Annotated in this window: 54 protein-coding genes (2 of these 54 only partly in view); 15 read left to right on the top strand and 39 right to left on the bottom strand. The window is 35.5% G+C overall.

Going from position 1 to position 57,671, the window contains the following annotated elements:
- On the bottom strand, positions 1-649 hold the 5' end (the start) of the coding sequence (gene lldP / locus AC0L0O_RS23485) for an L-lactate permease (protein ID WP_001099323.1). The gene continues 1,010 nt to the left of window position 1, outside the view; 649 of the gene's 1,659 nt are visible here — the first part of the coding sequence; the start codon lies at positions 647-649; its stop codon lies off the left edge, out of view.
- 297 nt (positions 650-946) lie between these two features.
- Between lldP and AC0L0O_RS23490 the strand changes: the two genes are divergently transcribed.
- Complete coding sequence (locus AC0L0O_RS23490) at positions 947-1,264, top strand: magnetosome magnetite crystal formation protein family (RefSeq protein WP_131371522.1); 318 nt, start codon at positions 947-949, stop codon at positions 1,262-1,264.
- Positions 1,265-1,328: 64 nt separating this feature from the next.
- Here the strand turns inward: AC0L0O_RS23490 and AC0L0O_RS23495 are convergent, their stop codons facing one another.
- Both AC0L0O_RS23495 and AC0L0O_RS23500 read right to left on the bottom strand, forming a co-directional pair.
- On the bottom strand, positions 1,329-1,820 hold the full coding sequence (locus tag AC0L0O_RS23495) for a metal-binding protein (protein WP_001139070.1): 492 nt from the start codon (positions 1,818-1,820) through the stop codon (positions 1,329-1,331).
- Between the two features lie 50 nt (positions 1,821-1,870).
- Positions 1,871-2,236, bottom strand: a complete 366-nt coding sequence (locus AC0L0O_RS23500) for a YkvA family protein (RefSeq protein WP_000435503.1) — start codon at positions 2,234-2,236, stop codon at positions 1,871-1,873.
- Between the two features lie 546 nt (positions 2,237-2,782).
- Between AC0L0O_RS23500 and AC0L0O_RS23505 the strand changes: the two genes are divergently transcribed.
- The 6 genes from AC0L0O_RS23505 to AC0L0O_RS23530 all read left to right on the top strand — a co-directional run bounded on the left by AC0L0O_RS23505 (position 2,783) and on the right by AC0L0O_RS23530 (position 11,907).
- Positions 2,783-4,711, top strand: a complete 1,929-nt coding sequence (locus AC0L0O_RS23505; protein WP_000665359.1) for an LTA synthase family protein — start codon at positions 2,783-2,785, stop codon at positions 4,709-4,711.
- A 478-nt stretch (positions 4,712-5,189) separates the two neighbouring features.
- Positions 5,190-6,074 carry a D-amino-acid transaminase gene (locus tag AC0L0O_RS23510; protein ID WP_473786151.1) on the top strand — a complete coding sequence of 295 codons (885 nt, stop codon included), beginning with the start codon at positions 5,190-5,192 and terminating at the stop codon, positions 6,072-6,074.
- 210 nt (positions 6,075-6,284) lie between these two features.
- Positions 6,285-8,045: a C40 family peptidase gene (locus AC0L0O_RS23515; RefSeq protein WP_131371519.1), complete on the top strand. Its 1,761-nt coding sequence runs from the start codon at positions 6,285-6,287 to the stop codon at positions 8,043-8,045.
- Between the two features lie 345 nt (positions 8,046-8,390).
- On the top strand, positions 8,391-9,602 hold the full coding sequence (locus AC0L0O_RS23520; protein WP_001051021.1) for a NupC/NupG family nucleoside CNT transporter: 1,212 nt from the start codon (positions 8,391-8,393) through the stop codon (positions 9,600-9,602).
- A gap of 251 nt (positions 9,603-9,853) precedes the next feature.
- The gene (locus tag AC0L0O_RS23525; RefSeq protein WP_000654669.1) at positions 9,854-10,609 is read left to right on the top strand and encodes a GGDEF domain-containing protein; all 756 of its coding nucleotides are present in this window, start codon (positions 9,854-9,856) and stop codon (positions 10,607-10,609) included.
- Complete coding sequence (locus AC0L0O_RS23530) at positions 10,606-11,907, top strand: glycosyltransferase family 2 protein (protein ID WP_000988765.1); 1,302 nt, start codon at positions 10,606-10,608, stop codon at positions 11,905-11,907. The genes AC0L0O_RS23525 and AC0L0O_RS23530 overlap by 4 nt, the downstream gene beginning before the upstream one ends.
- Positions 11,908-12,053: 146 nt before the next feature.
- Here AC0L0O_RS23530 and AC0L0O_RS23535 read toward each other — a convergent pair whose 3' ends face one another.
- Both AC0L0O_RS23535 and opuD read right to left on the bottom strand, forming a co-directional pair.
- A complete protein-coding gene (locus AC0L0O_RS23535; protein ID WP_000833067.1) occupies positions 12,054-12,188 on the bottom strand; it encodes a hypothetical protein in 135 nt (44 codons plus the stop codon).
- A 282-nt stretch (positions 12,189-12,470) separates the two neighbouring features.
- Positions 12,471-13,988, bottom strand: coding sequence for a glycine betaine transporter OpuD (gene opuD, locus AC0L0O_RS23540; RefSeq protein ID WP_001230127.1), 1,518 nt, complete (start codon positions 13,986-13,988; stop codon positions 12,471-12,473).
- Positions 13,989-14,653: 665 nt separating this feature from the next.
- Between opuD and AC0L0O_RS23545 the strand changes: the two genes are divergently transcribed.
- Together AC0L0O_RS23545 and AC0L0O_RS23550 are read left to right on the top strand one after the other, a co-directional pair.
- On the top strand, positions 14,654-15,526 hold the full coding sequence (locus AC0L0O_RS23545; protein ID WP_000733312.1) for a cell wall-binding protein EntA: 873 nt from the start codon (positions 14,654-14,656) through the stop codon (positions 15,524-15,526).
- Between the two features lie 79 nt (positions 15,527-15,605).
- Complete coding sequence (locus AC0L0O_RS23550) at positions 15,606-15,908, top strand: DUF3910 family protein (protein ID WP_001102528.1); 303 nt, start codon at positions 15,606-15,608, stop codon at positions 15,906-15,908.
- 173 nt (positions 15,909-16,081) lie between these two features.
- On the opposite strand, the gene AC0L0O_RS23555 is transcribed toward AC0L0O_RS23550, so the two are convergent.
- From AC0L0O_RS23555 to AC0L0O_RS23565, 3 genes are read right to left on the bottom strand one after another with little or no spacing between them, the layout of a single operon-like run.
- The gene (locus AC0L0O_RS23555) at positions 16,082-17,461 is read right to left on the bottom strand and encodes a zinc ribbon domain-containing protein (RefSeq protein WP_131371516.1); all 1,380 of its coding nucleotides are present in this window, start codon (positions 17,459-17,461) and stop codon (positions 16,082-16,084) included.
- Between the two features lie 13 nt (positions 17,462-17,474).
- Positions 17,475-19,028: a hypothetical protein gene (locus AC0L0O_RS23560; protein WP_131371513.1), complete on the bottom strand. Its 1,554-nt coding sequence runs from the start codon at positions 19,026-19,028 to the stop codon at positions 17,475-17,477.
- Between the two features lie 5 nt (positions 19,029-19,033).
- The gene (locus tag AC0L0O_RS23565) at positions 19,034-19,522 is read right to left on the bottom strand and encodes a zinc ribbon domain-containing protein (protein ID WP_001281745.1); all 489 of its coding nucleotides are present in this window, start codon (positions 19,520-19,522) and stop codon (positions 19,034-19,036) included.
- Between the two features lie 157 nt (positions 19,523-19,679).
- Here AC0L0O_RS23565 and AC0L0O_RS23570 point away from each other — a divergent pair, with 157 nt between their 5' ends.
- Both AC0L0O_RS23570 and AC0L0O_RS23575 read left to right on the top strand, forming a co-directional pair.
- Positions 19,680-21,299, top strand: coding sequence for an SWIM zinc finger family protein (locus tag AC0L0O_RS23570; RefSeq protein ID WP_131371510.1), 1,620 nt, complete (start codon positions 19,680-19,682; stop codon positions 21,297-21,299).
- Complete coding sequence (locus AC0L0O_RS23575; protein ID WP_131371507.1) at positions 21,283-24,039, top strand: DEAD/DEAH box helicase; 2,757 nt, start codon at positions 21,283-21,285, stop codon at positions 24,037-24,039. The genes AC0L0O_RS23570 and AC0L0O_RS23575 overlap by 17 nt, the downstream gene beginning before the upstream one ends.
- 177 nt (positions 24,040-24,216) lie before the next feature.
- Here the strand turns inward: AC0L0O_RS23575 and AC0L0O_RS23580 are convergent, their stop codons facing one another.
- Entirely contained in the window at positions 24,217-24,702 is a 486-nt protein-coding gene (locus tag AC0L0O_RS23580; RefSeq protein WP_001080718.1) for a VanZ family protein, read from the bottom strand.
- 110 nt (positions 24,703-24,812) lie between these two features.
- Here AC0L0O_RS23580 and AC0L0O_RS23585 point away from each other — a divergent pair, with 110 nt between their 5' ends.
- Entirely contained in the window at positions 24,813-25,037 is a 225-nt protein-coding gene (locus AC0L0O_RS23585) for a DUF1659 domain-containing protein (protein WP_000257709.1), read from the top strand.
- Positions 25,038-25,092: 55 nt separating this feature from the next.
- Positions 25,093-25,308 carry a DUF2922 domain-containing protein gene (locus AC0L0O_RS23590; RefSeq protein WP_001197600.1) on the top strand — a complete coding sequence of 72 codons (216 nt, stop codon included), beginning with the start codon at positions 25,093-25,095 and terminating at the stop codon, positions 25,306-25,308.
- A 19-nt stretch (positions 25,309-25,327) separates the two neighbouring features.
- Here AC0L0O_RS23590 and AC0L0O_RS23595 read toward each other — a convergent pair whose 3' ends face one another.
- The gene (locus AC0L0O_RS23595; RefSeq protein WP_000747726.1) at positions 25,328-25,726 is read right to left on the bottom strand and encodes a DUF4359 domain-containing protein; all 399 of its coding nucleotides are present in this window, start codon (positions 25,724-25,726) and stop codon (positions 25,328-25,330) included.
- Positions 25,727-25,920: 194 nt separating this feature from the next.
- Here AC0L0O_RS23595 and AC0L0O_RS23600 point away from each other — a divergent pair, with 194 nt between their 5' ends.
- Complete coding sequence (locus tag AC0L0O_RS23600; protein WP_000997438.1) at positions 25,921-26,427, top strand: competence protein ComK; 507 nt, start codon at positions 25,921-25,923, stop codon at positions 26,425-26,427.
- Between the two features lie 55 nt (positions 26,428-26,482).
- On the opposite strand, the gene AC0L0O_RS23605 is transcribed toward AC0L0O_RS23600, so the two are convergent.
- The 15 genes from AC0L0O_RS23605 to fabZ form a co-directional block, all read right to left on the bottom strand.
- Positions 26,483-26,953: a sigma-70 family RNA polymerase sigma factor gene (locus AC0L0O_RS23605; protein ID WP_000801294.1), complete on the bottom strand. Its 471-nt coding sequence runs from the start codon at positions 26,951-26,953 to the stop codon at positions 26,483-26,485.
- Positions 26,954-27,168: 215 nt separating this feature from the next.
- Positions 27,169-27,849, bottom strand: coding sequence for a YknW family membrane protein (gene yknW, locus AC0L0O_RS23610; protein ID WP_000387907.1), 681 nt, complete (start codon positions 27,847-27,849; stop codon positions 27,169-27,171).
- A 16-nt stretch (positions 27,850-27,865) separates the two neighbouring features.
- Positions 27,866-28,564 carry a YknW family membrane protein gene (gene yknW, locus AC0L0O_RS23615; protein ID WP_131371504.1) on the bottom strand — a complete coding sequence of 233 codons (699 nt, stop codon included), beginning with the start codon at positions 28,562-28,564 and terminating at the stop codon, positions 27,866-27,868.
- 128 nt (positions 28,565-28,692) lie between these two features.
- Positions 28,693-29,892 (bottom strand): ABC transporter permease, encoded by a 1,200-nt coding sequence (locus tag AC0L0O_RS23620; RefSeq protein ID WP_000054376.1) that lies wholly within the window; start codon positions 29,890-29,892, stop codon positions 28,693-28,695.
- A complete protein-coding gene (locus AC0L0O_RS23625) occupies positions 29,889-30,569 on the bottom strand; it encodes an ABC transporter ATP-binding protein (protein ID WP_000631600.1) in 681 nt (226 codons plus the stop codon). The genes AC0L0O_RS23620 and AC0L0O_RS23625 overlap by 4 nt, the downstream gene beginning before the upstream one ends.
- Positions 30,566-31,759 (bottom strand): efflux RND transporter periplasmic adaptor subunit, encoded by a 1,194-nt coding sequence (locus AC0L0O_RS23630; RefSeq protein ID WP_078383982.1) that lies wholly within the window; start codon positions 31,757-31,759, stop codon positions 30,566-30,568. Before AC0L0O_RS23630 ends, AC0L0O_RS23625 begins: the two co-directional genes overlap by 4 nt.
- A 239-nt stretch (positions 31,760-31,998) precedes the next feature.
- Positions 31,999-33,333, bottom strand: coding sequence for an MFS transporter (gene pgtP, locus AC0L0O_RS23635; RefSeq protein ID WP_131371501.1), 1,335 nt, complete (start codon positions 33,331-33,333; stop codon positions 31,999-32,001).
- Between the two features lie 19 nt (positions 33,334-33,352).
- On the bottom strand, positions 33,353-34,387 hold the full coding sequence (locus AC0L0O_RS23640; RefSeq protein ID WP_001225616.1) for an ABC transporter substrate-binding protein: 1,035 nt from the start codon (positions 34,385-34,387) through the stop codon (positions 33,353-33,355).
- Positions 34,384-35,166, bottom strand: a complete 783-nt coding sequence (locus AC0L0O_RS23645) for a DUF3919 family protein (RefSeq protein WP_000826643.1) — start codon at positions 35,164-35,166, stop codon at positions 34,384-34,386. Before AC0L0O_RS23645 ends, AC0L0O_RS23640 begins: the two co-directional genes overlap by 4 nt.
- A 66-nt stretch (positions 35,167-35,232) precedes the next feature.
- The gene (locus tag AC0L0O_RS23650) at positions 35,233-36,663 is read right to left on the bottom strand and encodes a HAMP domain-containing sensor histidine kinase (RefSeq protein WP_131371498.1); all 1,431 of its coding nucleotides are present in this window, start codon (positions 36,661-36,663) and stop codon (positions 35,233-35,235) included.
- An 11-nt stretch (positions 36,664-36,674) separates the two neighbouring features.
- Positions 36,675-37,346 carry a response regulator transcription factor gene (locus AC0L0O_RS23655; RefSeq protein WP_000699575.1) on the bottom strand — a complete coding sequence of 224 codons (672 nt, stop codon included), beginning with the start codon at positions 37,344-37,346 and terminating at the stop codon, positions 36,675-36,677.
- 121 nt (positions 37,347-37,467) lie between these two features.
- Positions 37,468-38,460, bottom strand: coding sequence for a UDP-glucose 4-epimerase GalE (galE, locus tag AC0L0O_RS23660; protein ID WP_001084647.1), 993 nt, complete (start codon positions 38,458-38,460; stop codon positions 37,468-37,470).
- 170 nt (positions 38,461-38,630) lie between these two features.
- Positions 38,631-39,542 carry a polyisoprenyl-teichoic acid--peptidoglycan teichoic acid transferase TagU gene (tagU, locus tag AC0L0O_RS23665; RefSeq protein ID WP_131371495.1) on the bottom strand — a complete coding sequence of 304 codons (912 nt, stop codon included), beginning with the start codon at positions 39,540-39,542 and terminating at the stop codon, positions 38,631-38,633.
- A 385-nt stretch (positions 39,543-39,927) separates the two neighbouring features.
- Complete coding sequence (locus AC0L0O_RS23670; protein WP_002157768.1) at positions 39,928-40,125, bottom strand: hypothetical protein; 198 nt, start codon at positions 40,123-40,125, stop codon at positions 39,928-39,930.
- A 366-nt stretch (positions 40,126-40,491) separates the two neighbouring features.
- Positions 40,492-40,926, bottom strand: a complete 435-nt coding sequence (fabZ, locus tag AC0L0O_RS23675; RefSeq protein WP_000884318.1) for a 3-hydroxyacyl-ACP dehydratase FabZ — start codon at positions 40,924-40,926, stop codon at positions 40,492-40,494.
- A 636-nt stretch (positions 40,927-41,562) separates the two neighbouring features.
- Between fabZ and wecB the strand changes: the two genes are divergently transcribed.
- The gene (gene wecB / locus AC0L0O_RS23680; RefSeq protein ID WP_428889172.1) at positions 41,563-42,678 is read left to right on the top strand and encodes a non-hydrolyzing UDP-N-acetylglucosamine 2-epimerase; all 1,116 of its coding nucleotides are present in this window, start codon (positions 41,563-41,565) and stop codon (positions 42,676-42,678) included.
- A gap of 47 nt (positions 42,679-42,725) precedes the next feature.
- On the opposite strand, the gene tagH is transcribed toward wecB, so the two are convergent.
- From tagH to AC0L0O_RS23750, 14 genes are all read right to left on the bottom strand, one after another.
- The gene (tagH, locus tag AC0L0O_RS23685; protein ID WP_428889171.1) at positions 42,726-44,360 is read right to left on the bottom strand and encodes a teichoic acids export ABC transporter ATP-binding subunit TagH; all 1,635 of its coding nucleotides are present in this window, start codon (positions 44,358-44,360) and stop codon (positions 42,726-42,728) included.
- A 15-nt stretch (positions 44,361-44,375) separates the two neighbouring features.
- Positions 44,376-45,182, bottom strand: coding sequence for an ABC transporter permease (locus tag AC0L0O_RS23690; RefSeq protein WP_428889170.1), 807 nt, complete (start codon positions 45,180-45,182; stop codon positions 44,376-44,378).
- Positions 45,179-46,462 carry a nucleotide sugar dehydrogenase gene (locus AC0L0O_RS23695; RefSeq protein ID WP_428889169.1) on the bottom strand — a complete coding sequence of 428 codons (1,284 nt, stop codon included), beginning with the start codon at positions 46,460-46,462 and terminating at the stop codon, positions 45,179-45,181. Before AC0L0O_RS23695 ends, AC0L0O_RS23690 begins: the two co-directional genes overlap by 4 nt.
- 23 nt (positions 46,463-46,485) lie before the next feature.
- Positions 46,486-47,994 (bottom strand): DUF6270 domain-containing protein, encoded by a 1,509-nt coding sequence (locus tag AC0L0O_RS23700; protein WP_428889168.1) that lies wholly within the window; start codon positions 47,992-47,994, stop codon positions 46,486-46,488.
- A gap of 58 nt (positions 47,995-48,052) precedes the next feature.
- Positions 48,053-50,380 carry a glycosyltransferase gene (locus tag AC0L0O_RS23705; RefSeq protein WP_428889167.1) on the bottom strand — a complete coding sequence of 776 codons (2,328 nt, stop codon included), beginning with the start codon at positions 50,378-50,380 and terminating at the stop codon, positions 48,053-48,055.
- Positions 50,380-50,985 carry a hypothetical protein gene (locus tag AC0L0O_RS23710; RefSeq protein ID WP_428889166.1) on the bottom strand — a complete coding sequence of 202 codons (606 nt, stop codon included), beginning with the start codon at positions 50,983-50,985 and terminating at the stop codon, positions 50,380-50,382. The genes AC0L0O_RS23705 and AC0L0O_RS23710 overlap by 1 nt, the downstream gene beginning before the upstream one ends.
- Before the next feature lie 87 nt (positions 50,986-51,072).
- Positions 51,073-52,374 carry a glycosyltransferase gene (locus AC0L0O_RS23715; protein WP_428889165.1) on the bottom strand — a complete coding sequence of 434 codons (1,302 nt, stop codon included), beginning with the start codon at positions 52,372-52,374 and terminating at the stop codon, positions 51,073-51,075.
- Entirely contained in the window at positions 52,325-53,566 is a 1,242-nt protein-coding gene (locus AC0L0O_RS23720) for a glycosyltransferase family 4 protein (protein ID WP_428889164.1), read from the bottom strand. Before AC0L0O_RS23720 ends, AC0L0O_RS23715 begins: the two co-directional genes overlap by 50 nt.
- Positions 53,567-53,860: 294 nt before the next feature.
- Entirely contained in the window at positions 53,861-54,862 is a 1,002-nt protein-coding gene (mreB, locus tag AC0L0O_RS23725) for a rod shape-determining protein (protein ID WP_000457985.1), read from the bottom strand.
- 161 nt (positions 54,863-55,023) lie between these two features.
- Positions 55,024-55,296, bottom strand: coding sequence for a sporulation transcriptional regulator SpoIIID (gene spoIIID / locus AC0L0O_RS23730; protein ID WP_000544012.1), 273 nt, complete (start codon positions 55,294-55,296; stop codon positions 55,024-55,026).
- Positions 55,297-55,601: 305 nt separating this feature from the next.
- On the bottom strand, positions 55,602-55,736 hold the full coding sequence (locus AC0L0O_RS23735) for a hypothetical protein (RefSeq protein WP_000008905.1): 135 nt from the start codon (positions 55,734-55,736) through the stop codon (positions 55,602-55,604).
- 141 nt (positions 55,737-55,877) lie between these two features.
- On the bottom strand, positions 55,878-56,783 hold the full coding sequence (locus AC0L0O_RS23740; RefSeq protein WP_134188576.1) for a M23 family metallopeptidase: 906 nt from the start codon (positions 56,781-56,783) through the stop codon (positions 55,878-55,880).
- Positions 56,784-56,944: 161 nt separating this feature from the next.
- Complete coding sequence (locus AC0L0O_RS23745) at positions 56,945-57,649, bottom strand: ABC transporter permease (protein ID WP_000144470.1); 705 nt, start codon at positions 57,647-57,649, stop codon at positions 56,945-56,947.
- On the bottom strand, positions 57,649-57,671 hold the 3' portion of the coding sequence (locus AC0L0O_RS23750; RefSeq protein ID WP_000170849.1) for an ABC transporter ATP-binding protein. The gene runs 820 nt beyond the window's last position; only the last 23 of its 843 coding nucleotides appear in the window; its start codon lies beyond the right edge, outside the window; it ends in the stop codon at positions 57,649-57,651. Before AC0L0O_RS23750 ends, AC0L0O_RS23745 begins: the two co-directional genes overlap by 1 nt.

Here is a 57,671-nt window from a genome sequence, read left to right on the forward strand (position 1 = left end):
ATCCGTCCATTAAAAATACGATAAAGAACGGAACAAATAATGATAAAAACGGTAATTGATGTCCAGCCATTTGTCCAATTTTATGTGGATCAATACCTGTTACTTGTCCAGCAACTGTAATTGGAATTCCCATCGCTCCAAAAGCGACTGGTGCTGTATTTGCAATTAAACAAAGACCCGCTGCATATAAAGGATTTAACCCAAGACCTGCAAGAAGTGCTGCCGTAATCGCTACTGGTGCACCAAATCCTGCTGCTCCTTCTAAAAATGCTCCGAATGAAAAACCGATTAAAATAACGAGTAAACGATGGTCATTCGTAATGGATAATACAGATGCACGAATCACATCGAATTGACCTGTTTTCACAGAAATTTTATATAAAAATACCGACATAATGATAATCCAAGCAATTGGCCATAATCCGTATAAGAAACCATATCCGGTCGCTGCCATCGCCATCGTGAACGGCATCTTATAAGCAAATAACGCCACTAAAATTGTCAGTACAACTGTAATAAATCCTGCCACATACCCCTTCATGCGGAAAACTGCTAAAGCTAAGAAAAAAAAGATAATCGGAATAAGTGCGACCGCTGCCGAAATCCAAATGTTTCCGAACGGATCATAAACTTGTGTCCATGTGTTCATTGTTCTCTCCCCCTAAAGAATCCCCTTTTAAATAGAATAACCTCATCAATAGACTATCAGGTCATCATACCTTTCAGTCTAAAAATAAAAAAACGTTTAAGAAAACGTTTTCAACAACTTTCATTTATACTGTACCATAACAATTTCTATTTAAAAAGATTTTTTTGAAAATTTTATTATTTAACGAAAAAATCTTACAAAATCGTCATGTTCTTGTAATGTTCATCGATAGAAAGCTTACCAAAACTATTGCATAATAATAGTATAACAACGGACATTATTTATGAGGTGATATATATGAACGGAAACAAAATATTAGCAGCTTTATCATACTTTAGTGTATTATTTGCCCCTATCTTATTCCCTATTATTGTGTGGATTGTAGGCGATACTGAAACAAAACCACATGCGAAGCGTGCTCTATGGACACACATTATTCCAAGTATCGCTTCATTTATTGGATTTTTTATTTTAGGAATTATGGGTATTGGATCAAATCAACCAGATGTAACACTTGGAATCGGCACAATGATTGTCTTATGTATTTGCGGAATTATTAGCTTATACTACTTCATTTGGAACATCGTGAAAGGTATTAAAGTACTGAAAGCTTAATTTTAAACAAACGTTTGATTAATAAGAAAAAACCGTCCCAAAATACTTTTTGGGACGGTTTTTTTTATCTTCTGCGTTTCTTCTTTTTTCTCATCATTTTCTTGCGTCGCGTATTTACTTTATCCGCTATAATGTGAAGCGTGCTTGCTACAACAATCCCCATTACGAACGTTACAATTTCAACCTCATGTTCCTTCGCAATTTCTATTAAATTCCCGTCAAGCGCGATTACATTTAATAGGAATAAAAACGGAGAAAACACAATTAACATGTATGCAATACGAATCACATCACCAAGTATAATTGTGTGTGTAAAGAAGGAGCGATGCGGCATCACTTTCTTATACGGATACCAAAATATACGCAGGAATCCCCATTTATTATACGCATTACTATACGTATCTAAGTCCGGTGTCAAAAATGTAGTACCTACTAAAAAGCCAATTGCAAAAGTTAATAAAAAATCAAAATTTGTTAATCCATACGAAAAGAGCAGAAACAAAACAACCGGAAGGGATATTAAGTTTATTTTCGTATGCGTTCTTCCTGATGGCATAATGCACTTCCTCGCTTACGTTCGCCCTGTCACGATGTGACAGCTCTCACCTATTGATCTAATTTCTGATCGATAAAGGATGTGTCTATATCAGAACCAAACCATTCTGCCAACTTTACTCGTGCCTTATCTTTCACATCATCATTGACGTATAACGACGCTTGTAATAGAGCAGCCATTAACGCCCCTAAATCATCCGTATAACCAATTCCAGCAACGAAATCTGGAATCGCATCAATCGGTGCAATAAAATAAGCAAGTGCCCCAATTACAATAATTTTCACTCGTTTTGGAACATCCGGTTTCTGCAAAACGTAAAACAATAGTAAACTTGCATAAATGACCGACTGTCCTGCCTGCTTTGCGACATGTTTTACTTTCTTCCAAAACGCTTCAACTGAAAATTTTTGTTCCATGTAAAAGCCCCCCTATTTTTTAAAAGAAATAAGCTACAATATGTTTTCAGTAAAAGTTCATCAAATTTACACATAATCTATCAATGAACTTTCATTGTAACAAACAAACTAAAAAAGAACAAGTGTTCGTTAATTTTTACATACTCCCCTTCATATAATAGGTTTCTAGATAACCACTTACCCATTGTCATTTCTTATTTCTCAACAAAGAAAATTTTCACTTTCACTTAACATTCTGCTCTACCTTTGTTATATTTTCTAGTTGACGGACATATAAACGAATGTTAAAGTTTTCTCTGGTAGTGACAAATATCATACAAAAAATGTAAAATGTTATAGTGTTTCTCAGAAATGAATTTTGTTGTATAATACAGAAATGACGTTATGCTTATGAGCAACACAAGAAACTAAAAGGGTATGCATAGTTATAGTCGTATATGGGTGAATATAGAACCTCTAATTATGGCCAAGAAAACTATGTATTTTTTATTTTAGCATTTTTCGCTCCAAAATCGACCAAGCCTGATAGAGAAAGGGTGGAAATGAATGAAAGAAACCTTGAAATCACAATTTCAAAATGTGCGTTTCACTGTATTCGTAGCTTTAGCCGTATGGTTGAAGACATATCTTATTACACGCACAAGCTTTGATTTAAAACTTGAATCTTTCATGCAAGAATTCATTTTATTCCTTAGCCCATTAGCAGCATCATTACTGCTTGTTGGTCTTGCATTATTTGCAAAAGGGAAAAAACGTAACTATATAGCACTTGGAATTAATTTTGTTTTAACAATTATTCTTGTTGGTAACGTAATGTTCTACGGATTCTATAATGACTTCGTTACTTTACCCGTACTAGGACAAACATCTAACTTCGGAAGTTTAGGTTCTAGTGTGAAAGAATTATTTAACTACAAAATCATCCTTGCATTTGCTGATATTATCGTATTCTTCATTTTATTGAAGAAGATGAAGAATTTTGCACCGACAGAACGTGTAGCACGCCCAATGCGTTCCCTATACTTCGTGTCAACAATTGCTATTTTCTTCGCAAACTTAGGACTGGCAGAAGCTGAGCGTCCTGAACTATTAACACGTTCATTCGACCGCGTTATGCTCGTTAAAAACTTAGGTTTATATGTACACCAAGTGTATGACCTTGGCTTACAAGCAAAATCAAGTTCACAAAAAGCATTTGCTGACGGTAGTAAGTTACAGGAAACAGAGAACTACGTAAAAACAACGCAAAGCAAACCAGATCCAAATATGTTTGGTACTGCAAAAGGGAAAAACGTAATTGTCGTCTCTCTTGAGTCATTACAAACATTCTTAATTGGTGCAACAGTTAACGGACAAGAAGTTACACCATTCTTAAACCAGTTTACGAAAGAAAGTTATTACTTCGATAACTTCTTCCATCAAACTGGTCAAGGAAAAACATCTGACGCTGAATTCTTAGTAGATACTTCCATGTATCCACTAGACCGTGGTGCTGTATTCTTCACACACGGTAACAACGAATACACAGCAACTCCAGAAATTTTACGCGAGCAAGGATATCACACATCTGTATTCCACGCGAACAATGCAACGTTCTGGAACCGTAACATTATGTATCCGGCACTTGGTTATGACCGTTACTACAACGAGCTTGACTACAAGATTACGCCAGAAACAAAATTAAATTGGGGATTAAAAGATATCGAATACTTCGATCAATCTATCGATATGTTAAAAGAAGTGAAGCAACCGTTCTACACTCGCTTCCTTACGTTAACAAACCATTACCCATTCACTTATGATGAAAGCACAAAATTAATCGATGAATACAATTCTGGTGATGGCGTATTTGACCGTTACATGGTAACTGCTCGCTATTTAGACGAAGCAATGAAACACTTTATTGAGCGTCTAAAAGCAGAGGGTATTTACGACAACTCAATTATCGTATTCTACGGTGATCACTACGGTATTTCTGAAAACCATAACCGTGCAATGGCACAGTTCTTAGGAAAAGAAGAAATTACTGCATTTGATCATATGAACTTACAAAAAACACCGATGTTTATTCACGTTCCAGGTCAAAAAGAAGGTAAAACAATTTCAAAACCAACTGGTGAAATTGACATTAAACCAACAATTCTAAACTTACTTGGTATAGATTCTACGAATCAAATTCAATTTGGTCATGATGTATTCTCACCAGAAAATAAAGGATTTGTTGTTCTTCGTGACGGTAGCTTCGTTACAGATAAGTACATGTATACGAACAGTACATTCTACGACCGTGCTACTGGCGAAGTTGTACAATTACCAAAAGAAGAATCTCAACCACTCATTGATCGTGCTCAAAATGAATTGAACATGTCTGACAAAATCATTGAAGGTGACTTACTTCGCTTCTCTGAAAGCAACAAGACAAAAACTGGTGAAGTAAAGACAGCTATTAAAGAAGAAAAGAAGAGCGCTGAGTAATCTCAGCCTCTTTTTTTTATATTTCTCCATACAATCACTTATATTCATTAACTTTAACATTACATAATCTTTACCAAATATTCACATAGAGTTAATGAAGCATCTCTATAATAAAATATGTAAACAAGGTTCTATATATTTCTTATCTCTCATCTGTAATAAGATCCCTTAAAGAAATATGTGAATCGTTTATTTCTACTTTCTTATAATTGTCTTTCAATATGTTTTGTTTCCATACACAAAACATTCAATAAGACGATGTCCCTATGAAAGATAGCTACCCTCCTTGTGCAGCATTCCATAAGAATGTTGCTTTTTTTTATTTAAAAGCAGGATTCTTATTTCTTATTTTCGAATTTGTATATACAAAATGCTATAAATCACCACTACTTCTCTACCATTTACCAAAACATATACGTCATATGTAGAGAATTGCTTACATAAAAATTAGTATTGTGACTTCTTTACTTACGAAAGGATGGGATCGAAATTGGCATATGAAAGATTTGTACTTTGGAATGATGCAGTTATTGATACAACGAAACAAAAAACGTACATAGAACTTGAAGAAAGAGGCTTGCAGTTTGGAGATGGTCTCTACGAGGTTATTCGTCTATATAAAGGGAACTTTCACTTATTAGATCCCCATATCACAAGATTATATCGCTCCATGGAAGAAATAGAATTAACGCTCCCTTTCTCAAAAGCAGAACTGATTACCCTACTTTATAAACTAATCGAAAATAATAATTTCCACGAAGATGGAACGATTTATTTGCAAGTATCTCGTGGTGTACAAGCTCGTACCCATACGTTCTCATATGACGTCCCTCCGACAATCTATGCTTATATTACAAAGAAAGAAAGACCAGCGTTATGGATTGAATATGGTGTACGTGCTATATCAGAACCGGATACACGCTGGCTACGCTGTGATATCAAATCATTAAATTTATTACCAAATATATTAGCTGCTACGAAAGCGGAACGAAAAGGTTGTAAAGAAGCCCTTTTCGTACGAAATGGTACTGTAACTGAGGGAAGTCACTCTAACTTCTTTCTCATTAAAAACGGAACTCTTTACACACATCCAGCTAATCACCTTATTTTAAATGGCATTATTCGTCAATATGTCCTTTCTTTAGCGAAAACCCTTCGTATTCCAGTACAAGAAGAGCTTTTCAGCATTCGTGATGTTTATCAAGCGGATGAATGTTTCTTTACAGGAACGACGATTGAAATTTTGCCGATGACTCACCTTGATGGAACCGCAATCCAAGATGGTCAAGTTGGCCCTATCACTAAAATGCTGCAAAGATCATTTTCTCAAAGTTTGTTACAATCCAACATGTCATCCTCTTAAACACGAATAATTTCTATCCTCTCTACATTCAATATATGTATTTAAATGGAAATCAAGGTATAGATTTATGCCTTGATTTTTTCTTGTAATCTTTTTGTCATATTCAGATTCCCGCATAAGTCTTGACAGTAATCGACATGCTCTTTAGAATTTTTAACAGTTGGTAAATATTTCTTCACTACATTACAGACAGAAAGGAATCGACAAATTATGAAAAAATACCTTGCCGGTCTTGCGGCAGTGTCTGTAGCAGGAGGAGCAGCACCTACACTTGATAGTGTTCAAGCTGCCCCTGAACAAAATACACAAAAAACTGCTACAACTGTCCAAGCTTCTGCATCAAACAGCTCATCTTATACGGTAAACGCTAGCGTATTACATGTTCGTGCAGGATCAAGTACTTCTCACGACATCATCTCTCGCGTTTATAACGGTCAATCACTAAACGTGATTGGCGAAGAAAATGGTTGGTACAAAATTAACATTAATGGAAAAACAGGCTTTGTTAGTGGTGAATTTGTATCAAAAAATGGTACAAGCAATTCAAATGTAAGTACAACAGGTGGAAAAAATAAAGTTACTGCTGATGTATTACGTGTACGTACCGCTCCTAACACTTCTAGTTCTGTTTCAGGACGTGTATATGAAGGACAAACATTAAACGTAATTGGTCAAGAAAATGGTTGGGTAAAAATCAATCATAATGGACAAGTTGGCTATGTAAGTGGCGAATTCGTATCTGGTGTTTCTTCTAATGCAGGTTCTTCAAACAGCAATACGAATAATAACAACCAAGAATCTGTAAAACCAGCAAGCGGAAACTATACAGTAAATGTATCTTCCCTTCGTGTTCGTACAGGCCCTAGCACTTCTCACACAACTGTAGGTTCTGTTACAAAAGGACAAGTAGTACAAGTTGTTGGCGAGGTGCAAGATTGGTTCAAAATCAATTATGCAGGTCAAACGGCTTACGTAAGTAAAGACTACGTAACAAAAGGCGGTTCTAGCGATAACGTTACACAAGGAAATAACCAAAATAATAATCAAAACAATAATGTAACTGTTCAAACTGGTGGTACTTACGTTGTTAACGCAACATCTCTACGCGTTCGTACAGGTCCTGCTACTTACCATAGCGTAATTGGTGGCGTATTAAATGGTACGACATTAAACGTAATTGGCTCTGAAGGTAGCTGGTTTAAAGTTAACTATCAAGGAAAAACAGGCTACGTTAGTAGCGAATTCATGAAATTCGTTAAAGGTGGCACTACTACTCCTGAGCAACCAAAACAACCTGAACAACCTAATCAAGGTGCAATTGGTGACTACTACATTAATGCTTCTGCCTTAAATGTACGTAGTGGTGAAGGTACAAATTATAGAATCATAGGCGCACTTCCACAAGGACAGAAGGTTCAAGTAATCTCTGAAAACTCTGGATGGAGCAAAATTAACTACAACGGTCAAACTGGTTATATCGGAACACGTTACCTTTCTAAAACACCAGTTGGCGGCGCAGTAGATAATAATAAGCCTAACAACAACCAAAATAACAATCAAAACAATAACAACAATAACAACAATAACAACAATACAGGTAATAATAGCGGCAACAGTTCTTCCATACTTGCATATGCAAAAGGAATGCAAGGCGTACCATACGTTTGGGGCGGAACTTCTGCTAACGGTGTGGACTGCAGTGGCTACATCTACCACGTATTTAAGAAATTTGGTCATAACATTAGCCGTCAAAGTGTTGCGGGATATTGGGGTAGCCTACCACAAACTTCAAATCCACAACCAGGCGACTTAATTTATTTCCAAAACACTTATAAATCGGGTCCTTCTCACATGGGTATTTACCTTGGGGGCGGATCATTTATCCAAGCTGGAGATAAAGGTGTAGCAATCGCTTCATTAAGCAATTCTTATTGGAGTAAGCACTTCTTAGGTTATACGAAAGCACCTTAAGTTATATTTTTAGAGCCTTCTAGATTACTAGATGGCTCTTTTTATTATGTTTCACCTATATCCCTCAAAAAATAATGTATCTATTTTCCTATTTCATACACTATATTCTACAATAATGATCCATAACGTTATCATAATGTATATTTTCACATAAAAAACATAACCTATTTCATGCCTATTCATTTTATATGTGTTTTTTCAAAGAATTTTCTTTTTATTTAAACTTTTCGTTAGACGTTTGACCTCCGATGTCCATTATGATAAGTTACTTAAGATGTTATATTTGCAGAAGTATAGACAACTGTGTTATACATTTTTTTACTATGAGGAAGGAGCATACACTGCATGAATCTTTTATGGGGAATTGGCGGCGTGATTGGAGTATTAGCAATCGCTTTTTTACTATCTTCCAACCGCAAAGCTATTAATTGGCGCACAATTTTAATCGCGCTAGCATTACAAATGTCATTTTCATTTATCGTATTACGCTGGGATGCCGGAAAAGCAGGTTTAAAACACGCTGCAGATGGCGTTCAAGGATTAATTAATTTTTCTTACGAGGGAATTAAGTTCGTTGCTGGGGATTTAGTCAACGCAAAAGGCCCTTGGGGATTTGTTTTCTTCATTCAAGCACTACTTCCAATCGTATTTATTAGTTCATTAGTAGCAATCTTATATCATTTCGGTATTATGCAAAGATTTGTTAGTGTCGTTGGTGGCGCATTAAGTAAACTTCTTGGAACTTCTAAAGCAGAAAGTTTAAACTCAGTAACAACTGTATTTTTAGGACAAACTGAAGCTCCAATCTTAATCAAACCTTACTTAGCACGTTTAACAAATAGTGAATTCTTCGCTATTATGGTAAGCGGTATGACAGCTGTTGCTGGATCAGTTCTTGTCGGCTATGCAGCAATGGGTATTCCGTTAGAACACTTATTAGCAGCAGCAATTATGGCAGCACCATCAAGTTTATTAATTGCGAAACTAATTATGCCAGAAACAGAAAAAGTAGATAATAACGTTGAACTTTCTACAGAACGTGAAGATGCAAACGTTATTGACGCTGCGGCACGTGGTGCATCTGAAGGTATGCAACTTGTTATTAACGTAGCAGCAATGTTAATGGCTTTTATCGCATTAATCGCTTTACTAAACGGTTTATTAGGATTAATTGGCTCTCTGTTTGATATTAAACTTAGCCTTGATTTAATCTTCGGTTACTTACTATCACCATTTGCAATCTTAATCGGGGTTTCTCCTGGTGAAGCTGTACAAGCAGCAAGCTTTATCGGTCAAAAACTTGCAATCAACGAATTCGTTGCATACGCAAACTTAGGACCACACATGGCAGAGTTCTCTGACAAAACAAATTTAATTTTAACATTCGCAATCTGTGGATTCGCAAACTTCTCTTCTATCGCAATTCAATTAGGTGTAACAGGAACATTGGCTCCTACTCGACGTAAACAAATTGCACAATTAGGGATTAAAGCAGTTATCGCTGGTACACTAGCTAACTTCTTAAATGCAGCAGTTGCAGGTATGATGTTCCTATAAAATAAAGCAAAGTCCCCTCTTTCTAAAGAGGGGACTTTTTATTATATTTTCTCGATATATATTAAATACTTTATGTCGAAATATAAAGACATTATGATACAATAATTAGTAAGTCTGTTTATTTTTTCTTACAAAAGAGAAATACTACTTGTTGTTGCTCTACAAAATAACCTAGTCATCCGGTCTATTTCTTAATAATTGCGCATACTACAAGTATCCTTGCATGAATTACCTTTAAGGAGGAAAGTTTTGTGAAAGATAACTACTATAAAGTCCTCTCTATGTGGATTTTACAAATTTTATTTTATTTTACAACTGTACATGTAACACAATATGAGCATGCTCTCATTTTTACAATTATATATGTAATTGTTAATGTACTATTTCTATTTTTGCCTGATAAAACTGCATTTGTTCTCTTCATATTAGGAACCATTATTTCGGTATTCTACCTGTTCTACCAAGCATGGCTTTACTTGTGGAGTACATCAGAACAATGGCAATACATTATTACTCACTTCCTAATGGCAGCAAACTTCTTCATCGTATATATATCCACTCACCTATTAAAGAAGGTTATTCATGAAAATAAAGAATTAACCGAACGTGTGAGAACGTTAGAACAATACATTGGAGAATCGAAATTATTAACAAGACAAGAATTCGAAAGACGACAAGCATTATTAATCAATGCAATGAATCGTCGTAATGAAACAGGCGTTATGATTTATTTTGACTTCACTTCCTTTAGTAAATATACGAAGGAAAGTGTTATGGATCGCGTAGCTTCATTATTAGTTGGAACGATAAGAGCTGACTTTGACCTTGCTGCTAAATATGATAATAATACGCTCGTTATTTTATTACAAAATACAAATGAAGCCGGTGCTGACATTGTAATGAACCGCCTAAAGCCAAAAATGGAGCAATGGCTTGCTGCTGAAGCAATCCAAGATATAAAAATTTCACGCGAGCAAATTGGAAACAAAGGACAGACTTTATTATGATGACACTCGTTATACTTCTTTTATTCCTCTTGTTTTGCGTACTTGTTTTTTGGATTAGCATCACATTTTCGATTAAGTATGTACTTATTTTTACAGCCTTTCTATTCTCTGGCTTACTTGTTTACTATTCTTTCTTAACACTCGCAGGCCTAGTTCACCGAAATAGTAAACGAAAAGATCGTACGCTAGAACATTACCCAAGCGTCGACATTTTAATACCAGCTCACAATGAAGGGGTCGTTATTAAAGATACTTTAGAGGCGATGGCGAAGATTGAATATCCAGGCAAACTAACTGTTTATTTATTGAACGATAACTCGCAAGATGAGACACCTGAAATTGGCGATGATTTTGATAAAGCTTATGCTCATATTCGTCACATTCGCGTTCCACCTGGTGAACCAAAAGGAAAATCACGCGTATTAAACTATGGCCTTAGTATTTCAGATGGTGAATACTTCTGTGTTTATGATGCAGATAACCAACCTGAACCACATGCACTACGAATGCTCGTAGAACACGCTGAAACAACCGAGGATGCTGTTGGAGCTGTTGGACATGTTCGTACTGTAAATGAAAAAAGAAACTGGCTAACACGAATGATTTCGTTAGAATTTCAAATCTTCCAGCTCCTTATGCAATCCGGACGCTGGTTACTATTCCAAACAGGTTCATTAACAGGAACAAACATGCTTCTTCGCCGCGCTGCATTAGAGGAACTTGGCGGCTATGATCCTTATGCAATTGCAGAGGACGCTGAATTAACATTACGAATTACACAAAAAGGCTATCTTTTACCAATCGTTCCAGAATCGGTTACATGGGAACAAGAACCTGAACATTTAAAAATCCTTATTAAGCAGCGTACACGTTGGCTCCAAGGGAACTTGTACATTTTAGAAAAAATGTTCTCTTCATTAAGTTTCTTTAAAGGAAAACTTCTCGTCCATTCTTTACAACAAGTTTTAGTGTATGTTGTCTTTTGGTTATTCTTAATCATTTCGAACGTTTGGTTTGTAATTGGGTTACTCGGGATATTCCAAATTCAATATAGCATTCCGCTACTATTCATGTGGTATGTCGCATATATTACATATGTTTCTCAATTATTTAGTGCCCAGAGTGTGGAACGAACCTTTACACCAACTAATATTTTTATTAGTGTTATCATGTACTTTACGTACGCACAGCTCTTTACGTACTTATTCATTCGTAGCTTAATCTTATACTTACGTGCAAAGAGCAAGAAACAAGTCATTGGCTGGGACAAAACTGTTCGATTCAAAAAAGATAAATAATAAAAATAAGCACAGAGCGCCGTATGCTCTGTGCTTATTTATTGCCGTATAAAATATATATCAGACAATACCCCTTAGCTGAAAGTAATTTCACGTCCATCCCCCAACGAACGATCGACCTTCATTTATATACGAAAAAGTGATTGCTATTTTTGTAGAACCAATTGCTTCTCTTGTTGCTCTTTACGCGTTTCAGTCTTAGGTTCCGTGCTTTCTTGGACACTACGATGTGCCACACGTTTCAAACAAATATGCTTCCACTTTCTTTCGTAACGTTTCATTATTCTAGATGTCCCCCTTGAATACGCTTTAAAACTATTTGAAATCGCTTACAGGAAATAATATAGCACATATATATAAACGTGACAACACATTTCCGACAATTTTTTGTCAAAAATACGAATAGAATTCGCAAGATATCGAACATTGTCGAAATATATCGATTTTCATTCGTATAAAAGGCATACTACTAATATAGTAAAGTATTTTATTTCCCTTACTTGCAGTTCAAGTTCCTTCTATATAAAAAAGAGCTGATACATAATCAGCTCTTTTTCCTTCTATTATTTATGACGCTTCATACGTCCTTCTTTTTGTAACTCTTTAAATAAGGCTGCCATCATAAAGAAAATAACGAAGACGAATGGGAATGCTGCAATGATAGCTGCCGTTTGTAAGGCCTCTAAGCCACCTACATATAATAAGATAGAAGCTAAGGCTGCTAAAACGATACCCCAGATCATTTTAATGCGGTTTGGCGGATTTAAACTACCATGTGTCGTTAACATTCCTAAAACGAATGTCGCTGAATCTGCAGATGTAATAAAGAATGTAGAAATAAGAAGAATAGCTAGAACAGATAAAGCCGATCCAAAGCTTCCCATCTGGTCAAACATAGCGAATAACCCTACTTCTGTTCCCATCTCTTTCACTTTTTCAAAAATATGTGCATCACCGAACAGCTCCATATGAATACCAGTTCCGCCGAAAACAGAGAACCAAAGGGCACCAATTACGGTCGGTACGAGTAACACACCGATAACAAACTCACGAATGGTACGTCCTCGTGAAACACGAGCAATAAATGTACCTACGAATGGTGACCATGCAATCCACCATGCCCAATAGAAAATTGTCCACGATTGAATCCATTGGTTTCCACCTTCATCTAATGGACTTAATCGGAAACTCATGCTTGGCAATTCCTGAATGTAAGCACCAATCGTTGAGGTGAAGTAATTCATGATAAAGTTTGTTGGACCCGCAAATAATACAATAATCATAAGTGCAAATGCCAAAATAATATTCGTATTACTTAAATATTTAATTCCTTTATCAAGACCTGTTTGCGCAGATAACATAAATAACACTGTTACGATTGCAATAATAACTAACTGAGTCGTTAATGAATTCGGGATGGATGTTAAATAACTAACACCACCGGCAATTTGTTTTGCACCAAGACCTAATGATGTTGCCACACCAAACACAGTCGCGAAAACAGCTAACACATCAAATAAATGAGCAATACGTCCATGGTCCCCGCCTTTAAATAACGGTCCTACTGTCGCACTAATTGTACTTGCTTTTCCTTTTCTAAAAGTAAAGTAAGCAATACAAAGCGCTACAAATGCATATAGTCCCCAAGGATGTAATCCCCAATGGAAAAATGAAAAACGCAGTGCAAGACGTGCACTTTCCTCAGTTGCACTCTCTCCAAACGGAGGTGCATACAAATGGTTTAATGGTTCCGCAACGCCCCAGAAAACTAAGCCGATACCCATACCAGCACTAAATAACATAGCAAACCATGTCATATAACTATAATCAGGCTCGTCATCATCTTTACCTAAACGAATAGAACCGTATTTCGAAACAATTAAAAAGATAGACACACCTAAAATAATAGAAACAGAAATAATATAGAACCATCCAAACTTACTAACTAATGCAGTTTGAATTGCGGTTGTTACATTTCCTAGGCTACCTTTTCCAATAATAGATTCGGGAATAATCCCCCAAAGTGTAAATGCAATACATAATGTTAATGAAACGATGAATGTTTTTGTCAGTTTCCTCATCAAATCCCCCTTCGTAGGTTTCACTTTTGTAAATAACATAAATTCCGATATGTAAAATCGGATAGAAAACTATGATTTTTGTGGTGATTTTCTTACTTTCACCTTCACCAATTCGAATTCTTATGGACAGCCTTACCTTCCGTATAACCTTTTCACTCTGCAAGAGCTATAAGATCGAAATACTGCTGTCAAATTGTGCGAGAAAAATGCGGATGGGAATGTATTTCCCCAAAAAAAGGTGTGTTACAGATGTAAAAAAGGGCATTTTTCTTCCTTGCAACCCTTTCTTTTTGTAACAATTATGCGGTTTTTTTGCTAGTATATAGCACGTGTTTATAGTTTCACAAATGAAATGTTTATGTTTATATAACTATATTACCCATAAAACGGTAAAATACTCAAGGAATGTAATCGTTTAGTAAACATCATGTAACACTCCTGTAATATTTTTATTTACCTCGAAAACAATATGTTGTATTAAATATTTTGAATATAAGTAGAAACCTACTAATCGTATAGAGTGAAAAACGCTTTCCTATATTTTTTGTTATATTACAGCATGTTAACGACTTATTACGAATGGTTTGTAATTGTGTGTTTTCCCGAAATCCGAAAAAATCTGTTGCTATAATGAGGACACGAAAACAAACGCAATGGAGGCTATCATGAAAAAATTAATTGGAATAGCAACAGCAGCAGTTTTTGGTCTTGGGATTTTCACATCATCTGCTAATGCAGAAACTGTTGTAACAACAGACGTACTAAATGTACGCGAAAACCCTACTACTGAATCAAAAGTTGTCGGTAAATTACTAAACGGTAATAAAATAGATGTTCAAAATACAGAGAACGGATGGTCAAAAATCACTTTAGATGGTAAAGACGCATTCGTAAGTGCAGAGTTCACAAAAAGCATCTACTACGTAACAGCTAACGTATTAAACGTACGTGCTGAAGCGAACACAGACTCAGAAATCCTTGGAACGTTGAAGAAAGATGATATGATCGAAACAACGAACCAAGTACAAAATGAATGGTTACAATTTGAATATAACGGGAAAACAGCTTACGTTCACGTTCCTTTCTTAACAGGTACAGCACCTGTTATTGAGAAACAAGAACAACCTGCTCCTGCTAAAGCTGTAGCGCCAGCTAAAGCACCTGCAGCACAAGCAAAACAAGCTGCTAAGCCTGCTGTAAAAGCTGCTAACACTAGCGCACCTGCTGGTGGTCGTGAGTTAACAGTTGTAGCTACAGCATATACAGCTCATCCGAGCGAAAACGGTGGCACATACGGCGGCCGTGTATTAACTGCAATGGGTCATGACTTAACAGCGAACCCAAACATGAAAATGATCGCTGTTGACCCGAAAGTAATCCCATTAGGTTCTAAAGTATGGGTAGAAGGTTACGGAGAAGCTATCGCTGGAGATACTGGCGGTGCAATTAAAGGTAATCGTATCGACATCCTACTTGGCTCAGATAGCGCCGCTAAAAAATGGGGACGCAAAACTGTTAAAGTGAAAATTTTAAAATAACCAATGACTGCTAAAGCCGGTTCTCTTTGTTGAGAGCTGGCTTTTATTTTTTTATAATAGTTATAAGGAGGCTATACTCATGAATGTACAAGCAAAAGTAGACTGGATCGGTACACCAAAACCTTATATATATAAAGATGAAGTAACATATGACGCTACTTCCATTGACTTTTCACTCGCCGGTGATGACAACCGCTATAAATTAATTGTGCTCAGCTTTGAAGAAAATACACATTACAAATTTGTCCAATATGGAGTCAAACCCGGCTCACAAAAGCCATTCCCTATCGACATTCCATTTGAACAAAATATGGTACCAATTATAGAGCAAATATTACATGATCCATATGTAGAAGCGATATTAAAAGAGACGCGCTCATAATTGTAAAAAAAATATATCAACGATTTTCCGAATATATCTATCATAAATCGCAATATATCAACGATTTTTCAATTATATCTATCATAACTTACAATATATCAACGATTTGACACGAAATATTGAGTAGCTACAAAATAAAGAGGCTGTTCAAATATTGAACAGCCTCTCTCATATTAACGAGTTGGACCAGATACTTCCTCTGACTTAAGCGTATTATTCGCTCCAAGAGAATGGTACAATATCTTTCCATTTCCATTCACAGTAACGATATGGTCATTATTAAAGCTTTTGAACTTCACAGATCCATCACCGTAACGAATATGATATTCTTCATATGTTGTTACTTTATATTTCGTAGCACTTTGACGCTCTACATTACGAATTTCCATTGTTAATAAATCTTCAGTAATTCCTTTTTTGTGTAAATATTGTATATAATCACGGTCTTCCTTGTACGATTTCCCGCTCTTATCATAATTATTTTCAATTAGGCTAAAATCATTTAATGAAATCGCACGCACATTATCATAAAGATGATTTCGTACAAAGTCACCGACAGCCGAACTTGATGTTTCTTTCGGGAATTTTAAGTAATATGTACTTTGATCTCCAATTTTAATACTTTCAGATTTCATCACACCGAAATCAGTAGTTTTCTCTAAGTGTACTTCCACTGTTTCGTCTGTCGATACAGGACCAAGATTATAACTTCCGTAATTTAATTTCCCACGTTTTTTACCGTTCACAAACACAGTTGCATCATGTTCATCAGAAGAAATTGTTACATACTTTCCTTCAAGTGATAAATTGACTTCTACTTTCCCACTCTGTTCATCTGCTAAATCTACTTCTTCTTCTGTTTCCAATTCAGTCAGTTCAGTCTTCGCAGTCGCCTTTACAACATACGTACCTGGGAAGTATGGTCCTAATTCTTTCGAAGTTTTATCACTAGAAAGTTCGGTTTCTTTTTTGTCATTTACATGTATTTCAGCACTTTTCGCAGTTGTGCTTACATTCATATAATAAGATTTCATGTTAAATTTATACTTTGGATATAAGAACCATTCTTTTCCGTCTTCTATAATTTGACCATCTTTAAATGATGCTTTATCACTTGCTAGCTTTTGATCTACTGTCTCTCTTTGTAAATAAGATAGCAGTTCTTTATTATAAGAAGGATTTTCTTTTAAATAACGAATATATCCCTTAATATCGTCAGCTTTCATTTTCAAACCCGGATCATCTACTTTTACAAACTCATCAATTGCATTCGCATCTTTCTTTTGGAATGCTTCAATCATAGCATTGACCTGCTTTTCTTTTGAAAACTTACTTGCCCCAAATTTATACGCACCAAACAATATAGCAAAGATAACAACAAAGCCTATAAGTAACATTATATTTTTCTTACTTTTCACTGGCTTTATTTCTCGTTGTACTTCTAAACGAGAAGAAGCTGCCTGATCAGCAATTACATCTACCTTACTTCCACACTCGGAACAAAAGTTCAAATGATCCGCAACTTGTTTATTACATTTCCCACAAAACTTCAAATGGCTCTCCCCCTTATTTTTTCCCTAACTTCATACCTGCGAATGTTAATGCGTACGAAAGAAGAAAACTCCCTACCATTAAATACAGCGTGCTACTTTGAATAGAGAACAATGGTCCAGAAATCCCAGCAAATTCTTTCATAACTTCTTTACTCCCTGAGGCCTCAATACGAATTTTGGCCAACCCATTTACACAAAGCATCATCACAGTATACACCGCACTAAACACAGCAATAGTTACGTACATATTTTTCATTGGATATTGAGCCAGTTTCATCCCCGCTCTAAATAGTAAAATGCATGGTAGTACAATTAATAACCCCCACCAGTGCATGTAGGAATTGAAATCATCAATTTCTTTTACTCGTTTAAGATTCGCTCCATTAGCGATTTCCAGATCTTTTAATGACGTACCATTTATTGATATTCCTGACGTATAAGATAGATGCAATGGACCTTTTTCCATTGAGTATCTTCTCATTTCTCTATCCATATCTCCCCATTCAATTGCTGTTGGAGCAAAGTGAGCCATATTCCACATGTATGGTGTTGCTTCTAATGAAATGAATGTTTTATATGTTTTCTCTGGAAAATCAATTGGTCCGACTGACTTTGAACTGCTAAATAAAATTGTAATAAGTATAATACCAAATGTAATAAGCAATCCTTTTAATACAGTTACCACACTATAATAAATAGATGTTGCATATGGAATACTTCGACTCATAGAAGATAATAGATAGTGTGGCCCTGCCTGAATACACATACCAATAAAGGTAAATAATAAACCAAATATAATGCCATACAATAAACTACTAACATGTGAATAACCAATACTGATTGTCATCGTTTTATAGAATTGAGAAATTGTCGTAGAAGAACTTGCGATAAAGCTGACAATACACAAGAAAACCCCATATACAATGCCAATAACACTTGATGTTAGTAACTTCTCACGCCAAATAACAGAAGGGTTGCTTCTCTCTACAAAGAATCCAATTCCACCTAATATAAGTGCTGGAATTACTAACAAGATGAACAATGGGAAATGAAGGATAAATGACATCGCATATTCCCCGCTCCCACTAACTTCAAGACCTATTAAATGATACATTAAAATTAATGGTGCTATGCCAACGAAAGATTGATTAACAGTATCCATATTTAGCATACCATTCATCTTTGTAAGCATCGTTCTCACTAGGTCGTTAATCGCCGCATCGACAATTAGGCTACCAATCCAACCCGCTATAAACATACATGCAATTGCAAGCCCACCACCAAGTAAACCTTTTTTCAAAGTGCTTCCAGATGGACTTACATGTAATTGTAAACTTTCGTCTGGTAATCTCGTTTTCATTTCTTTTTTCATAATACCTAATAAGGAATCCCCGCATTTCTCACAATACGTAGCAGTCCCTTTACTTTCTATCCCGCACGTTCGGCAATACTTTGAGTCTTTCGGTGCTAACGTAACTTCACCTTCTACACTACCTGTACTTGATCCATCATGTGTACAATAATTCGCTACATCCAATTGTTCTAAACCACAAGTTTTACAATACATGTTCCTCACTCCTTACTTTGCTTCATACCACAAACTGGACAGAATGTAGCCTCTGTTGCAATTTGTTCACCACATGAAGTACATGATTCATTTTCATCATTTTTTGATTGAAGGAGTAACTCATTTTCTTTCCCACACTGTCCACAAAACTTATCATTTACTGATAATGGGCCGCCACAGCTACATTGCCCTTTCTGTCCTTGATTCTGTAAATTAGCTATTTGCTTACGCGTATTATAAATAGCTACATCCAGCTCTTGTACTGGTTCTATAATATTTTTTAACACATCTACTCGAACTTCATCATTGCGGAGTTGCATATATGTCGTTTGACCAAGTTCCAGCAAAATTTCCGTTTTCGCCTGTAGTTTCTCTTGCGTAATTTTCTTTAATTGCGCAACCTCTTGAGCTACTTGTAATTTCATCTTTCCTTGCTCTATTCCCTCTTGCAATTTGTTCATACCGCTACCAAACTTCGATTGTAAATCTGACAAAACTTAATCCCTCCATAAATATATAGTAATATATAAAATTAACATTTTATATATTACCATGATTTTCAAGTAATGTAATCTAAATTTCATTTTTTCTGTTTTGAGCATTTTTTGTTTATAATGGTAAAGGAAAGAAATATGTGTACGGAGGAATATTATGCTGCAACACTCAATTACGAAAGATGAAATTATGATGATTGCGAATGAGTTCGTTCAAGGACTAGATCCACAGCAAACAGCTGATCAGGAACATGTCGCTGCAGCTCGGCACCTATATCGTAGTGGTGTTGTCTACAACGTTGACTTTGATGGCTATACGCTATCAGGAACTGTAGATGCTGAAGGCAGCGTATATAGCGTCCATATCCCGATTCGCAACGTCGCTGAAAGCTATTGCGATTGCTTCGCACCAACGCAATGTGAGCATATGCTCGCTGTGTTACTATCGGCAGCATCTAGTTTCGGGCAAGTAGGAGATGTATTAACTTTATTTAAAAATAATACGAAACCTTCCCTTCCTCCTATTCGAACTGCAAGACAAGTATTGCAATCATCAGCTTTTGAAGAAACGGATTATAAAAGTTGGCAATCGTATTTTGATAACGAATATGAATCATTTAAAAAAGAACAAGCTCGGCTTACTTATAAACAAATGTATTTTCTTATGAGTATTTTTACGGACTTCTATACAAAACTCGAGCGGAAAGCTCCACGTATCGTTGTGATACATGAGTTGTTCAGGCTACATGCAGCACTTTATTGCTTTCAAAAATTATTAGAAGAAATTCAGGAATTTGAAACAAATAAAACGTATTCTTATCACCAGCCTGTTAACGTCGTTCGTCTCTTTGTAGATAAAGTGGAATCCATCGTTCGGGACTTACAATCAGAAGCGACTTCTTCAGAGTCTGAAGCAATTTTGCAAGAAACAGCTCGTCTCGTTCATGAAGTATTCTTCTCGACCGACGCCTATACGCAAGAGAGATTTTTTATTTATCGTCACATATGGAGTGAACTTCTACACAATAAAGAGCAAATTCGTGAAGAAGAAAAACGAATCGATACAAAAATGAATCCACTTTCCAAAGCGTTAGCATCTTCTCATCTACTCTTTTTAAATGACGAAGATCTATTAGCGATGGACTTATTAAAAAAACATCCTGCTTCTGTTGTAAGTCTGTACTTTTACTGGTTAGAAGAGCTATTAAATGCAATGAAGTGGGATCGCGCGAAAATCTGGCTTTCCTTTACGTATAAACAAGTAAAAACAACGATACAGGAGCAAGAAAATACGATTTTCATAAAAGATATCGTTCGCTTATTTGTTATCATGTATGAAACGTATGCAACCCATACAAATGAACAAGCAGGACTCGAAATGATTTTGCAGGAGCTATTACCATATAGTTTCGCAAACTATGAACAATACGTGCTCGCGAAAAAGCAGTATCGCACATGGACGGAACTTCAGCTCTTACACGGTTTTGAAGCGATTGAACTTTTGAAAGAGCCGCTGAAAGATATTGAAAAGGAAGCACCAGAAGCAGCACTTCCTCTTTATCACCTGGCTGCTACCGAAGCCATTGAAGAGCGAAATCGTAAAGCATATAGACGTGCAGTTCGTTACTTAAAGAAATTACGTACATTATATAAACGATTAAAGCGTACCGATGAATGGGATGCTTTCATTATTCACATCGCAAACTTACATTCACGTCTGCGTGCACTACAAGAGGAATTACGGAAAGGAAAATTAATCGATGATCAATCAAACTGAAGTAACAATTAGGCTCCAGCACGTTAGTCACGGTTGGTTCCTTTGGGGAGAAGATGATAGCGGTACTCCATTATCCGTAACAAGTTGGAAACGAAATGCATTTACATGGCACTCCACTTCCTTCTACGGCACGTTTCTAAAAGAAGCAACCTTTGAAGGAAAACAAGGTGTTATGCTAACAAACGCACAAGCATTTGAATACATCGCGAATCAACCGATGAACTCCTTTGCCCGTATTCAAATGAACGGCCCTATTACAGCACTTACGAAAGATGCGAACGAATTGTGGGATGCCTTCACAAGCGGTAGCTTCGTACCTGATATGGAGCGTTGGCCCAAACAACCATCTTGGAAAGTACAACATACACCGATTGAAGATGACACATTAGCCTCTCTTTTCTCAGCGGCTGTAAATGAAAGCATATTACAAGATAACCGTTCAAACGACGGATGGGAAGATGCAAAGAGACTTTATGAACATTACGACTTTACGAAAAGACAATTGGACGCAGCACTACATGAAGAAGATTGGCTTCGAAAAATTGGTTACATTGAAGATGACCTTCCCTTTACAATCGGACTACGACTACAAGAGCCGCAAGAAGAATTTGAAATGTGGAAGCTTGAAACAATTATTACACCAAAGCGCGGGGCACATCGCATATATGTATATGAGAGTATCGATTCTTTACCAAAACGATGGCACGATTATGAAGAACGTATTCTTGAAACACAAGAAGGCTTCAGTAAGCTCGTACCGTGGTTAAAAGACGGGGATACATTCCGAAGTGAACTCTTTGAAACAGAAGCTTGGAACTTCTTAACAGAAGCAAGTAACGAACTACTCGCCGCAGGTATTACAATCTTATTACCATCGTGGTGGCAAAATTTAAAAGCGACAAAACCAAAATTACGTGTGCAGTTGAAGCAAAATGCTACGCAAACGCAATCTTTCTTCGGCATGAATACACTCGTTAATTTTGACTGGCGCATTTCAACGAACGGTATTGATTTATCTGAAAGCGAATTTTTTGAACTCGTTGAACAAAACAAACGGTTATTCAATATAAATGGTCAATGGATGAGACTGGACCCAGCCTTTATTGAAGAAGTACGAAAGCTCATGAACCGTGCGGATAAATATGGACTTGAGATGAAAGATGTCCTTCAGCAACATTTATCAAACACCGCTGAAACAGAAATTGTAGAAGAGGATAGTCCGTTTACCGATATTGAAATTGAACTAGATGGATATTATGAAGATCTATTCCAAAAGCTATTGCACATTGGAGATATTCCTAAAGTAGATGTCCCTTCTTCACTACATGCTACACTCCGCCCGTATCAACAACATGGCATTGAGTGGTTATTATATTTAAGAAAACTTGGATTCGGCGCACTTTTAGCTGACGACATGGGACTTGGAAAGAGTATTCAAACGATTACTTACTTACTATATATAATAGAGAATAATCTCCAAACAGGTCCTGCCTTAATCGTGGCACCGACATCTGTTCTTGGAAATTGGCAAAAAGAATTTGAGCGGTTCGCACCGAATTTACGTGTTCAGTTACATTATGGAAGTAATAGGGCGAAAGGTGAATCATTTAAAGACTTCCTTCAATCAGCAGATGTTGTATTAACGTCTTATGCATTAGCTCAGCTTGATGAGGAAGAACTTAGTACGTTATGCTGGGATGCTGTTATTTTGGATGAAGCACAAAATATTAAAAACCCACATACGAAACAGTCCAAAGCAGTGCGAAACTTGCAAGCAAATCACAAAATCGCATTAACTGGGACACCGATGGAAAACCGCCTTGCCGAGCTTTGGTCTATTTTCGACTTCATTAATCATGGATATCTAGGTAGCTTAGGACAATTCCAGCGCCGCTTCGTCTCACCAATTGAAAAAGACCGTGACGAAGGAAAAATCCAACAAGTTCAACGGTTTATCTCGCCGTTTTTACTGCGCCGTACGAAGAAAGATCAAACAGTCGCATTAAACTTACCAGATAAACAAGAACAGAAAGCTTATTGTCCACTTACCGGGGAACAAGCTTCCTTATATGAACAACTTGTTCAAGATACATTGCAAAATGTAGAAGGATTAAGCGGAATTGAAAGACGCGGATTTATATTACTCATGCTGAACAAACTTAAACAAATTTGTAATCACCCTGCTCTTTATTTAAAAGAAACAGAGCCGAAAGACATCATCGAGCGTTCCATGAAAACGAGCACGCTAATGGAACTCATTGAAAATATAAAAGATCAAAATGAAAGTTGTTTAATCTTCACGCAATACATTGGTATGGGGAACATGCTAAAAAATGTGTTAGAAGAACATTTCGGTCAGCGCGTCCTCTTCTTAAACGGTAGTGTACCGAAGAAAGAACGTGACAAAATGATCGAGCAGTTCCAAAACGGAACGTATGACATTTTTATCTTATCGTTAAAAGCAGGTGGAACTGGCTTAAACTTAACAGCTGCCAACCATGTCATTCACTACGACCGTTGGTGGAATCCAGCTGTAGAAAACCAAGCAACAGATCGTGCATATCGCATTGGTCAAAAGCGTTTCGTTCACGTTCATAAACTGATTACAACCGGGACACTTGAAGAAAAAATCGATGAAATGTTAGAAAGAAAACAATCATTAAACAACGCCGTCATTACAAGCGATAGTTGGATGACAGAACTATCTACAGATGAACTAAAAGAATTGCTCGGTGTATAAAGTGAAACTTTAATCAGTGGGGGTTTTCTTCATCCCACACTGATTATCAGCCCTAACCAATCGGACTTTTATGGGCAGTTGATCCCCCACCTAACTTCTTTGCTCTCGCTGAATTTTGAGGTGGGGGTCTTACTGCCCATTAAAGCGGGATAAACAAAAGGAGCTAATCTCACAAGATTAGCTCCTTTTTCTATTCCAAAACCAATTACTTATTATAATCCCTGTTAATCCGCCGCACGTATCCAGTAATGAATCTTGCCACATCGGTGTACGATCCCCCGTAGTCCATTGATGAATTTCATCAAATGTAGCATAACCGGCAACGAAAAGGAGAGCGTATAGGAAACACCTTTTTCTCGAATAACCCGATCGATGAAAAGCATAATACGTCAATGAACCGAGCATAAAGAACACCATAAAATGAGCACCTTTACGAAGGAAAAACTCAATAAATCCGCCTACACCTTTATTTGCAATGCTAACAGGTGTACCACCACCGTAATCGATAGATACCCATGAAAAATGCTCTTTCACAAACTCAACATTTACATATTGTTCAATATCCGAACGCATATCCTGCTTTTTATATGGTTGTGCCGAAGAATAAAAAATCAGCCCCATCCATAGTAAAACAGGAATCCAAAATAACCATTTACGATTCATTCTTCCGAAACCCCTCTCTTATTCTTTTAAGAGTACCAAAAAAAAGAATAAATTTCACGCCAAAACATGACATTCACGCCCTATTTATATAGTGAAAGGGGGTGATAAACATGGCAGTCGAAACAATCGTAATGGATTTAACTTTACGTCTTGTCTTAAACAATGGATTAGATAAGAACGGAAAAACAGTTTTTAAGAACAAACAATTTAAGCGCGTAAAAACAAACGCAAACTTAGAGCAAGTACAAACCGTAGCTCGTGCTCTAGCTTCTTTACAAGCATCACCACTTCACGCTGTACAACTTGTTAGCACATCAGATCTTTCTAGCCTATAAGATGAGACTTTAATCAACACTCACAGCTCGATCAATAAAAAGGAGGAAATAACATATGCAAGTACTAGAATTGATTTTCGCGAAAGAAGACGGGAAAACGGTTGTTTTTTCTATCGAGAAACCAATCACACCCGTCGATGCACAAGTCGTAAATCAAGTAATGGATACGATCCTTGCCTCATCTGTATTTTCATCAATTAATGAAAATACCCGAAAAAAGGGAGCTCGTCTCGTAGAAAGAAATGTATCTGAAGTTCCCATTACTTTATAAACAAGAAGACGAATCTGCATCATTTTGCAGATTCGTCTTTTTTCTTCGGCATTTCAATTGGAATAAAGATTTTTGAAAAACCGACGCATACATATTTATAATGTTCTCCGCCGATATCAAATTCCGTCTTATATGTTGAGAAGAATATATAATCATCTCGCTTCGTATAATGGTCGATTAATAATCCAACTTGCGGCTCAACATATTTTTTCGCCAACTTCTTACCAGCCGATGCTAAATCACCAAGGAGACCCTCTTCATTTTCCTTTTGCACTTCGTCTAGCTTCTTACTTACATCATTACGTTTCATAAACTGCTTCGCTGCCCAATCCGTATATTCACCTTTACTTGGATTACTATTTGCTAAATATACTAAAAGAACAACAACTAGAGCCATAATAATATACCTTTTCTTCATACTATCTCACCGCCTACTCTTTTCTATTTTCATATATATGTACAAGCGATGCAAATTAGAAAGACTAACATCTATTGATTGTAAACGAATAGCCAAAATTTACAATATGAAATAAAAGATTAACAATTAATTTACTTAATTCGTATATAATTATATTGAGAATTATTATCATTTATAAAGGGGGAATTAAATTTATGAATGACGAAAATGCTATCATTATTTCTAATTCTACAATGATGTTAGAGCCTTACAAGCATCCTTCTTATTGCACAAAAATGATCGACAGTAGTGGGAACCATCTTTACTCCTGTCAAACCGCTCTCCAGCTCATAAAGAAATCTTGTCTAACCAATGTTCACACTACTTATCAAGGCAGACGGAAAGCAGTTCAAACAAACTTTAATTTCAAACAAAATGTCCCGATTCCAATTAATCATAGAGAATATATTTGTGCTTTCCCAACAGAGTCTCCTTCTTCTCCAAACTGTATATGGCTATTTTATAATCATATAGATGACATAGAATTTTTCAAACAGAGTAAAAAAGCTACTATTCATTTTTCAAATGGCACGACTACAACCATACATATCAGTCCCCATAGGTTAAAACAACAATTATTAAAAGCCGGATATGTATTATCACGTATGAACATGCAAGATTCACTACAGTTTAAAAACCTCTTATTACATTTACTACCTTAACAAAATAAGTAGAATGGAAAGCAATATCCCTTGCCTTCCATTCTTATGATACTATTTATCCTCTTAAGCTATTTCGCATTTTCTCAAGCGCCTGCCGATATATCCACCTCACTTGATAATATGTCATCTCTGTCTCTAAAGCGATTTCCCCCATCGTCTTTCCTACAAAAAAACGTTCAAAAATAATATACTTCTCCTTCTCATCTAATACACTCATAAAATCCTTCACTTTCATTTCAATATCTTCAAAATGAAAGTGAGCCTCATACTCTCCTACACATACACACTTTTCTTGCACTGCAAACTCTTTTTTCAATCTTTCTAATATATAACCACGTACAGTTATAACTGCATATGCAGGAAAACTTCCCTTCTTCGCATCATATCTTTCATACGCATACCAAAGACCGATTAACCCACATTGATAATACTCTTCATAATCTTGATAAATCCCTAACTTCTTTATTTGATTCACAATCAATCCTTCATACAACACAACTGCCTCTGTAAAAGTCGCTGGCTTCACACAGTACCCGTTTCTAAAAGGTATACCTTTCTCGTATTCCGCGGTACCTTCACAATATAAAAATAAAGAAAGGATTTCACTTTGGGTAATTTCAAATACTACCGACGGAATTTGAAATTACATGAAGTAGAATTTGAAATTCTGTTAGTGGTATTTGAAATAGGGGTAAAAATAAAAAAGGTGACTCCGAAGAGCCACCTTTTCAAAATAATATGTTATGCGCCAAAACCAGAAAACATGCCGCCCAGCACACTAAAACCAATTGTAAGGATAAAGAATATAGAAATTAAAATTATTGCTTGTTTTTTACTTAAACCCGCAACGATATGCAAGCCTAGGCCAGTTAAAATTAAGCTCCAAATGTTGAAAACTTCAAATGCAGAACCAATGCCATATGCAATTGTTCCTTGCTCAAATAAAGGTCCTAAACTTGTATATTTATCAATGCCGTTTCCACCAAGTATATAACCTAAAGCTACATTAATAAGACTACCAAGGTAAAAAACAACATTAGCATAAATATAAATAGATAATATCTTCATATATGGAGTATCATTGCTCATAAACATCATAATAATTTTATAAAATCCTGCTACTATAAAAAGACCAAAAGCTGTTCCAACTAGACCTCCAATAGCTCCAATACCAAGTGTAGTTCCTTTCATTATCCCTGTCGTATCTTCTTTAAGTAGCTTTGCCATTTCCGGATTATTAATTAACCCTAAGTAAGCTGCTACTGTTGCAAAGATGGTCCCCATTACAAGAAATAAGACAAAACCTCCCCAAACCGGACTTTTCGTCTTCATTCTCTCAAACTGTTCGCCTGGAGAAGTAATCATCCCAAACAATGACGGCTTCTTTCCACCTGCATCTTGCGTATTAATATTTGCTTCCATTATAACGCCTCCTTATTTATACTGGCATATTTGGTAAAAATGCCGCAATTAACATAACGATCGCTGCTAAGAATAACGCTTTAATGATGAATAAAACGATAATTGGAATTGCTGCTTTCACTTTACTTACTCCTGCTGTAATTTGCAGTCCTAACCAAATTAAAACGATATTCCATAAATAGAACACTTCAATTGTATTACCGATTCCATAAGCTAGTGAACCTTGCTCAAATAGTGGTCCTAAACTTGTATATGCATTTGGTGCTTCACCTAAAATTAAAGCTATAATTCCATTAATAAATCCACCAATAATAACAACAATGTTCGCATATACAATAATCGTTACTAGTTTTTTATAAGAGGTATCATTCCCATAGAACATCATAAATATTTTATAAATAGCTGCAACAATGAATGTTACCAGCATACCACCTATAATACCCGACACAAGACTGGAAATAACGTCGGATGTCAATGAACTCTGTCCCGCAAATTCACCTAGTTCTTTTTTCATTTTCACCATCTCAGGTGACGTATTCGTAACGTACGTAGTAAAAGCATTTAAAAGCCCTTGTAATAGCGCCATTAAGAAGAACATACCCCAAACTTTCTCGCTCGTCTTCATTCTCTCAAACTGTAAACCAGGGGAAGTAATCATTCCAAACAATGATGGCTTCTCGCCGCCAGCTTTTTGTGTATTCACATTTGCCTCCATTATAACGCCTCCTTCCATTTATATAACCCGTTCTAACGGGCGGTTCACTTCCTCATATAGAGGCTACGAACCGCCCACTAGAACGGTAGTGTGCAGTAGAGAGCCACCCCTCTCTACTACACTATTACTTACTCATAACGTAATGCTTCAATTGGATCTAATTTCGCAGCTTTGTTTGCTGGAATTAATCCGAAAATAATACCGAGTGTCATAGAGAACAGTACGCCTCCAACGACAACTTCCCATGAAACGAGTGGTGGCCATTTTGCGAATGTAGAAACGATATATGCTCCGCCATATCCAAGACCAATTCCGATCAAACCACCTAGAAGCGTTAACATAACTGCTTCAATTAAAAACTGTAATAAAATTTTACTACGCGTTGCTCCAAGTGCTTTACGTATCCCAATTTCGCGCGTACGCTCCGTTACAGATACAAGCATAATGTTCATAACACCAATACCACCAACGACTAGTGAAATACCCGCGATACCGCCAATGATCATCGTCATAATGTTAGTTACTTTAGAAACTCCTTCTTGGAATTCTTTCAAGTTTACTAATTCATATTTACCTGGAATTTCACTTGGCTTACGACTATTTAGTACATCAACAGCTTGTTTCCCTGCTGATTCTAAATCGTCTACATTTTTAGATTGAATTGCGATACTTTGAATTTCATCTGTTCCGTATAAAACAGGCCATAACGTAATCGGAATTAACCCTTCTTCCATTTCAAATCCCATAAACTCATTATCAGATGTATACACACCGATAATTTGCATCGGTTGTCCTTTCATCTCAATAATTTGTCCGACTGGATTCACGTCCTTAAATAACGTTTCCTCTGTCTTTGTACTAATCATCACAACGTTATTTGCATGAGAAATATCTGATTCGTTTAAAGTACGTCCCTTTACGACCTTTACTTTATTAACTGCAAAATATTCATTATCAAGACCAATAACATTCAGATTTGCTTTTTTATCATTTACATCAAGCACCTCTGTCGTCTGGTTTGTCGTAATAACATGTGAAACATCTTTCACTTGTTTTACTTCCATAATATCTTCTTCTGTTAACTTCGGTATTTCAAATCCGCCTATAGCAAACTCATCATTAATATCTGGTTTAAACTGAATTGGCATAAGATTATTACCAGAACCTGCGATTTTTGACTTCAGCATCGCTTCCCCGCCTTGCCCAATTGCAACGACAGTAATAATCGAACCAACACCGATAATAATACCTAGCATCGTAAGAGCTGAACGCAGTTTATGAGCTAAAATAGAAGAGAGGGCAATTTTTATACTATCTAGTAAACTCATACCGCACACCTTCTATCTTCTGTAATTTTCCCGTCTCGCAGTACAATGCGGCGGGAAGAATACGCTGCTACTTCCTCTTCATGCGTTACCATAACAATTGTTGTACCTTCTGCATTAAGCTTCGTGAAAATATCCATAACTTGCTCACCAGACTTCGTATCAAGCGCACCAGTCGGCTCATCGGCCATAATGAACGTTGGATTATTCGCAATCGCTCTTGCAATTGCGACACGCTGCTTCTGTCCACCTGACAATTCGTTCGGTAAATGATGCACGCGATCTGCTAATCCAACTTTACCAAGCGCCTCTAAAGCACGCTTGCGACGCTCTGCCTTCTTTATGCCGCCATATACGAGCGGAAGCTCAACATTTTCGACTGCCGAAAGACGCGGAAGCAAATTAAAGTGCTGAAACACAAAACCGATATATTCATTACGAATTAAAGCAAGCTTTGACTCGTCTGCTGTTAAGATATTCACATCATTCAGCATATATTCGCCTTCTGTTGGACGATCTAAACAACCGATAATATTCATAAGCGTTGATTTACCAGAACCAGACGGTCCCATAATCGAAACGAACTCGCCGCTCTGAATCGTTAAACTAATACCGTGCAAAATCGGCACTGCCAATTTTCCTTGATAATACGTTTTAGCAATATGATTTAGCGTAATCATTTCTCTTTCACTTCCATTCCGTCATACACATCGTCGGAAGGATTTTTAACCACCTTTTGCCCCACTGTTACGCCTTCAGTAATCTCTGTCCAGTCTCCATCAGTAGAACCTTTTTTCACATTTTGTTTACGAAGCTTTCCTTTATCCTCAACATAAACAAATGCATCATCATCTTTTTCTACAATGCTCTTAGTCGGAACAGCAACCATCGTCTTATTCTCTAAATTTACTTGCAGAGAAACGTGATAACCTGGAGATAAACCATCTTGACTATCAAGGCTTGCTTTATATGTATATTGAGACATATTTTGAGTCGCTTCACCCATACCACCAGCTTGCGCCATCTCTGCACTCGTTGGGAATTCACTTACTTCTGTAATCTTACCTGTCCACTTCTTCTTATTATTTGCTTTCGCAGTAACAGTAAATGTTTGATCTTTTTGAATTTGTGACTTTTGAAGCTCAGTTAACGTCCCTTGAATTTGGAACGGATCTTTAGAAGCCACTTGTAAGAAGGCTTTCCCTTGACCACCTAACGCTTGAGATGAACTTTGCGCCGCATCTTTATCTAACTTTTGAACAACACCAGCAAAGTTACTATAAATCGTAAGCTCTTTCTGCTTTTTACTTAACTCTTCTTTCTGCAACTTCCCTTTCTCTTTCTCAAGATCCGTTGTCTTTTGCGCCATCTCCAACTCACTTACTTGCTCTTCCATCGGATCTGTTACTTCTTTCCCAGCTCCGCTATCTTTCGCTTTCTTAATTTCTTTTTTCAGCGAATCAATCTTCTTCTTCCCTTGATCATAACGCATATCAGCCATCTTCTGATCAAGATCAGCTTGCTTCATTTGCAAATTAATCTCTTCATTATCATAAGAGAATAACTTCGCACCTTTCTCTACCTCTTGGCCTTCTTTTACCTCAATATCTTTCACTTTCCCTTTGGTCGGATCCGCATAAAAACTTTCGATATTCCCAGGCTTCACCTGACCAGAAATTAACTTCGTATTATTCAGCTTTCGCTCCGTTACCTTCTCAAAACTTACAGCATCAGCAGATGTTGATGCCCCCTTCTTCTTCCCTTGCATTACAAAAATATTAACTGCTGCTACAATAACAATTAGTGCAATAACCCCGATAATAATCCATTTCTTCTTCTTGTTTGGAGTACGAACCGTATTTGGTACCATATTCTCGCTCCTTTTATAACTTAATAGTTTAATATAAAAATTGTATAAAACTTTCTGAAAAATAATTACATATTATTACATTCTTTTTACAAAGTTTTACACATCCATTTATATTGTAACAAAAATTCCAATGATTAGAAATATGACATTATGTCTTTTAAGATAGATTTAAGGAAAGATTATAGTAATATAAGAAAAGCCATCCAAAATGATAATTGGATAGCTTTTCAAACAAAATATTACGCCGCTTTAGGAGCTTTGCTCTCATGTCCACGTTGAACGATGAACAAGAAGATTGTTGATAAAATGGCACCTGTTAATAGTAAGATGAAACAACCATCCCAGCCAGAACGATCAACAATAACACCAATTGCTGCGTTTGCTACAAGACTTCCGCCTACATAACCGAACAGACCACACATACCAACTGTCGTACCTACTGCAAATTTCGGTACTAATTCCATCGCACTTAAACCGATTAAGAACTGTGGTACATAAATTAAACAACCGATAATAGAAACTGCAATACTTACAACAAGTATGCTAGTTGCTTGCCAATATACAAACGTACCAATAACAACTCCGACCATACTAATGATACATAATGGCATACGTTTTCCTTTAAATAATTTATCACTTAAAAGACCAACGATTAATGAACTTGGAATTGCCATACCTTCAAAGATTGCGTACGCCGCGTGTGCTTCATTTTTTGAGAAACCTTTAACTGTCGTTAAATAAAGTGGAACCCAGTTAATAACACCGAAGCGAATTAAATAAACAAATGCATTTGCAATACATAAGAACCATACAAATTTATTTTTCACTACATACTTCATTAAAATTTCTTTTGGTGACATCTTGTTAGCATGATCTGCTTTTTCAAGATTTTCATAGTCATTACGATACTCATCAATTGGAGGAAGACCTTCTGATTCCGGTGTATCCTTCGCATTAATCCAAACAAGAACTGAAATTATCATTGCGATAATCGCCGGGAAAATAAACACGCCGCCTTGCCAATGATTTTCACCAAAAATACCTACACCAATTCCAACAAGTGGTGGTACAAGCATTCCACCAACGTTATGTGAAATATTCCAAATACCTGTTTTCGTACCGCGCTCTTTCTTCGAGAACCATTTCGTCATAACAATACTACAAGGTGGTGCTCCCATACCTTGTACAATACCGTTAACGACAAGTAATGTAACAATCATCCCAAATGAAGATGCAAAACCAAAGCAAATATTAACAAGCCCTGATAAAAATAAACCGACTGCGATAAAGCGCTGGGCGAAAGCTTTATCTGATAAATTCCCCATAAAGAACTTACTAAAACCATAAACAATTGCCATTACTGAACCTAGTAGACCAATTTCAGCTGTACTAAAACCATATTCTTGTACTAAGTACGTACTTGATAACGTAAAGTTACTACGAACTAAATAATAAGCAGCATATCCAACTGAAATTCCGATTAACACGCGAATACGTAGTAATCGATACACACGTTCGATCATATCCGCAGGCAATCTTTCAATTGCAGGTGCTGGCTTGAGCCATTTAAACATATTCTTTCGTCTCCTTTTCTCACTTCTGAGAGAGACGTTGTCTATTCCATATCTCGATTATTCCGCTATTTGATATATTTTGGTTTGTTCTTCTAACCGGCTGTCCTTCTATTTCTTTCTCGTTCTTCGCAAACATCGTTGGCACGCCAAACGAAACCTTTTCTAAAATGTGACCCGCTTCTTCTGATAAACAATAATCAATAAATAAATCCGCAATAATACCATTCGGTGCACGTTTTAGTTTCGAAATCGCATTAACAGATAACCCTGTTTGCTCAGGTACGATACTTACAACTGGAAAGCCTTGTTTTTGAAGCATTCTTTGATCTCCCATAAAATTAATGCCAATCATATACTCACCGCTCGCAACAAGCTCTACAGGCATGTAACCATTCACCGTTACTTCACCAACTTGCCCTGCAAAACTCTTAACATATTCTTTCGCTTCCTCTTCACCTACAGTATCAATCAGTGATTGAAAAAACGTATATGCTGTTCCTGAAACATTTGGATCTGGCATAACAACCTTTTCCTTATATACTGGATTTAATAAATCTTGCCACCTTGATGGATAAGGAAGTCCGAGCGGTGCTATTTCTTCGTTCCACCGCTCTTTATTGATCGCAATCGCCAGCTTCTCTACTTCATAACCGTACCAATAACCATCTTTATCTTTAACAGTTTTTGAAATACGGTTCGCATGCTGGCTCGTAACAGGAATAGATAGGTTTTTTTGCTTCATCATTTGATGTGCATCTACCGTACCGCCAATAATAATATCCGCTTTCGGATTTCCAGCTTCCTCTTCTACCCTCCGAAGAAGCTCTTCTGTCGAAAGACGAATAAACTCATACGTACAGCCGCGTGGTTTACAAAATGATGAAAGCAACGCTTCCCCCACTTCCTCACGAGCCGCTACATACGCAACAAGATGACGATCATCCAAAATAGGGAGACCACTTTTATTATATTTAATAGAGGTCGTATCTCGAGAGCAACTAGACATCGCTCCTCCAATTACTAGCAAAAAGAAGAAAAAGGCTATCTTTCTCATGACACATTCTCCTTTACAAATACATTTGCGAGGGAGCTTTTCATATACATGACATTCCCATTATTATCACCGAGATATTGCACAACAAAATACGATGGATACACAGAAATAGTAAGAATGTCTTCACGCTCATTCTTTATACGCTTACCAGTTTTATAAGCAGTAATATAAGCAATCGGTTCATTCTGTGATTGTAATAATTTCTGGATTTCTCCGTAATCTGTAATTTGCTTTGCGTACCGAATCGAATCAAGTATGTGCGTAAGATTCATCGCACGTTCTACATCACCTTGGCGTACTATGACATCTTGTGCTGACGCAAAAAAATCACCAATACGTTCTGGTGTGTAATACAGGCTTAACAAATACGTTTGAAATGCTGAAATCATTGGATCCGTACCATTCTTTCCGTACATATCAGCCCCGTACTGGAACAAGTCACCTACTGCAAAAGTACGTTTCTGTCCATTCAAGTACGTTACTTCTCCAGTAAATACTTGTTCTTGATTCTTAGCTTCACTCGGATTGATTTGAATCCGGTCAAAGAATGAAACAATCGTATGCAAACGAACTTCATCCGTTATAACAATTTCTCCCCACTTTTCATGCCTAACCTTCATTTCAGTAGGCAGGGATTCATTCACTCTTTGTAAAACAGTTTGTTTGTCATTCACGATTGTGATCCGATTATATATTTGCTTCTCCATCACATAAAATAAAATAAGAGAAACAATTATACAAAGGACAAACATAAGAATTTGAAATGATAGCCTTTTCATTTCTGCCTACCTCCAAGATAAAAAAACGTTGTTTCGAAAATACCGCATAATTGTTTCATAAATGTATCATTTAACCGCTTTCAGATTTTTTATATCTTCCATTCGTCTCGGAAGCAAGAATGTAATAAATATGGTAGTGCCTATTTCTTCACTACTCTCAATCCGCATACTTCCGCCCTGCTTATCCATAATCTCCTGACAAATATACAAACCGTAACCATTCCCGTAACTCGAAGGAAGAGCCTTCCCTTTTGGCGATTCATTCCACTCTGCCAGCACACCTTCATCGATACCGATGCCATCATCATGAACAAAAACCTTTGCCTCACGTTCATTTACAATGACATTCATACGAATTTGCGTAGCATCGCTATATTTTATCGCATTATCAAGCACGTTTAAGAAGATCTGTTTCGTCTTATCGAAATCCGCAACGACATGTACATCTGTTAACTCATTGATAACTTCAATCTCAAATTTCTGCAGGCGAGGTTTCACAATTGAAACTGCTTCTTCGGCTAATTCCTTTATATTCACAACTGTAGGTGATATTTCAAACGTACTCGTTCCGTACTTTGAAGACTTAAGTAATTCCTCTACAAGTGACAATAAACGCTCACTTTCTACAGCCACATAACGCAAGCTCTCCTGTACATCTTCCTTCGCCTTTAACTTCGGAATTAAATCCACATAGCCAATAATCGCCGTTAGCGGTGTTTTCAGCTCATGCGTAATGCGGTCTAGGAAATCTTTCTGCTTCTCTTTCTCCTCTTTCAATTGCTTAATATGCAGCTCAATTCCATCGGCCATTGCATTAAAAGATGCGGAAAGCTGAGCAATTTCCACATATTCATTTAGCTCAATCTTACTTTTATAATCACCATTCGCAAGCCGGTGCGCCATTTGTCTTAACTGATCAATCGGCTTATGGAGAGACTTTGCCAAACGAATTGCAAAGAAAATACCCGCAGCTACGAGACAAAGAGACGTCATTAAGAACGTCCAACCGACATTTGTTAAAACTTCCTTCTCACCCGTTAACTCATTTATAAAACGAACACTTCCAATGACATCGTTTCCATAATAAACCGGGCTTGAAAATAAAAGAATTGGAGCCGGGTCTCCCTCTTCAAAAACATAAGATTTCTTCCCCTTCAAAGAGCTCTCAATATCAATATTCCGATGAAGAAGTGCTCCCTTTTGCGTATCCGCAACAACATCTCCATTTTTCCCAATCATCTGTACACGGACATCCATGCGTTTTGCTAAATACGAAGCAATTAAAAGTGAATTCGGACCGAGCGTCTCTACCTCTGCTTCCTTCTCTAAATAATTCATCGTGTAAATTTGTGCTTCTACACTTAACTTTTCTAAAGAATTTGCTGCGTTATGATACATATTCTTTTCTAACGTAATATAAACAACTGCGTACAAAAGAACGAATATCGGGATTAACAGTCCAACGATTCCAAACACCATATTTCTTTTCAAAGACATACCATCACCACTTAACAATCCAGTTTATAGCCAACGCCATAAATGGTCTTAATATATTCCCCGCTATTCCCGAGCTTCTTCCGCAATCTTTGCACCATAATATCAACCGCTCTCGTATTTCCGATATACTCAAATCCCCATACTTTCTCAAGTAACTCATCTCTCATAAATACACGCTGCGGATTAGAAACAAACAACTGACATAAATTAAACTCTCTGTACGTTAACTGAATTTCTTGTCCACTCACATGCACTTTTCTTTCCTTAGGACAGATCGTTATCTCTCCTGCCTCGATTACTTCATGACTTACCGTTACCTCTTTCTTCTTCACACGCCGCGTCATATTCTTGACCCGAAGAATAAGCTCCGCATAATTAAATGGCTTTGTCACGTAATCATCAGCGCCCAGCTGCAAACCAAGCAATTTATCATTCATCTGACTCTTCGCAGTTAACATGAGTACTGGAATATCTCTATCCTTCTCCCTGAACAAACGAAGCAACTCATACCCATCTGTATCTGGAAGCATAACATCCAAAATCAAAACATCCGGTCCTTCATTCCATCTCTCTAAAGCTTCTCTCCCATCAGCCGCCGTGAGCACTTCATATCCTTCCATCTCAAGCTGCATCCGAATCAAATTGCGAATACTCGACTCATCATCCACTACAAGTATTTTCATTATTCTCCTCCTTCCATCCCGTATTATAGTACAGTTTAGTATAGCAAAAATCTTATAAAAAAAGAGAGGGTATTGTCGAACATATATTGAACGACAATACCCCTCTTTCACTTATTATATTTTATTTCTCATACCCATTAGGTTTCTTCTGATGCCAATTCCAAGCATGCTCAATGATTGTCTTCACATTTACATACTGAGGATCCCAACCTAACTTCTCTTTCGCTTTCTGAGAAGAAGCAACTAAACGTGCTGGATCTCCCGCACGACGCGGTGCTACTTCAGCAGGAATTTCATGATTTGTAACTTCACGAACTGCATCAACGATTTCTTTTACGCTGAAACCATTACCATTTCCTAAGTTATAAAAATCACTCTCTCCGCCGTTCTGCAAGTCTTTAAGACCTAAGAAGTGAGCCGCTACTAAATCTTCAACATGAATATAATCACGGATACAAGTACCGTCTGGTGTATTATAATCATCACCAAACATCATAATCTTCTCACGTTGACCTAACGCCACTTGCAATACAAGAGGAATTAAATGTGTCTCTGGACGGTGATCTTCCCCGATAATACCATTTGGAGTTGCACCAGCCACATTAAAGTATCTGAAAATCTTATAACGTAAATTAGAAGCTTGGCTATACCAATGAAGCATCTTCTCGATTGCTAACTTCGTTTCTCCATACGTATTCGTTGGATTTGTCATCGTTTCCTCAGTAATAAGGTCTACATCTACCTCACCATACGTCGCCGCAGTAGAAGAGAAAATAAACTTATCTACCTTAAACTCATCCATTACCTCTAATAAGCAAAGTGCACCATACACATTGTTATTATAATATTGAAGAGGCTTCTCCATACTAACTCCAACTAAAGAATCAGCCGCGAAATGCATAACCGCCTCAATATTTTCTTGTGTAAAAACATCTCTTAAAAATGCTTTATCACGAAGGTCGCCATTATAAAACTTCGCACCTTCCGTAATTGCATCCTCATGACCCGTTTGTAAGTTATCTACTACTACTACAGATAAACCTTCGTCTACTAATTTTTTCACAGCGTGAGAACCGATATAACCAGCTCCGCCGCAGATTAGAATTGAATTCATTGTCTTCCTCCTACATATATTAGGATTTCTTATTCACTCTCTTATTATAAAAGGTATACGATTGCTCGTATACCTTTTGTGTACCTTTATTACTTAGCAACGAAATAATCCGTTACATATTGTGCCCAAACTTCGTGGCCTTTAGCACTTTGTCTAAAGAAGTTGGATTATTACTTCGTCACTTCAAGATGCGCTCTTAATTTATTCGTTAAATCTTGTTTTGCTGCATCCGGAACATAGTAATACCAAATACCATCAGCAGCCTTGTGACCATCACCTGGGATTTGAATATCCTCACTATTTTTCAAGCAATCTTTATAGTTCTTTTGCATATCAAACATTTGATTTTGCGTTAAGTTTGTCTTCACATTCTTTTGAATTGCTGCTAATACATCTCCATAACCTGTTAAAGAAGAGAAGCTTGCACCTTTTTTAATAACACCTTGCATCACTTGACGTTGACGCATCTGACGACCAAAGTCACCACGTGGATCTTGTTTACGCATACGTGTGAATGCTAAAGCTTGGTCACCTGTTAAATGAATATTTCCTTTCGCAAAATGATGTCCATCCTGCGTAAATTCTAAATCATTCTTTACATCTACACCGCCAACTGCATCAACAATATCTTTAAAGCCTTCCATGTTCACTTCAATATAGTAATTAATAGGAACGTTCAAGAAATTTTCTACTGTCGCTACAGACATATCTACTCCGCCGAATGCATAAGCATGATTGATTTTATCGCTTTTACCTTTTCCAACAATTTCTGTATACGTATCACGAGGAATACTTACTGTTTTCATAGAGTTATTTTTAGGATTTAATGTGATCACCATTAAAGAATCTGAACGCCCTTTATCCTCACCGCGCTCATCTGCTCCTAGTAATAAAATTGACACTGGTTCACTCTTACTCACTTTTTCTCCAACATTACTGTTGTTTTGATCACGTTTTAAAGGTTGATGAACTTCCTTTAATGTATTAGATACAGAAGAATATACATTATAAGCATAAATTCCTCCACCTATGATTAGTACCCCAAGGATACCGAGTACCCAAAATAAAATTTTCTTTTTCATACCTTTACCCTCTTTATCAAAATTTTAAAACAATACATCTATTTTTATACTCCTCACTATATTACATTATTCTTGATTAAAAATAAAAGATAAATTAAAAAGAGCAATTAGTATTTGCCATCAAAACAAGAAAAGCTCCATCAATTAAATGATGAAGTTTTTTATTATCTTCTATATTCATATAAGTGTAATTTCCCCATAAAACAATACGATTTACACTTCTTATTTCTAATTATTTTTGAGTTTGGCCATCTTCTCGCATTAAGATGGATTTCTTCTATATTTATAGAAATTCCTTGTTCCACACATATTAAGCTAAAGTAACTTAATATTCAGATAATTATTCTGAATAAACCCTTATATGCATGGTACTTTTAACCCTTCACTACTTTTCTCTGATATACCAAATATCTTTTGAAATATCTTTGCAATTAACAGCTACATGGTCATCGCTCCAAACAAAATTACCCGATTTAAAAATTGCAATCATCCTTGGATTATTTTGATATAAAAACATATCGCCATCTTTAAACTTTCCATTCTCATAATCATGTAAAACCTCGTATAGCTTCACATTTATCATCTCTTTTCTCTATTTTGATAAACTCATTTTATATTTCTTTTCCTAAAAAGTTGTGTTTTTCTTATGAAATCGCTGTGAACTTTTATAATGTTTTAAAAGTTTTGTCCCCTATACATTTAACAATTTAATGTATAAATTCTTACCTTTACTTTATTCTTTCATCACACTATAAATACCTTCAAGTTTATATAAATTGTCTTCTTAATTATTTAATCAAAACTCTTATTAACATTCTAAAGGATTCTTACTACTAAACCTCTTTGCTAAACAAATCACATTTTACTACTGACAAATAAAATAGGTGGACACAAGGCTACAAACTCAGCCCGGTATCCACCTATCTGTATAAAAAACATTTTACGTTTACTATTCTTTTTTATCTCCAAGAGCGAACGTTATTTCTGTCTCACAAGCAATTTCACCATCTACAGTAGCAATTGCTTTTCCTTTTCCAATCGCTCCACGTACACGTGTCATTTCAACTTCTAAACGAAGTTGGTCACCTGGACGGACTTGTCGTTTAAAACGGCAATTATCGATGCCTGCGAAGAATGCTAAGCGACCACGATTCTCTTCTTTTTTCAGCATAGCAACAGCGCCAACTTGCGCTAAAGCTTCTACAATTAAAACACCTGGCATTACAGGGTAATCTGGAAAATGTCCATTAAAAAATTCTTCATTAGCTGTAACGTTCTTTATCCCAATAGCACGCTTTCCTTCTTCTACTTCTAAAACCTTATCCACTAGTAGGAATGGATAGCGATGAGGAATTATTTCTTTAATTTGTTGAATATCTAGCATACACTTCTCTCCTTACACAAGATTGGTCATACCACCAGAAGTTATACTATCATTATCCCATTTTAAATCTCATTTGTCATTATAAAAAAGGTTTTCAAGATTTCTCTTCTAAATAAAAAAATGTATACACTCTTTTCAATATGTATTATCACTGACACGGAGGTTGAAAAGAGTGTATACCCAAGTTAGGGAAAGGCAAATTATATCAAATATTATTAGCCTTTAATGTCGTATTCATAAATCATTATATAGGAGAAAATCTTGAAAGAAAAACCTAATATTACACCTTTTTTGTTTTTTTTCAGGATAATTATTAACATTTTCTCTTTTTATCTCCTATTTTCTTTAAATTATTATATTTTAACATTAAAATGAAAATATCAAAAAATATGCTATCTTATTGTTATCACTTTTACATATTTTTTTCAGTTCATTTATTAAAATGTTTTTGACAAAATCAATCCAATATCAATATCTCTCATACTCTTTGATTTCATTATACAAAAATGCTATTCAATTACATTTCAATATCTTCTATATAAGAGTGATTTCCCCTTTCCCTTATAACTTTCATGTATAATAATACAGTAACAATACTACCAGATTTTTTAAATGGTAAAGGAAAGAGGCAATAAAATGACTGAACGTTTAAAAGTAATGACGACTTTTGGGACACGTCCAGAAGCAATTAAAATGGCACCTCTTGTATTAGAGTTGCAAAAGCATCCAGAGAAAATTGAGTCGATTGTGACTGTAACAGCGCAACATCGTCAAATGTTAGACCAAGTATTAAGTATCTTTGGAATTACACCAGATTTCGATTTGAATATTATGAAGGATCGCCAAACTTTAATTGATATTACAACGCGTGGTTTAGAAGGTTTGGATAAAGTAATGAAAGAAGCAAAGCCGGATATCGTACTTGTACATGGTGATACAACGACAACGTTTATCGCAAGCTTAGCTGCTTTCTATAATCAAATTCCAGTAGGTCATGTCGAGGCAGGACTTCGTACATGGGATAAATATTCTCCATACCCAGAAGAGATGAATCGTCAATTAACAGGCGTAATGGCGGATCTTCATTTCTCACCTACAGCAAAATCGGCAACGAACTTACAGAAAGAAAATAAAGATGAGTCACGCATTTTCATAACAGGAAATACAGCGATTGACGCACTAAAAACGACTGTAAAAGAAACATATAGTCATCCTGTACTAGAGAAACTTGGAAATGATCGTCTTGTACTTATGACAGCTCACCGTCGTGAAAACTTAGGAGAGCCAATGCGTAATATGTTCCGTGCAATTAAACGTCTTGTTGATAAGCATGAAGACGTACAAGTTGTATATCCTGTTCATATGAATCCTGTTGTTCGTGAAACTGCAAATGATATTTTAGGCGATCATGGCCGCATTCATTTAATTGAGCCGTTAGATGTAATTGATTTCCACAATGTTGCAGCTCGTTCATACTTAATGTTAACTGATTCTGGTGGTGTACAAGAGGAAGCACCGTCACTTGGTGTACCGGTTCTTGTTCTTCGTGATACAACGGAACGTCCAGAAGGTATTGAAGCAGGTACGTTGAAATTAGCGGGAACAGACGAAGAGACAATCTTTAGTCTTGCTGATGAGTTGTTATCGGACAAAGAAGCTCATGATAAAATGTCAAAAGCATCTAACCCGTACGGTGATGGCCGTGCATCAGAGCGTATTGTAGAAGCAATTTTAAAACACTTTAATAAATAGATAAAAAATAGCCAAATCATATGCGATTTGGCTATTTTTGTTATTAATCATTTCTTTACAATTGATATAGATTGAATTTCTTTATGCGTCTGATCTGAACGGGCTGCAATATAATAACTATTTGTCTCATAAAAATAGTTATTTTCTTCATTATTACTCATGCTTTCTTTCCCTAATAATTCATGAAGTTTCGCAACAGACAGTGAAATATCTTGAAGTGTAATATCTACTACCTTATCTTGTAAAATACCAAATCGGATATTTCCATCTTTAACAATTGTTTTTCCTGCTACCTTCTGTAACGTATTTAATGTATTGGGATATGTTGTCTGTAATTCCTTTTCTCCCTTGCCTAGATAAGAAGGCACCTCCTTAATTTGCGTCCCATACACACGTTTTAGTAATGAAAGTAAATCATCTAATTTTGAATCCTCTACCATATTCTGCTTAGACGCAAAAGGTACAGCATATTGTGTACTCAGCCATCCATTTTCTCCACTTGGTAATTTTATTTGGACCCACTCAGTGTTTACTGTAGCTGTTTTACGATCAAATATAGTAAAGATATCCCCGAAATTTGCAACAGCTATGCGTTCACCATTTATACTTGCTTCTTTACGAATACTAATTTCATTACTAGTTATTATATATTTCTCCTCTTTTTCAGCTTGCTTCTCTTCAGTCACATTTTTACTTATAACCACTTTTTCTATATCTTTATTTCCCTTACTAAATGAAATTAAATCATTATAATAAATCCCTGCTGTAATGATTCCCGCTATTGTGGCTAAACAAATCCCTGCAATTATCTTACTTTTATTTTTCACTTTATGGCGGCTCAATTTAAATTTACGACGAGGCTTGTGAATTTTTGTAAACTGTTCTTGTAATAGGCCATGCTGAAATTGTGACATTTGTTCTTCACGGAGCTGCTTTCTCTCTTCTGCAGTCATTTGATTATATTGCTTTAAAAAATCACTATAATGACCGACTACCTCTTCTACATTTCCATATTCTCTCAATTTACCGTAATGAATCCAAATCGCTTTGGTACAAAAGCTTTTCACTTGAGAAACGGAGTGACTAATAAAGAAAATCGTCTTACCTTGTTCTTTAAATTCATTCATTTTATCTAAGCATTTTTGCGTAAACGTTTGATCACCTACAGAAAGCGCTTCGTCGATTACTAAAATATCAGGATCAATATGAATTGAAATTGCAAAACCTAGTCTCGATTTCATTCCGCTTGAATAAGTTTTGACAGGCTGATGTATGAACTTACCAATATCAGCAAATTCAATAACTTGAGGAATAATTCTCTTGATTTTTTCTTTACTAAGCCCCATCATCAAGCCTTTTAATTCAACATTTTCAAGGCCTGTTAATTGACCGTTTAATCCCGAAGAAATTGCAATTAAAGCTGCGGTTCCCTTAATATCAACCGTCCCTTTATTTGGCATTGTTACACCAGCAATTAGATTAGATAATGTGCTTTTTCCCGAGCCATTTAAACCAACAATTCCAACAATCTCGCCTTCTGGTACTTCAAACGATATATTATTTAGCGCATAATGGTACTCACCATCTCCACTCCTAAAAAATAAATCTTTTAACTTGTCAGAAGGCTTGTTATACATCTTATATTTTTTCGTTACATTTTCTAACTTCACTTTATAATTCATTAGATTATTCACCTTTTATAAGTAATCAACAAACTGCCTGCGGAATCGGACATGGAGCATGGATCCAAAAACAAATAATAATATTAAAATCCCCCAGAAATATACTGTATACCATGAAAAAACTACAGACATATTATTATAAATTAAAGCACCTCGATATATTTCTAATAAATAGTATAAAGGATTAATTTTGACTATAAACAAAAACAAATATGACATATTTTCCTTAGGTTCCCAAAAAATAGGAGTTAAAAAGAATAACATTCTTGTAATAGATTGAATTAATAATTGAATATCTCGAAGCATTGTTGCAAGTGTTGATGTCATAAAAGATAAAGCGATTAAGAATAATACTGAAGATATTAAACTATATATCAATCCTAAAAAACTTATGGTACTCCATCCTATATTTAAAAGAATAATTGTCAGTACAAACACTACTAAAATTAAGTGTGTATATAACTGAGAAACGATTACATATGTCGGAATAATACTCAATGGAAAATTCATTTTAGATACTGTGCTTAAACGGCCGTGTATTGCATTTGCTCCTTTTATTATCCCAGAACTAATGAAGAACCATGGCACTATACCAGAAATCATCCAAATAAAGTAAGGAACGCCATTAATTGGCGCGCCCCCTCTAATTCCTAAACCAAAAACTAACCAATATACACCAATTTGTGTAAGAGGATTTAAAAAAACCCATAAAACCCCTAGCAAGTTACCTGCATATTCCTGTTTTAACTGATATATAGATAATCTCCTGATTAGGTATAAATTATCAATTTGTTCTTGAATAACAGTCTTTAACGACCTCATACTGTCATCACTTTTTTCGACAACGCCTCATATAAAGTTCCAAAATTAATAATTTCTACTTCATCAGTTGAAACAGCTTGTACACAATTACGTGTATCAAAAACAACGGCTTTCGCCATGTATGGTGCTAATATTTCATAATTCATCGTTTTAAATTCATCATGATCCGTTAATACCAGAATTAAATGTGCATCCTTAACAGCTTCTTCTGCAGAATATAATTCAAAGAAATCAGATTCTACATGCGGATCATGTGCTGAAACTGTAATTCCTTCATTTCGAATTAAATCAATCACATCCATTGCTGGACTTTCACGCATATCATCTACGTTCCCTTTATATGTCACACCAAATGCCGCTACCTTTGGATTTTCAACACCTGCAAGCAATTCTTTTACTTTTTCAGTCACATAATGTGGCATAGAAACGTTTGTTTCGCGGGAAAGTTTAATAATATTTGCTAATTCAGGTGCTTTAGCAACGATAAAGTACGGATCAACAGCTAAGCAGTGTCCCCCTACCCCCGGTCCCGGGTAATGTAAGTTTACGCGTGGATGCTTGTTAGCCATTTCAATTACTTCTAATACATTAATATCTAATGAATTACAAACTTTTGTTAATTCATTTGCAAGTGCAATATTTACATCACGGAATGTATTTTCCATAAGCTTTGACATTTCTGCTGTTTTGGCATCTGTTTTAATAATTTCACCTTTTACAAATATACGATATACCTGAGCACCGGCATCTGCACAAGCAGGAGTAACCCCACCAACAATACGGTTATTATGTACTAATTCGTGTAAAATTTGTCCTGGAAGAACACGCTCTGGACAGTGAACAAGATAAATATCTTCTCCAACCACAAATCCAGATTCCTCTATTAATGGTTTGACATAGTCATCCATGCTGCGTGGCGCAATTGTAGACTCAACAATAATTACATTACCTTTTTTTACAAATGGTAACACTTTTTTCGTAGCTGTTAAAACATACGTTAAATCACAAGATTTATGCTCGTCATCATTATTTGGTGTTGGAACAGAAATAATAAATGCATCTGCTTCTTCTGGCGTTAAAGATGCACGGAATTTCCCATTTGCAACTACTTCTTTTACAACTTCTCCAAGACCTGGTTCTTCAATATGAATTTCACCATTATTTAGTTTGTCCACTACTTTTTGATGAATATCTACACCTACTACCTCTGTACCATATTGTGCAAACATCGCTGATGTCGGTAACCCAATATAACCTAGTCCCATCGTACAAATCTTCATATTAATATCCTCCTGTTTTTTTACTACTTGGAAATAATGCCTTCTAAATTTTTCAGAAAATCTATATAATATTTATCCTCATAATGAAAAGCAGATAAGCCCCATGTATGTCCTTCCCATGCATAATGCTTTTCATCTGACAAATCAATAATTTTCATGTCAGGTAAAACTTGCTGTATATAATTATATAAATGACTTAATAATTCATTAAGCACCTTGTTTCTTTCTAATATGTCAGGATTAAATCTCCTAATAATCCCTTCCTTATCTAAATACTCATCCTTGCAATATGCCCTGTGAAGAATAATTTTCGATTGGCCGTATGCTTTTATAATTTCTTTCGCAAATGTGTCACAAGCTTGTTCCCATTGTTCTAGTACCATTCGCTTTTGTACTACTTCAAAGTCCTCTAATTTACTTTCTAATTTGCTATTAATAAACTCAAATGAACGTGTAATATAACTTTCGCCTATTTTCACCATATCAAATCTCTCATCTATGAAATCCAATATTAGATACTCAGAGGGTTTAGCTGATATTTTTCCAAAGAAATTCTTCATCATATCATCTTTTACTAACCTTTTTTGAAAATCACTCGATAAATTACTTAAATCTACATCTTGAACTTCATATGGTTTAGTCATAATACTCAATAATGATGTCCGTGCTTGATAATAAGGAAGTTCCACTCTCTTTTCTTTATCAAAAGTAAAAGCATCTCTTGTTACACAACTCCCCAAAATGGCGACAGAGGGCGTTATTTTTTCTTCACGCTTATACCTTAGTTGATCTTTTGAATTAATAATTCTTTCTATATTTTTCAACATATATTTCGGAAAGTATTGTGCAACTTCTCCATGTTTTTCATAGTCTGCAACTTCTAAATTATAGGGTATTTCCTCTTCACCTAATTTTTCCACAAACGGTAAAATATGATTAGGGTAGTGATGATCTCCCTTACCTACCTGAATATTGATTTCAGGGAAAACATTCTTTTGTTCTAACGGTTGATATAAGAGACCATTTAAGAACTCTACACTTTCTTTACTACAATCACCTGCAATAAATTCAATAATCCCCCTTGTAAAACTAGATAGATTGAATAGATAATCTCCCATTAAAGTTTGTGGGCCACCACTAATAGCAGCTCCAAAGCTATATTTAATAGCATAATATAAAGCGGCATAGCCTCCCTTACTGGATCCACATGTGATTATATTCCCCATCGGTACCATGTTTTCATTGGCAATATAGGTGATTAAAGATATAACTGCAGCTTCCAAAGCATAGTCACGATTTTTCCCAATATAATAGCTGACTTTCCCATCATAATCATCTAAAATAAATAATTTATTACACTGACATTCATCTAGTGTTTTCACATAATTATAAACTGGTGGCATTCCTTCTATTTCTCTGCCATGGAATCCTGAAAATACAATAATCAGATGATTACAAGGTTTATCAGCCTTTTGAAATACATATTTAACGGGTCTAGTTGATTGGAACGTCTTTTCTCCTGGAAATGCCATACTATCTCTCCTCCAATTGTTTTAGGTTAAAAATTCATAAAACCTAATATTACTAAAATTATATTGTGACATAAGTCTTAAAGTCTGTAGTATATGCCAATACATTTCCCTGCTTTAACATATCCTCATCCGTGATTTGCCATGTATGAGTCGCTTTATTTTTGCGACGTATTACACAAAAGTTATAACTATCATTCGAATAAATTTTATAACCATTCTTTAGCGCTTTTTCAATGAATTTTGTGTCTTCTCCGGTATTCCGATCATCAAAACCGTTTAATTTTTTAAATACCTCTTTTTTAAATACTAAAGTTGCTCCTGCTACAAAATTTGAGTACCTTTCTTCACCCGCACCAATTTTCCTCTTTATTAATGCATTATTTTCCTCAAAGTGTACAAGGTACGTACTTTTTCCAACTATCGAAGCATCCGTATACTCAAATGACATGACCATATCCTTCAAATAATTCGGGGCATAATAATCGTCATCATCCATTTTTGCAATAATTTCACCTGTAGCTTTTCCAACAGCAAAATTAAGACAGGCACCTAAAGAACTCTTTTCATCTACCTTAAATATTCTAGTATTCTTTAATTTTTCAAATCTCTTTTCCCATTGTTTAATATTCATACTATCATTATTTAAAATAATGATTTTTTCAGTATTTTTATAAGTTTGATTTGCTAAACTCTCATAAAGATTATTCATAAATTGTGGTCTATTTGTAATAGCAACCACACTGACTAGTTTTTCCGCTGCCTTTTGATATTTTACTCCTACAATATCAAACAGTTCTTCTAACCTATGACGGTAAGTATGTTGCTCCATAATAAATCTTTGAGCCAATTTAGCTTCACGCTCTAATTTCAATGGATTTTGCAATAACATCTTCAATATACTTTGGGTTGTATTTGGGCTATTTGATATATACAAGAAGTCTCCTAATTGTTCTCTAACCCCAATAGAATCTCCTGATATAACCATCGTTTTACTTGCTAAAACTTCATACACACGGCGTGAAAACATATACTTACTGTTTTGAATTGAATTCACATTTAAAAAAACATCATAGTTTTTATACGCTTCTACCATATGATCATAGCTTAAATTACCGATAATAGAACCTTGATACAATTCAGGCCAAGTTCTATCCGTAGCTGTTTTTAATTCCATTCCATAAAATCTATCATAGATATCTAATCCAAAATCAATGGCAGGTGCTACAATATTTTCAACATCCTTTATTCGATCCGGATGTTTATTTCCATACCATGAGCCAGAAAAAGCAACTGTTCCTAATTTCCCCCTATTTTTATTAATTGGATTATGAATTCTAGGTTGCGCTGCAAATGACAGAGGAAATACACAATTATGGCCAGAAGCTTCTTTGAAGTTTTCTATATTATGTTCATCCGTAACAAAAATATATTCAAAATAACTCCCTGCTTCTTTAAATATCTCGAAATTATCTTTACCCTCTTTATCCCAAAATACAGTAGGTATCTCTTTTTCTTTGCAAAAGTCCACTAGTTCTTTTAATTGCACATGCTTATTATTTTTATGAAGGTTTGCTACTTTATAATTCCAAGCTCCGTTATTACCAGCCCAAGCTGATTCCACTAATAACATACTTGGATTTTCTTTTTCAATTACTTCTTTCCAGTTCTCTTGTGTAATAGGCAACAGGTTTGCTTCATATTTAAAACACTCATAGCTAAACTCATCCAAAATAACAGCAATCTTTATATCCTTTGAAATTTGCAGTTGATTACGATATTTTTCTATATTCCCTACATACTTCTTAAAATCATCAAGTTGATTTACTTCATTTTCTTTTTGTATAAAGGATAATCTTTGGACCGAGGTACATTCTCGAATCTCTATCCCTTTGAAATCTATTTTCCCTTTACCAATAAACTTTATTCCAATTCTTACTGATTCCGTATCCGGCAGTAAATTAAATTTCATCTCATTTCCTAAAGGAATAATTTCACTGCGGGGATTTCCAACCTTAGGGTACATAATGAAATACAGATGAGCATCCGATGTCTCAGTCTTTTCACCTTGAAATAACACATGGTACATCTTTTCTAAATCTAAATCAAATAATTTATCCTTAGGTCTCTTAGTAAAATTTATGTTCCGCTCTAAATAAGAGATATAAATAAACTTTGTAGGATCTTGCTTTAAAATTATATCTTTCCCTTCCACATGAATAATTTCTTTATAATCCCTACTAATAAACCAATCTTGATTCTGTATATCCGAAATCAGTATTTTGGAATTATAATTTTTTGTATTACCTAAAATTGGATGATTCAATATTAACTCTTTTGTTTGTTGAACTTCCTGCAATCTATTTCTTAATTGTGTTATTTTTAACATTATTTCTGTCCACCTTTTAATCTATTCATTAATTTCCAGTATCCTAATGTTAATTTTCCTAATCTTGATTTACTTAGACTATTATACTTCCTCTCTAAGGCATTAAATCTTTTTTCAATTTTTTCATATCTACTTTCAATATCAGCATGCGTCTGTCTCAATTCAAGAAATTGATTTAATTCCTCTTCCCGATATTTAATTTGACTAATTAATTCTTGTTTTAATTGGATATTCACTTGTGTCAAATTTTCGTTTTCCTTATATATCAACTTATTATTTTTATGAAACTCGTTAATAAGTTGATTTTTTGACATAATTATTTTTTCTAGTTGCTTAGCCTTATTAAAAAGTGTATCCATATTACGTTCTTCAACCGGCTTATTGCCTATTACCTGCGCCTCTTCTGTTATTCGTTTTTTCATCTCATTCTCTACTAGTTTTGGTTTGCACGTATCCTCTTTTAACTTTCTCACCTTGAACTTTTCAATATCCTTTGTTGCTTTCGATTCATAACGTCCTTTCTTTCCTTTAGAAGGACGTCTTCTGCTCTTATTTAACTGCTTTATCTCATTAAACTCTTCAGTTTCGACAAATTTTTGATTCACTTGAAATCCTCCCATATTATTTCTTGGTCCACTATTACTTCTCTAATCAAAAAATAATGTACTCTATAAGTAAAAGTTAAATTATCTTCATTTGAAGATTTTTTGGTAAATATCAATAAACAACTTTTTTTCTTCTTCCCAATTATACTTCTCTCTCGCTTTAAAACTGTTCCTTTGCATTTCCTCTTTTTTTTCAGGATGATCTAGCAAATAATTTACTCCTTGAGCAATTGATACCGGATTGTGAGAATCGACACAAACTCCAATATTTTCTTTCTCAACTACACCTTGAATTTCAGGAAAACTACAAGCAACGACAGGTACACCGCTCATCATATATTCAAATAATTTATTAGAAGAAGCCGAATAATGGTTAAAACAAACATTATTTAATACTTGAAACCCTAAATAAGCATTTTTCGTATAATGACTTAGATCCTGTACTGGTACTTTTGGTATAAACTTTACTCGATCTTCTAATTTCATATCTTTCACCATTTGTTGTAATTCAGGCTTAATACGACCATCTCCAATGAACACCACAACACCCCGTTTAAATAAAGGAACTGCTTGTACCAATTTATCAAGACCACGTCCAATTTGAATTCCACCTTGATATAAAAGGATTGGTTCATCTCGTGAAACATTTAATATTCTATGTAATTTAATTGACTTACTCAGTTCTGGACGCGAAACAAACGGATAATTATGAATGACTTTTGGATAAAAACCATATAATTCTTCTGTATACTTTGCTCTTGTATGATTTTCCATAATCATTACATCACAAAATTTAATAAAAAATTTCTCCATGATCCCATAAATATTACTGTTATATCCCGTCCTACTCGTCTGTACTTCATGAGAATCATAAATTAACTTTTTCCTTCTCAATATTTTCGCACATATAAACCCTTGCGGTAATGTATTTAAATCGTTCGAGTGATATATATCATACTTCTTCTTTAATCCCGCTCGAACCATCCTAAACAAAATTGCTCCTCTCACAAATAAAGTAGCAACCTTTCTCTGCGAAAATAATAAAGCTAGTAATAGTAAACTAACTGTTATCATAGGGAACTTCCAAATTCCGAATACCAATAATAGACCAAGTACAGCCATTGTAGCGATATTTTTCATCGCCACCCTTTTGACACGTTTAGCCAACCCAAATATTTTCTGTAATACTGGTACTCTATTCTTCACACGCGTTACTGTAAAGCCCTCTTGACGTTTTTCCCATAAAGGAAGATCCTCTTGTTTCCAATCGTGAATACAAATTAAATCAACCTCATATCCAGACTCTGCCAAAGCTGTACATTCTCTTAATACACGTGCATCATTTGTGAAGTGATTCCATACAAACATGCACACTTTCTTCTGTGACATCTCTTTCCTCCAATATTTTCAATAAAGTTTCAATATTTGTTTTCCAGCGTAATGTTCGAAATGCATATTGATATCCATTCTCCCCTAGTCGATTTCGTAACTGCTTATCCTGTGCTAACTTGATAATGTAATCGCTTAGTTCAGCAACCGTTCTATCTTCAGTGACAAAACCACACTGAGCGTCTTCAATAACCTCTTTTGCATAACCAGCAACATCTGCAACAATCGGTTTTCTCATACTCATATAATCCATTACTTTCCCTGGGAGAACCTTTTTAAATACATCTTTTTCTACTAAACTCACATATGCTATATCTGCATCAACAATTTCAGCGAGGGTATCTTCACGATTTTTGGGCTCAATCAATTGCATATTTGGAAGTTGCTTTGCTTCAATACTCTCTCCAAGCTCTTTCTTTTGATAACCATATCCAATAATCTTAAATGAAATATTCTTATGCTCTTTCAAATGCTCTGCAATCAAAATTAATTTTTCTATATCTTGCGCTAATCCTATATTCCCTGTATAAATCACTGTTAATTGATCACTAATGTTCTTCTTTGGAACAGTAGATAATTCTTTTTCCGTTAAAGAATTAGGCATAAATGAAATGCGATTAGGGGCAATACCTGTAGAGGAAATATATGAATAAAAACCTTTACTATTAATAATAATGTTATCGGCAGCATGATATATTTTATACTCTAATTTATAAGCAAATTTTAGTATCCAATTTTTATTAAAAAAACCTATGCCTATTAAGGACTCCGGCCATAAATCCCTTACATCTACAATTAATTTCGCCTTCATTTTTCGTTTCGCAAACATCCCTGCTACAGGTATAAAAATGGATGGTGTGGAAACAAATATATAATCATATTTCTCTTTATCTTTACATATTGCCAAAATTAACCTAAAGGCAACTTCTATGTACAACATCAACCTTCGAAAAAGATTTCTTGTATATTTTCGTGTTTTGGGATGGATACGTACTATATCTTTTTCTATATTTTCATCATACCAATAACTCGAATCTTTGTATAAATTACGATTTGGATAACTAGGATCAGAAGTTAATATCTTGACATCATAACCTCGTTCATTTAATTCCAAGTATATATTTTTCATCCTATTAGAGGCACTACCAATTTCTGGATAAAAATTTTGTGTTACCATTAAAATTTTTTTCATACTAAATTAATCTCCGCTCACTTATGATGTTAGTATTACTTAAACAATCATTGTTATTTAAATCTTCAAATCAAATATTCTCAAAAAAAATCTAAATGTAAGATTTACACATATCTAAGAATACTATGAAACATTCATGAGTTAAATACCTTTCCAAAAATCCGTAAATTCATATTTAATAATAAAACTAGTTTTCAACCGAAAAATTTTCATATATAAATTACATAAAAACAGCAAAAAGTACCCATGCAAAACGAAATACACTCTCATGTTTTGCATAGGTACTTTTTAATTTTATTTTAGTGCACGACGTGGTAATTTATCGATATTCTCTAACATAATACCTGTACCAACCGCAACGCAGTGCATTGGATTTTCAGCAATTAATACTGGTACTTTTAGTTCTTCTGCTAGAAGCATGTCAATGCCGTGTAGTAAAGCTCCACCGCCTGTTAGAATTACACCGCGGTCGATGATGTCCGCTGATAATTCTGGTGGTGTGCGCTCTAGTACGCCTTTTGCAGCTTGTACAATAACAGCTGCATTTTCTTTTAATGCTTCTGTAATTTCTTCAGAGCATACTGTAATTGTGCGTGGTAAACCTGTTACCATGTCACGTCCACGAATTTCAAGCTCTTCGCTACGTGCACCTGGGAATACTGTACCAACTTTAATTTTAATATCTTCTGAAGTACGTTCTCCGATTAATAGCTTATACTTACGTTTAATATAATTTAAGATCTCCATATCAAACTTATCGCCAGCCATTTTGATAGAGGAAGAGGTAACAATATCACCCATAGATAGTACAGCGATATCCGTTGTACCTCCACCAATATCAACAACCATGTTACCGCTTGGTTGGAATATTTCCATACCAGCACCAACTGCGGCTACTTTTGGTTCTTCTTCTAAAAATACTGTTTTACCACCTGAACGTTCAGCAGCCTCACGAATTGCTTTTTGTTCTACTGATGTGATATTTGTTGGACAACAAATTAAAATGCGAGGTTTTGAAAAGAAGCTCTTTACGTCCAATTTGTTAATGAAATACTTTAACATTGCTTCTGTAATTTCGAAATCTGCGATTACACCATCTTTTAGTGGACGAATGGCTACAATATTACCAGGCGTACGTCCCACCATACTTCTTGCTTCTTCACCTACTGCTAATACTTTACCTGTGTTACGATCAATAGCAACAACAGATGGCTCATTTAATACAATACCCTTACCTTTAACATGGATTAATACGTTAGCCGTACCTAGGTCAATTCCGATATCTCGCGCAAACATTCCCGTTTTTTCCTCCTCGATATTCAAAATCAGGTTACACCCGAATTCTTTTACACCTAATTTCTGATTTTATCATAAATTTAACAGAAACGTAATATTCGCAAAAAGAATTCTTCTGAAAAATATTACCGAATTGAAACGGAATGTTCACGATTGTACCTTTATTGACGTACCGGCTTTTCTACATCTTCTTTTCTATACTTTTGTTTTGTTGCTTCTCCGCCTCTTAAATGACGAATAGACTTATGATAATCAAGAATTTCTTTCACTTCATTTGCGAGCTCTGGATTAATTTCTGGTAGACGTTCTGTTAAATCTTTATGGACTGTACTCTTTGATACCCCAAATTCCTTTGCAATTACACGCACTGTCTTTCTTGTCTCCACGATATACTTACCAATCTTGATAGTTCTCTCTTTGATGTAATCGTGCACACCACTCGCCTCCCTAAATTGGATGTGAGAAGTGTGAAATGAGCTTCGCTGCATACGACTTAGAAGTAAGTGTGAGTGCTGTTTGTAAGCGTTAAACATTCTTGGATTTATAATGAAATGATTCACGATTTCTCACCTCAAACACTCTCTTTGCTTTGGTTTATACCATTGTATTGCCCGCACTACTGATATATGCTACATGTTCACTATTTTTGCGGACTAAGTTAAGAAAAATTACGTTTTTTTGTGAGAAATACGTTAACAGTGACTATTTTGATAAAAAAAATGACACCTTATATAAGGTGTCATTCTTCTCGTTCAAACTCTTCTTCTAACAATTGATGGTGGGGAACCTCTTTCTTACTGGCAATGTAATAATATAAAGTGAATAAAACAAACAATAAAATAATAGCAGTCGACAGAACAAACAAAAATGACACAGTATCCCCTCCCTTTTGTAATATATATTCGAGAATCTCGTCATTTTTCCTTGTTATTGCAACTTTTTTCTCGAAATTGAGTATTTTTATATGAAAATAAAAAAATCAGCTCTCCTAGTGAGAACTGATTTTTTCACTTTCTTATTCTTGTGAAGAAGAACTATTAGATGATTCTGTAGAACCATTTGTTGATTTTTCTTCTTTCTTCGGTTCTTCTTTTTTGTCACTAGTCGAACCGCTTGTTGATTTCTCTTCTTTTTGAGCCTTATCTTCTGTTTTACTTTCTGGTGTCGTGCTCGTTGACTTCTCTTCTTTTTGAGATTTGTCATCAGCTTTTTTACCAGAAGCATTCGTTGCCTTTGCAGCACCTGCATCAGCTTTAATTTCTGCTACTGATTTATTTAAGTAGCGCTCAGGGTTCACAGCCACGTTGTCTTTACGTACTTCAAAGTGAACGTGAGAACCTGCTTCTTTATTCATTGCACTTAGACCGGATTTTCCTAATACTTCACCTTGTACAACTCGTGCACCTTTTTCTACTTTCACACTGCCTAAGCTTTGATAAGAAGCTGCTACACCATTTCCGCTATCAACTGTTACAACATAACCAAGAAGTGAATCTTTTTCAGCTTTCGTTACTGTACCACTTAAAGCAGCTGTAACATTGAATTCTTTTCCATTCTTCGCAGCAATGTCAATTCCTTTATTTGGGGAATATGTGTTGTTATAAAAGACAAGTGCTTTTTCTTGTTCCGCCTCAGTTGCTGCATCTTCATAGAACTTCTTCTGTACGACTACTTCCGCATTAGCAGGAGCTGGCATTTTCACTACTTCTGAAGACTTCGTTACTGGTACTGCTGGATCTTCCGTTTGTGTATATGGCGTTGCTTGATCTTGGTTCGGAGTCTTCTTCGGATTAGCTCCTTGGAACCATAGCGCAACCATTAAGATTACCGCTGCACAAGCAATGTATAGTGCCGGAAATACCCATCTTTTTTGAAATAAATGTACTACCTTTTGCGACTTTTTATTATTTCTTCCTCGCATTCCATCATCACCTCAGCAATCATTTTGAACAATATTCACGTATCCTATACAACGTATAACTAATTACTTTTCGACAAAATCTGTAAAAATATGTATAGGAATTGCAAAATTTCCGAGGAAATGATAGAAAAAAGAAAAAACTGAGCGTTTCGGCTCAGTTTTTAGTCTAATTGTTTCTTTTTATATACGATTAAACATGCAATAAGTGAAATAATAAGCCAAGCTCCAACATTTATCATATGTCCACTAATACTACTAAACCCAGCACCCTCTACTAAGCTTTTAATTGCTTTTTCAAGATGAAATGTTGGAAGATAACTAATCATTGTCTTAATAACTTTATTTTCAACCATTGGCTCAAATTGCACAGCTAAATACATCGTCATTAATATTGGCATTCCAATTAGTGATGTTTGTGGGACAGATTCAGCTAGTAATCCAATCATCGTTCCAATTAAAGTAAATAAAATTGTTCCACATAAGAAAACAAATGCTAGTAATAAGAAATTTCCACTTAATTGATCTAAAATGAATAAGTTTACAATAGAGATACCTAGCGTTAAACATGCTGTTAATATACTTTTCCCAAGAAGGACTTCAACAGAAGAAGCTGGTGATAGCATTAGCACACGTAACGTATGTTTTTCTTTCTCTTCTGCAATTACCATTGATTGAACAAACCCTGCAACGAATAGAAAGGCCATTAAAGTAATAATACCAACTCCTGCACTCCCTTGCCCAAACCTGCTAAATATAAATGCAAATATAATTGGTAAAGATGCCATTAACAACACTTGTGAATTGGTCTTAAAATCTTGTACCTCTTTTCTAAAAATAGCTGATACACGTCTCATTGAAAATGTCATTATAATCCCCTCCCAGTAACTT

The sequence above is a fragment of the Bacillus sp. GS3m_15504 genome, assembly GCF_055825275.1.

What these genes read in the sequence shown, in the direction of transcription:
- AC0L0O_RS23670 (WP_002157768.1), bottom strand. Translation starts at nt 40,125, where the DNA reads ATGATAAATGTGAAGCTATACGAGGTTTTACATGATTATGAGAATGGA.
- AC0L0O_RS23510 (WP_473786151.1), top strand. Translation starts at nt 5,190, where the DNA reads ATGGGATCGAAATTGGCATATGAAAGATTTGTACTTTGGAATGATGCA.
- AC0L0O_RS23495 (WP_001139070.1), bottom strand. Translation starts at nt 1,820, where the DNA reads ATGCCATCAGGAAGAACGCATACGAAAATAAACTTAATATCCCTTCCG.
- opuD (WP_001230127.1), bottom strand. Translation starts at nt 13,988, where the DNA reads ATGAGGAAACTGACAAAAACATTCATCGTTTCATTAACATTATGTATT.
- AC0L0O_RS23550 (WP_001102528.1), top strand. Translation starts at nt 15,606, where the DNA reads ATGAATGTACAAGCAAAAGTAGACTGGATCGGTACACCAAAACCTTAT.
- AC0L0O_RS23520 (WP_001051021.1), top strand. Translation starts at nt 8,391, where the DNA reads ATGAATCTTTTATGGGGAATTGGCGGCGTGATTGGAGTATTAGCAATC.
- AC0L0O_RS23545 (WP_000733312.1), top strand. Translation starts at nt 14,654, where the DNA reads ATGAAAAAATTAATTGGAATAGCAACAGCAGCAGTTTTTGGTCTTGGG.
- AC0L0O_RS23640 (WP_001225616.1), bottom strand. Translation starts at nt 34,387, where the DNA reads ATGAGAAAGATAGCCTTTTTCTTCTTTTTGCTAGTAATTGGAGGAGCG.
- pgtP (WP_131371501.1), bottom strand. Translation starts at nt 33,333, where the DNA reads ATGTTTAAATGGCTCAAGCCAGCACCTGCAATTGAAAGATTGCCTGCG.
- AC0L0O_RS23590 (WP_001197600.1), top strand. Translation starts at nt 25,093, where the DNA reads ATGCAAGTACTAGAATTGATTTTCGCGAAAGAAGACGGGAAAACGGTT.
- AC0L0O_RS23630 (WP_078383982.1), bottom strand. Translation starts at nt 31,759, where the DNA reads ATGGTACCAAATACGGTTCGTACTCCAAACAAGAAGAAGAAATGGATT.
- tagU (WP_131371495.1), bottom strand. Translation starts at nt 39,542, where the DNA reads ATGAAAAAGAAAATTTTATTTTGGGTACTCGGTATCCTTGGGGTACTA.
- AC0L0O_RS23745 (WP_000144470.1), bottom strand. Translation starts at nt 57,649, where the DNA reads ATGACATTTTCAATGAGACGTGTATCAGCTATTTTTAGAAAAGAGGTA.
- AC0L0O_RS23700 (WP_428889168.1), bottom strand. Translation starts at nt 47,994, where the DNA reads ATGGCATTTCCAGGAGAAAAGACGTTCCAATCAACTAGACCCGTTAAA.
- wecB (WP_428889172.1), top strand. Translation starts at nt 41,563, where the DNA reads ATGACTGAACGTTTAAAAGTAATGACGACTTTTGGGACACGTCCAGAA.
- AC0L0O_RS23740 (WP_134188576.1), bottom strand. Translation starts at nt 56,783, where the DNA reads ATGCGAGGAAGAAATAATAAAAAGTCGCAAAAGGTAGTACATTTATTT.
- tagH (WP_428889171.1), bottom strand. Translation starts at nt 44,360, where the DNA reads ATGAATTATAAAGTGAAGTTAGAAAATGTAACGAAAAAATATAAGATG.
- AC0L0O_RS23695 (WP_428889169.1), bottom strand. Translation starts at nt 46,462, where the DNA reads ATGAAGATTTGTACGATGGGACTAGGTTATATTGGGTTACCGACATCA.
- fabZ (WP_000884318.1), bottom strand. Translation starts at nt 40,926, where the DNA reads ATGCTAGATATTCAACAAATTAAAGAAATAATTCCTCATCGCTATCCA.
- AC0L0O_RS23650 (WP_131371498.1), bottom strand. Translation starts at nt 36,663, where the DNA reads ATGTCTTTGAAAAGAAATATGGTGTTTGGAATCGTTGGACTGTTAATC.
- yknW (WP_131371504.1), bottom strand. Translation starts at nt 28,564, where the DNA reads ATGGAGGCAAATGTGAATACACAAAAAGCTGGCGGCGAGAAGCCATCA.
- AC0L0O_RS23690 (WP_428889170.1), bottom strand. Translation starts at nt 45,182, where the DNA reads ATGAGGTCGTTAAAGACTGTTATTCAAGAACAAATTGATAATTTATAC.
- AC0L0O_RS23560 (WP_131371513.1), bottom strand. Translation starts at nt 19,028, where the DNA reads ATGTATTGTAAAACTTGTGGTTTAGAACAATTGGATGTAGCGAATTAT.
- galE (WP_001084647.1), bottom strand. Translation starts at nt 38,460, where the DNA reads ATGAATTCAATTCTAATCTGCGGCGGAGCTGGTTATATCGGTTCTCAC.
- mreB (WP_000457985.1), bottom strand. Translation starts at nt 54,862, where the DNA reads ATGTTTGCGCGAGATATCGGAATTGACCTAGGTACGGCTAACGTATTA.
- yknW (WP_000387907.1), bottom strand. Translation starts at nt 27,849, where the DNA reads ATGGAAGCAAATATTAATACGCAAGATGCAGGTGGAAAGAAGCCGTCA.
- AC0L0O_RS23655 (WP_000699575.1), bottom strand. Translation starts at nt 37,346, where the DNA reads ATGAAAATACTTGTAGTGGATGATGAGTCGAGTATTCGCAATTTGATT.
- AC0L0O_RS23575 (WP_131371507.1), top strand. Translation starts at nt 21,283, where the DNA reads ATGATCAATCAAACTGAAGTAACAATTAGGCTCCAGCACGTTAGTCAC.
- AC0L0O_RS23490 (WP_131371522.1), top strand. Translation starts at nt 947, where the DNA reads ATGAACGGAAACAAAATATTAGCAGCTTTATCATACTTTAGTGTATTA.
- AC0L0O_RS23600 (WP_000997438.1), top strand. Translation starts at nt 25,921, where the DNA reads ATGAATGACGAAAATGCTATCATTATTTCTAATTCTACAATGATGTTA.
- AC0L0O_RS23625 (WP_000631600.1), bottom strand. Translation starts at nt 30,569, where the DNA reads ATGATTACGCTAAATCATATTGCTAAAACGTATTATCAAGGAAAATTG.
- AC0L0O_RS23580 (WP_001080718.1), bottom strand. Translation starts at nt 24,702, where the DNA reads ATGAATCGTAAATGGTTATTTTGGATTCCTGTTTTACTATGGATGGGG.
- AC0L0O_RS23705 (WP_428889167.1), bottom strand. Translation starts at nt 50,380, where the DNA reads ATGTTAAAAATAACACAATTAAGAAATAGATTGCAGGAAGTTCAACAA.
- AC0L0O_RS23585 (WP_000257709.1), top strand. Translation starts at nt 24,813, where the DNA reads ATGGCAGTCGAAACAATCGTAATGGATTTAACTTTACGTCTTGTCTTA.
- AC0L0O_RS23570 (WP_131371510.1), top strand. Translation starts at nt 19,680, where the DNA reads ATGCTGCAACACTCAATTACGAAAGATGAAATTATGATGATTGCGAAT.
- AC0L0O_RS23720 (WP_428889164.1), bottom strand. Translation starts at nt 53,566, where the DNA reads ATGAAAAAAATTTTAATGGTAACACAAAATTTTTATCCAGAAATTGGT.
- AC0L0O_RS23645 (WP_000826643.1), bottom strand. Translation starts at nt 35,166, where the DNA reads ATGAAAAGGCTATCATTTCAAATTCTTATGTTTGTCCTTTGTATAATT.
- AC0L0O_RS23500 (WP_000435503.1), bottom strand. Translation starts at nt 2,236, where the DNA reads ATGGAACAAAAATTTTCAGTTGAAGCGTTTTGGAAGAAAGTAAAACAT.
- AC0L0O_RS23535 (WP_000833067.1), bottom strand. Translation starts at nt 12,188, where the DNA reads ATGAAACGTTACGAAAGAAAGTGGAAGCATATTTGTTTGAAACGTGTG.
- AC0L0O_RS23505 (WP_000665359.1), top strand. Translation starts at nt 2,783, where the DNA reads ATGAAAGAAACCTTGAAATCACAATTTCAAAATGTGCGTTTCACTGTA.
- AC0L0O_RS23620 (WP_000054376.1), bottom strand. Translation starts at nt 29,892, where the DNA reads ATGAGTTTACTAGATAGTATAAAAATTGCCCTCTCTTCTATTTTAGCT.
- AC0L0O_RS23595 (WP_000747726.1), bottom strand. Translation starts at nt 25,726, where the DNA reads ATGAAGAAAAGGTATATTATTATGGCTCTAGTTGTTGTTCTTTTAGTA.
- AC0L0O_RS23515 (WP_131371519.1), top strand. Translation starts at nt 6,285, where the DNA reads ATGAAAAAATACCTTGCCGGTCTTGCGGCAGTGTCTGTAGCAGGAGGA.
- AC0L0O_RS23715 (WP_428889165.1), bottom strand. Translation starts at nt 52,374, where the DNA reads ATGTCACAGAAGAAAGTGTGCATGTTTGTATGGAATCACTTCACAAAT.
- AC0L0O_RS23530 (WP_000988765.1), top strand. Translation starts at nt 10,606, where the DNA reads ATGATGACACTCGTTATACTTCTTTTATTCCTCTTGTTTTGCGTACTT.